General features: G+C 63.2%; 56 protein-coding genes and 1 pseudogene (2 of these 57 only partly in view). 34 read left to right on the top strand and 23 right to left on the bottom strand.

Features of this window, described 5'->3' with window-relative positions:
* Together torT and ACXZ1M_RS10970 are read left to right on the top strand one after the other, a co-directional pair.
* Positions 1 to 7: the final stretch of a TMAO reductase system periplasmic protein TorT gene (gene torT / locus ACXZ1M_RS10975; RefSeq protein ID WP_459053194.1), read on the top strand. 1142 nt of this gene lie to the left of the window's left edge; the window shows 7 of its 1149 coding nt (coding positions 1143-1149); its start codon lies beyond the left edge, outside the window; its stop codon occupies positions 5 to 7.
* A 45-nt stretch (positions 8 to 52) separates the two neighbouring features.
* A complete protein-coding gene (locus ACXZ1M_RS10970) occupies positions 53 to 313 on the top strand; it encodes a hypothetical protein (RefSeq protein WP_373989267.1) in 261 nt (86 codons plus the stop codon).
* Between the two features lie 93 nt (positions 314 to 406).
* Here ACXZ1M_RS10970 and ACXZ1M_RS10965 read toward each other — a convergent pair whose 3' ends face one another.
* On the bottom strand, positions 407 to 1774 hold the full coding sequence (locus tag ACXZ1M_RS10965) for an MFS transporter (protein WP_459053193.1): 1368 nt from the start codon (positions 1772 to 1774) through the stop codon (positions 407 to 409).
* Positions 1775 to 1879: 105 nt separating this feature from the next.
* Positions 1880 to 3220 (bottom strand): GH1 family beta-glucosidase, encoded by a 1341-nt coding sequence (locus tag ACXZ1M_RS10960; RefSeq protein WP_459053192.1) that lies wholly within the window; start codon positions 3218 to 3220, stop codon positions 1880 to 1882.
* 218 nt (positions 3221 to 3438) lie between these two features.
* On the opposite strand from ACXZ1M_RS10960, the gene trmB reads away from it, so the two are divergent.
* Positions 3439 to 4119, top strand: coding sequence for a tRNA (guanosine(46)-N7)-methyltransferase TrmB (gene trmB / locus ACXZ1M_RS10955; protein ID WP_459053998.1), 681 nt, complete (start codon positions 3439 to 3441; stop codon positions 4117 to 4119).
* Here the strand turns inward: trmB and ACXZ1M_RS10950 are convergent, their stop codons facing one another.
* The 3 genes from ACXZ1M_RS10950 to ACXZ1M_RS10940 are packed head-to-tail and all read right to left on the bottom strand — an operon-like array spanning position 4120 to position 6863.
* Positions 4120 to 4545: a hypothetical protein gene (locus ACXZ1M_RS10950; protein WP_459053191.1), complete on the bottom strand. Its 426-nt coding sequence runs from the start codon at positions 4543 to 4545 to the stop codon at positions 4120 to 4122.
* Positions 4542 to 5051 (bottom strand): hypothetical protein, encoded by a 510-nt coding sequence (locus ACXZ1M_RS10945; RefSeq protein WP_459053190.1) that lies wholly within the window; start codon positions 5049 to 5051, stop codon positions 4542 to 4544. Before ACXZ1M_RS10945 ends, ACXZ1M_RS10950 begins: the two co-directional genes overlap by 4 nt.
* A gap of 30 nt (positions 5052 to 5081) precedes the next feature.
* Positions 5082 to 6863: an amidohydrolase gene (locus ACXZ1M_RS10940; protein ID WP_459053189.1), complete on the bottom strand. Its 1782-nt coding sequence runs from the start codon at positions 6861 to 6863 to the stop codon at positions 5082 to 5084.
* A 113-nt stretch (positions 6864 to 6976) separates the two neighbouring features.
* Between ACXZ1M_RS10940 and ACXZ1M_RS10935 the strand changes: the two genes are divergently transcribed.
* A complete protein-coding gene (locus ACXZ1M_RS10935; protein ID WP_459053188.1) occupies positions 6977 to 7783 on the top strand; it encodes an FKBP-type peptidyl-prolyl cis-trans isomerase in 807 nt (268 codons plus the stop codon).
* Here ACXZ1M_RS10935 and ACXZ1M_RS10930 read toward each other — a convergent pair.
* Positions 7777 to 8679: a DMT family transporter gene (locus ACXZ1M_RS10930; protein WP_459053187.1), complete on the bottom strand. Its 903-nt coding sequence runs from the start codon at positions 8677 to 8679 to the stop codon at positions 7777 to 7779. The two genes, ACXZ1M_RS10935 and ACXZ1M_RS10930, sit on opposite strands and share 7 nt — an antisense overlap.
* A gap of 103 nt (positions 8680 to 8782) precedes the next feature.
* On the opposite strand from ACXZ1M_RS10930, the gene ACXZ1M_RS10925 reads away from it, so the two are divergent.
* The 3 genes from ACXZ1M_RS10925 to ACXZ1M_RS10915 all read left to right on the top strand — a co-directional run bounded on the left by ACXZ1M_RS10925 (position 8783) and on the right by ACXZ1M_RS10915 (position 10637).
* The gene (locus tag ACXZ1M_RS10925) at positions 8783 to 9709 is read left to right on the top strand and encodes an AraC family transcriptional regulator (RefSeq protein WP_459053186.1); all 927 of its coding nucleotides are present in this window, start codon (positions 8783 to 8785) and stop codon (positions 9707 to 9709) included.
* A gap of 83 nt (positions 9710 to 9792) precedes the next feature.
* Positions 9793 to 10182: a BPSL0067 family protein gene (locus ACXZ1M_RS10920; RefSeq protein ID WP_459053185.1), complete on the top strand. Its 390-nt coding sequence runs from the start codon at positions 9793 to 9795 to the stop codon at positions 10180 to 10182.
* A gap of 2 nt (positions 10183 to 10184) precedes the next feature.
* On the top strand, positions 10185 to 10637 hold the full coding sequence (locus ACXZ1M_RS10915) for an STY0301 family protein (RefSeq protein ID WP_459053184.1): 453 nt from the start codon (positions 10185 to 10187) through the stop codon (positions 10635 to 10637).
* 7 nt (positions 10638 to 10644) lie between these two features.
* Here the strand turns inward: ACXZ1M_RS10915 and recQ are convergent, their stop codons facing one another.
* From recQ to ACXZ1M_RS10890, 5 genes are all read right to left on the bottom strand, one after another.
* Positions 10645 to 12471 carry a DNA helicase RecQ gene (recQ, locus tag ACXZ1M_RS10910; protein WP_459053183.1) on the bottom strand — a complete coding sequence of 609 codons (1827 nt, stop codon included), beginning with the start codon at positions 12469 to 12471 and terminating at the stop codon, positions 10645 to 10647.
* A gap of 27 nt (positions 12472 to 12498) precedes the next feature.
* The gene (locus tag ACXZ1M_RS10905) at positions 12499 to 13338 is read right to left on the bottom strand and encodes an undecaprenyl-diphosphate phosphatase (RefSeq protein WP_459053182.1); all 840 of its coding nucleotides are present in this window, start codon (positions 13336 to 13338) and stop codon (positions 12499 to 12501) included.
* 287 nt (positions 13339 to 13625) lie between these two features.
* Positions 13626 to 16022 (bottom strand): TonB-dependent receptor, encoded by a 2397-nt coding sequence (locus tag ACXZ1M_RS10900; RefSeq protein ID WP_459053181.1) that lies wholly within the window; start codon positions 16020 to 16022, stop codon positions 13626 to 13628.
* Between the two features lie 107 nt (positions 16023 to 16129).
* Positions 16130 to 18322, bottom strand: a complete 2193-nt coding sequence (locus ACXZ1M_RS10895) for a glycoside hydrolase family 88 protein (RefSeq protein WP_459053180.1) — start codon at positions 18320 to 18322, stop codon at positions 16130 to 16132.
* A 28-nt stretch (positions 18323 to 18350) separates the two neighbouring features.
* Positions 18351 to 19163, bottom strand: coding sequence for an NAD-dependent epimerase/dehydratase family protein (locus ACXZ1M_RS10890; protein ID WP_459053179.1), 813 nt, complete (start codon positions 19161 to 19163; stop codon positions 18351 to 18353).
* An 86-nt stretch (positions 19164 to 19249) separates the two neighbouring features.
* Here ACXZ1M_RS10890 and ACXZ1M_RS10885 point away from each other — a divergent pair, with 86 nt between their 5' ends.
* From ACXZ1M_RS10885 to ACXZ1M_RS10865, 5 genes are all read left to right on the top strand, one after another.
* Positions 19250 to 20245, top strand: coding sequence for a LacI family DNA-binding transcriptional regulator (locus ACXZ1M_RS10885; protein ID WP_459053178.1), 996 nt, complete (start codon positions 19250 to 19252; stop codon positions 20243 to 20245).
* A 65-nt stretch (positions 20246 to 20310) separates the two neighbouring features.
* A complete protein-coding gene (locus ACXZ1M_RS10880) occupies positions 20311 to 22161 on the top strand; it encodes a hypothetical protein (protein WP_459053177.1) in 1851 nt (616 codons plus the stop codon).
* A gap of 9 nt (positions 22162 to 22170) precedes the next feature.
* On the top strand, positions 22171 to 22551 hold the full coding sequence (locus ACXZ1M_RS10875) for a 5-carboxymethyl-2-hydroxymuconate isomerase (RefSeq protein ID WP_459053176.1): 381 nt from the start codon (positions 22171 to 22173) through the stop codon (positions 22549 to 22551).
* Positions 22552 to 22573: 22 nt separating this feature from the next.
* Positions 22574 to 24475, top strand: a complete 1902-nt coding sequence (locus tag ACXZ1M_RS10870) for a glycoside hydrolase family 2 protein (protein WP_459053175.1) — start codon at positions 22574 to 22576, stop codon at positions 24473 to 24475.
* On the top strand, positions 24472 to 26694 hold the full coding sequence (locus tag ACXZ1M_RS10865; protein WP_459053174.1) for a glycoside hydrolase family 3 N-terminal domain-containing protein: 2223 nt from the start codon (positions 24472 to 24474) through the stop codon (positions 26692 to 26694). The genes ACXZ1M_RS10870 and ACXZ1M_RS10865 overlap by 4 nt, the downstream gene beginning before the upstream one ends.
* Positions 26695 to 26696: 2 nt before the next feature.
* Here ACXZ1M_RS10865 and ACXZ1M_RS10860 read toward each other — a convergent pair whose 3' ends face one another.
* Together ACXZ1M_RS10860 and ACXZ1M_RS10855 are read right to left on the bottom strand one after the other, a co-directional pair.
* Positions 26697 to 27401, bottom strand: a complete 705-nt coding sequence (locus tag ACXZ1M_RS10860) for a substrate-binding periplasmic protein (protein ID WP_459053173.1) — start codon at positions 27399 to 27401, stop codon at positions 26697 to 26699.
* Complete coding sequence (locus ACXZ1M_RS10855; RefSeq protein ID WP_459053172.1) at positions 27398 to 28294, bottom strand: LysR substrate-binding domain-containing protein; 897 nt, start codon at positions 28292 to 28294, stop codon at positions 27398 to 27400. Before ACXZ1M_RS10855 ends, ACXZ1M_RS10860 begins: the two co-directional genes overlap by 4 nt.
* Before the next feature lie 93 nt (positions 28295 to 28387).
* Between ACXZ1M_RS10855 and ACXZ1M_RS10850 the strand changes: the two genes are divergently transcribed.
* The gene (locus tag ACXZ1M_RS10850; RefSeq protein ID WP_459053171.1) at positions 28388 to 28531 is read left to right on the top strand and encodes a hypothetical protein; all 144 of its coding nucleotides are present in this window, start codon (positions 28388 to 28390) and stop codon (positions 28529 to 28531) included.
* A 1-nt stretch (position 28532) separates the two neighbouring features.
* Here ACXZ1M_RS10850 and ACXZ1M_RS10845 read toward each other — a convergent pair whose 3' ends face one another.
* The 4 genes from ACXZ1M_RS10845 to ACXZ1M_RS10830 are packed head-to-tail and all read right to left on the bottom strand — an operon-like array spanning position 28533 to position 31555.
* On the bottom strand, positions 28533 to 28817 hold the full coding sequence (locus tag ACXZ1M_RS10845) for a YkgJ family cysteine cluster protein (RefSeq protein WP_459053170.1): 285 nt from the start codon (positions 28815 to 28817) through the stop codon (positions 28533 to 28535).
* A 12-nt stretch (positions 28818 to 28829) separates the two neighbouring features.
* On the bottom strand, positions 28830 to 29594 hold the full coding sequence (locus tag ACXZ1M_RS10840) for an alpha/beta fold hydrolase (protein WP_459053169.1): 765 nt from the start codon (positions 29592 to 29594) through the stop codon (positions 28830 to 28832).
* Positions 29591 to 30607, bottom strand: coding sequence for a M14 family zinc carboxypeptidase (locus ACXZ1M_RS10835; RefSeq protein ID WP_459053168.1), 1017 nt, complete (start codon positions 30605 to 30607; stop codon positions 29591 to 29593). Before ACXZ1M_RS10835 ends, ACXZ1M_RS10840 begins: the two co-directional genes overlap by 4 nt.
* 45 nt (positions 30608 to 30652) lie before the next feature.
* Positions 30653 to 31555, bottom strand: a complete 903-nt coding sequence (locus ACXZ1M_RS10830; protein ID WP_459053167.1) for a LysR family transcriptional regulator — start codon at positions 31553 to 31555, stop codon at positions 30653 to 30655.
* Positions 31556 to 31656: 101 nt separating this feature from the next.
* Between ACXZ1M_RS10830 and ACXZ1M_RS10825 the strand changes: the two genes are divergently transcribed.
* Together ACXZ1M_RS10825 and ACXZ1M_RS10820 are read left to right on the top strand one after the other, a co-directional pair.
* Positions 31657 to 32667 carry an aldo/keto reductase gene (locus tag ACXZ1M_RS10825; RefSeq protein WP_459053166.1) on the top strand — a complete coding sequence of 337 codons (1011 nt, stop codon included), beginning with the start codon at positions 31657 to 31659 and terminating at the stop codon, positions 32665 to 32667.
* Positions 32668 to 32791: 124 nt separating this feature from the next.
* Positions 32792 to 34420, top strand: a complete 1629-nt coding sequence (locus ACXZ1M_RS10820) for an ABC-F family ATP-binding cassette domain-containing protein (RefSeq protein WP_459053165.1) — start codon at positions 32792 to 32794, stop codon at positions 34418 to 34420.
* On the opposite strand, the gene ACXZ1M_RS10815 is transcribed toward ACXZ1M_RS10820, so the two are convergent.
* Positions 34410 to 36392, bottom strand: coding sequence for a glycoside hydrolase family 97 protein (locus tag ACXZ1M_RS10815; protein WP_459053164.1), 1983 nt, complete (start codon positions 36390 to 36392; stop codon positions 34410 to 34412). The genes ACXZ1M_RS10820 and ACXZ1M_RS10815 overlap by 11 nt on opposite strands.
* A gap of 18 nt (positions 36393 to 36410) precedes the next feature.
* Complete coding sequence (locus tag ACXZ1M_RS10810; protein ID WP_459053163.1) at positions 36411 to 36896, bottom strand: hypothetical protein; 486 nt, start codon at positions 36894 to 36896, stop codon at positions 36411 to 36413.
* A 132-nt stretch (positions 36897 to 37028) separates the two neighbouring features.
* On the opposite strand from ACXZ1M_RS10810, the gene ACXZ1M_RS10805 reads away from it, so the two are divergent.
* The 7 genes and pseudogenes from ACXZ1M_RS10805 to arsH all read left to right on the top strand — a co-directional run bounded on the left by ACXZ1M_RS10805 (position 37029) and on the right by arsH (position 40985).
* Positions 37029 to 37292: a hypothetical protein gene (locus ACXZ1M_RS10805; RefSeq protein ID WP_459053162.1), complete on the top strand. Its 264-nt coding sequence runs from the start codon at positions 37029 to 37031 to the stop codon at positions 37290 to 37292.
* A 52-nt stretch (positions 37293 to 37344) separates the two neighbouring features.
* A complete protein-coding gene (locus tag ACXZ1M_RS10800; protein ID WP_459053161.1) occupies positions 37345 to 37476 on the top strand; it encodes a hypothetical protein in 132 nt (43 codons plus the stop codon).
* Positions 37477 to 37578: 102 nt separating this feature from the next.
* Positions 37579 to 38064, top strand: a pseudogene (locus ACXZ1M_RS10795) (arsinothricin resistance N-acetyltransferase ArsN1 family B); the annotation flags it as partial.
* Between the two features lie 75 nt (positions 38065 to 38139).
* Positions 38140 to 38457 (top strand): ArsR/SmtB family transcription factor, encoded by a 318-nt coding sequence (locus tag ACXZ1M_RS10790; RefSeq protein WP_459053160.1) that lies wholly within the window; start codon positions 38140 to 38142, stop codon positions 38455 to 38457.
* An 18-nt stretch (positions 38458 to 38475) separates the two neighbouring features.
* Positions 38476 to 38955 carry an arsenate reductase ArsC gene (locus tag ACXZ1M_RS10785; RefSeq protein ID WP_459053159.1) on the top strand — a complete coding sequence of 160 codons (480 nt, stop codon included), beginning with the start codon at positions 38476 to 38478 and terminating at the stop codon, positions 38953 to 38955.
* A gap of 14 nt (positions 38956 to 38969) precedes the next feature.
* Entirely contained in the window at positions 38970 to 40250 is a 1281-nt protein-coding gene (locus tag ACXZ1M_RS10780) for an arsenic transporter (RefSeq protein ID WP_459053158.1), read from the top strand.
* Between the two features lie 12 nt (positions 40251 to 40262).
* The gene (gene arsH / locus ACXZ1M_RS10775) at positions 40263 to 40985 is read left to right on the top strand and encodes an arsenical resistance protein ArsH (protein ID WP_459053157.1); all 723 of its coding nucleotides are present in this window, start codon (positions 40263 to 40265) and stop codon (positions 40983 to 40985) included.
* A gap of 34 nt (positions 40986 to 41019) precedes the next feature.
* Here arsH and ACXZ1M_RS10770 read toward each other — a convergent pair whose 3' ends face one another.
* Complete coding sequence (locus ACXZ1M_RS10770; protein ID WP_459053156.1) at positions 41020 to 41742, bottom strand: hypothetical protein; 723 nt, start codon at positions 41740 to 41742, stop codon at positions 41020 to 41022.
* Positions 41743 to 41912: 170 nt separating this feature from the next.
* On the opposite strand from ACXZ1M_RS10770, the gene ACXZ1M_RS10765 reads away from it, so the two are divergent.
* The 5 genes from ACXZ1M_RS10765 (at position 41913) to ACXZ1M_RS10745 (ending at position 46213) form a co-directional block, all read left to right on the top strand.
* The gene (locus tag ACXZ1M_RS10765) at positions 41913 to 42557 is read left to right on the top strand and encodes a TetR/AcrR family transcriptional regulator (protein WP_459053155.1); all 645 of its coding nucleotides are present in this window, start codon (positions 41913 to 41915) and stop codon (positions 42555 to 42557) included.
* 169 nt (positions 42558 to 42726) lie between these two features.
* Entirely contained in the window at positions 42727 to 43380 is a 654-nt protein-coding gene (locus ACXZ1M_RS10760; protein WP_459053154.1) for a protein-L-isoaspartate O-methyltransferase family protein, read from the top strand.
* 14 nt (positions 43381 to 43394) lie between these two features.
* Entirely contained in the window at positions 43395 to 43718 is a 324-nt protein-coding gene (locus ACXZ1M_RS10755) for a rhodanese-like domain-containing protein (RefSeq protein ID WP_161007007.1), read from the top strand.
* 86 nt (positions 43719 to 43804) lie between these two features.
* Positions 43805 to 45148, top strand: a complete 1344-nt coding sequence (locus ACXZ1M_RS10750; RefSeq protein WP_459053153.1) for a TolC family outer membrane protein — start codon at positions 43805 to 43807, stop codon at positions 45146 to 45148.
* 114 nt (positions 45149 to 45262) lie between these two features.
* On the top strand, positions 45263 to 46213 hold the full coding sequence (locus ACXZ1M_RS10745) for a hypothetical protein (RefSeq protein ID WP_459053152.1): 951 nt from the start codon (positions 45263 to 45265) through the stop codon (positions 46211 to 46213).
* Here ACXZ1M_RS10745 and gloA read toward each other — a convergent pair.
* The 3 genes from gloA to ACXZ1M_RS10730 all read right to left on the bottom strand — a co-directional run bounded on the left by gloA (position 46195) and on the right by ACXZ1M_RS10730 (position 48241).
* Positions 46195 to 46602, bottom strand: a complete 408-nt coding sequence (gene gloA, locus ACXZ1M_RS10740) for a lactoylglutathione lyase (protein ID WP_459053151.1) — start codon at positions 46600 to 46602, stop codon at positions 46195 to 46197. The genes ACXZ1M_RS10745 and gloA overlap by 19 nt on opposite strands.
* A 40-nt stretch (positions 46603 to 46642) precedes the next feature.
* Positions 46643 to 47929, bottom strand: a complete 1287-nt coding sequence (locus ACXZ1M_RS10735) for a PQQ-dependent sugar dehydrogenase (protein WP_459053997.1) — start codon at positions 47927 to 47929, stop codon at positions 46643 to 46645.
* A gap of 72 nt (positions 47930 to 48001) precedes the next feature.
* Complete coding sequence (locus tag ACXZ1M_RS10730) at positions 48002 to 48241, bottom strand: hypothetical protein (protein WP_459053150.1); 240 nt, start codon at positions 48239 to 48241, stop codon at positions 48002 to 48004.
* A 132-nt stretch (positions 48242 to 48373) separates the two neighbouring features.
* On the opposite strand from ACXZ1M_RS10730, the gene ACXZ1M_RS10725 reads away from it, so the two are divergent.
* The 7 genes from ACXZ1M_RS10725 to dnaK form a co-directional block, all read left to right on the top strand.
* Complete coding sequence (locus ACXZ1M_RS10725) at positions 48374 to 49435, top strand: DUF3667 domain-containing protein (RefSeq protein ID WP_459053149.1); 1062 nt, start codon at positions 48374 to 48376, stop codon at positions 49433 to 49435.
* A 132-nt stretch (positions 49436 to 49567) separates the two neighbouring features.
* On the top strand, positions 49568 to 50476 hold the full coding sequence (locus tag ACXZ1M_RS10720) for an NAD kinase (RefSeq protein WP_459053148.1): 909 nt from the start codon (positions 49568 to 49570) through the stop codon (positions 50474 to 50476).
* A 17-nt stretch (positions 50477 to 50493) separates the two neighbouring features.
* Positions 50494 to 52146 (top strand): DNA repair protein RecN, encoded by a 1653-nt coding sequence (recN, locus tag ACXZ1M_RS10715; RefSeq protein ID WP_459053147.1) that lies wholly within the window; start codon positions 50494 to 50496, stop codon positions 52144 to 52146.
* 67 nt (positions 52147 to 52213) lie between these two features.
* Positions 52214 to 52450 (top strand): hypothetical protein, encoded by a 237-nt coding sequence (locus ACXZ1M_RS10710; protein WP_459053146.1) that lies wholly within the window; start codon positions 52214 to 52216, stop codon positions 52448 to 52450.
* A gap of 33 nt (positions 52451 to 52483) precedes the next feature.
* A complete protein-coding gene (hemH, locus tag ACXZ1M_RS10705) occupies positions 52484 to 53593 on the top strand; it encodes a ferrochelatase (protein ID WP_459053145.1) in 1110 nt (369 codons plus the stop codon).
* Positions 53594 to 53804: 211 nt separating this feature from the next.
* Positions 53805 to 54356 carry a nucleotide exchange factor GrpE gene (gene grpE, locus ACXZ1M_RS10700; protein ID WP_459053144.1) on the top strand — a complete coding sequence of 184 codons (552 nt, stop codon included), beginning with the start codon at positions 53805 to 53807 and terminating at the stop codon, positions 54354 to 54356.
* Positions 54357 to 54432: 76 nt separating this feature from the next.
* Positions 54433 to 54949, top strand: partial view of a molecular chaperone DnaK gene (dnaK, locus tag ACXZ1M_RS10695; protein ID WP_459053143.1) — the start only. It continues 1424 nt past the right edge of the window; the window shows 517 of its 1941 coding nt (coding positions 1-517); its start codon is at positions 54433 to 54435; the stop codon falls past the right edge of the window.

Below are 54949 nucleotides of genomic sequence, written 5' to 3'. Positions count from 1 at the left end.
GGACTGAACGTACAGGACACGCATCAGGCCGCATATTGCGTTACGCTAGCGCTTGCAATGCGGAGATGAGGAGTACGTCATGACACCGGACCACGACAGGCGGCAGCGGCCGCAGACGTCGGACACTGCGGGCTGGCACTCGTACGATTTTATCGTGCGCCAGGCGCTGCAGGTACAGCGCGACATCGGCACGCCCGGCGCCGTGGAGTTGCTTCAAAACATGGGGCTCGACCAAAGGGTGATCGCCCGCGTGCTGGCGCCGGAGCGCCGCGTGCGCGAGGAAGACTTGCGCTCCCTCGCCGGAGAATCCTGAACTTCGGGGTCAGTTCTGACATTCGGACACGAGCCCAGCCGTAGCGGTCGCTACGGCTGGGTTCGTGTCCGAATGTCAGAACTGACCCCGAAGTTAGTCGCGGTTGTGGAACGGCGCGAACCAGGTGACCAGGAACGATGGAATGGTCGCGGCCATCACCAGGCAGAAGTAGTGCACATAGCCGAGCGCCTGTTGCAGGTGGCCGCTGACCACGCCCGTCACCATCATGCACAGGCCCATCAGGCCGGTGCCGAAGGCGTAGTGGGTGGTGGTGTATTTGCCCGGCGCCAGCTGCTGCATCAGGTAGATCATGAAGCCTACCGAACCGAAGCCGAAGAAGAATTTCTCGACCGCCACGCCGGCGCTGATGATGAGCAGGTTGTCCGGCTGGTAGATGCTCATCAGCAGGAAGGTGACATTCGGGATGTTGACCGCGCAGCACAGCGTGAACAAGGTCTTTTGCAGGCCACGGCGCGCGACGAAAATCCCGCCCAGCAGCGAACCCAGCAGCACGGCGATCAGGCCGTAGGTGCCGTAGATCAGGCCCAGCATTTCATTCGACAGGCCCAGGCCGCCCTTGGCCACCGGATCGACCATGAAGAACGGACCGATCTTTTCCAGCAAGCCGATACTCAGGCGGAACACGAAGGCGAAGCCGACCATCAGCCAGACGTCGCGCTTCTGGAAGAAGGTGATGAAGGAGTCTTTCAGGATGAACGAGGCTTCGGCCACCGACTTCGGCGCGTTCTCGGCCTTGGCGCCGTCCGGCATCACGCGCATGTGCCACAGCGCGGTGAGGATGGTGATGCCGGCCACGATGAAGAAGATGATGCGCCACGAGTCGATCCATTCCGGACCGAAGGTGCCGGCGTCGTGCTTGAAGTAGTGTGTGTGCAGCCAGCCGCTCAGGTACACCATGCCGCCCGAGGCGACGATGGGGCCGATGTTCCAGCTCAGGCTCTGGATGCCGCAGAACAGCGACTGGGTCTTGGTGTCGAGCGCGGTGACGTAGACGCCGTCCGAGGCGATGTCCTGCGTGGCGCCGACCAGCGACAGCACGCCGAACAGGAACACCATGATCACCATGTAGTCCGGCAGCGACATGGCCAGCGCCACGCCGGCGAAGCCGGCGCCGACGATCAGCTGCGCGGCCAGCACGAAGAATTTCTTGGTGCGGTACATTTCGACGAAGGGCGCGAACAGCGGCTTGATGGTGTAGGCCAGGATCAGGTAGCTGGCGTATTGCGCCGCCTGGCCGTTGTCCATGCCGAGGTTCTTGAACATGATGGAGGTCACGCTGGTGAGCATCATGTAGGTCAGCGCCATGGCGAAGTAGCCGCTCGGCACCCACAGCATCGGCGTGCCGCGCGCGAACATGGCGCGGAACAGGGAAGGCGGCGTGGCGCCCGGCGATGGCTGGTCCTGCGGTTCTTTCGGCACGGCCGATTGTGCGGTGGTCATGGTGTCGTCCTCGTTGTTCTCATTCGAATGTCGCACCAGCTCTGCGGCCGGCTTGAACGGATGCCGCCGGCGCGAAGGCCGGCGGCGGTACTACAGTTGCGTTGCTCAGGCGGCGTGCTCGTTCTGCTGAGGACGCTGTTGAACCAGGTAGTCACGGTACCACAGCGCGCTGTGCTTGAGCGTGCGCTTCTGGGTCGCGTAGTCGACGTGGACGATGCCGAAACGCTTGGCGTAGCCGGAGTTCCATTCGAAGTTGTCCAGCAAGCTCCACAGGAAGTAGCCCTGGATGTTGACGCCTTGCAGGCGGGCGTCGTTCAGCGCCTTCAGGTGGCGCTTGACGAAGTCGATGCGCGCCTCGTCCGGGATCTCGCCGTTGACGATGGTGTCCGGATTGGCCATGCCGTTTTCGGTGATGTAGATCGGCGGCAGGTCGTAGTCGGCGTGCAGCTTGAGCAGCAGTTCGGTCAGGCCGTCCGGATAGATTTCCCAGCCCATGTCGGTCTTGCCCAGTTTGCACTCGGGCTGGCGCGGCGGCGTTTCGGTCGAGCAGAAGGCGCGGAAGTAGTAGTTCACACCCAGGAAGTCGATCTTCTGGTGGGCGATGGCCAGGTCGCCGTCCTGCACGTCCGGCGCGTTGTCGCCGTGGACCTTGAGCGCCAGTTCCGGATATTTGCCTTTGAAGATAGGGTCCATGAACCATTCAACCGAGCGCGAGTATTCAAACGCGGCGGCGGCCTTGTCGGCGTCGCTGTCGGTGGCCGGATCGGCGGTCCACTGGTTCAGCACGATGCCTAGCTGGGCCGAGCTGCCGACCTTGCGCATCGCGCTCATGGCCAGGCCGTGCGACAGCACCAGGTGGTGCGATACCTGGACCGATTGCTTCAGATCGGCGACGCCCGGCGCGAACTGCGCGTTGCCGTAGCCGAGGTTGGCCGTGCACCATGGCTCGTTGTGCGTTGCAATCGTTTTCACCCGGTTGCCGAAGCGGCGCGCCACTTCCGCCGCGTATTCGGCGAAGTGGTAGGCGGTGTCGCGGTTCATCCAGCCGCCTTCGTCCTGCAGGCCTTGCGGCAGGTCCCAGTGGTACAGGGTGATGTGGGCGGCGATGCCTTTGCCTTCCAGTTCCTTCAGCAGGCGGTCGTAGAAGTCCCAGCCGGCCTCGTTCCATGCACCCTTGCCTTGCGGCTGCACGCGCGCCCAAGCCATCGAGAAGCGGTAGGCGTCCACGCCCAGGCTGGCCATGATGGCCACGTCTTCCGGGTAGCGGTTGTAGTGGTCGCAGGCGACGTCGCCATTGGTGCCGTCGATGACTTTGCCGGGAGTGTGGCTGAAAGTGTCCCAGATCGATGGGCCTTTGCCGTCGGCGGTGGCGCCGCCTTCAATCTGAAATGCGCTGGTGGCGACGCCCCAGGTAAAAGAAGTCGGGAATTGCGTGAAATCGGTCATATTTTTATCGTTTTGTCAGGAATTAACGGGTGCGGATGGAGGACATAGCTACGTTTGAAAACGATTTCACGCCTCAGTGACGATTAGACCTGAACTCAATCCGGGTGTCAATCGATTTGAAAAAGGGGGCGGGCAAGCCTGATATAATGCCGCCTCAAATCAATAACCCGATCTTCACCATGTCTTCCGATACGCCTAAAGACGGCCCAGCGCGGCCGATGCTGTACGACCCGACCGAACACCGCATCCGCAGCTTCGTCACCCGTGCCGGCCGCCTGTCGACCGCGCAGGCGCGTTCGCTGGAGGAACTGGGTCCGAAGTTCCTGATCGAGTACACCAAGGCGCCGCTCGATTACGAGCAGACCTTTGGCCGCAAGGCGCCGGTGGTGCTGGAGATCGGCTTCGGCATGGGCGGCACCACGGCGCACATCGCCGGCGTGATGCCGGAGAAGGATTTCATCGGCGTCGAAGTGCATACGCCGGGCGTGGGCAGCCTGCTCAAGCTGATCGGTGAGCAGGGGCTGACCAACCTGAAGGCGATCCAGCACGATGCGGTGGAAGTGCTGAACAATATGATCCCGGACGGTTCGCTGCACGGCGTGCATATCTACTTCCCGGACCCGTGGCACAAGGCGCGTCACAACAAGCGCCGCCTGATCCAGTCGCCGTTCGTCAAGCATCTGGTGCAGAAGCTGGAAGTGGGCGGCTACCTCCACCTGGCGACCGACTGGGAAGACTACGCGGTGCAGATGCTGGAAGTGTTGAGCGCGGAAGAGGGCTTGCAGAACACGGCCGACGGCTATGCGCCGCAGCCGGCCTATCGTCCGCTGACCAAGTTTGAAAACCGCGGCCTGAAGCTGGGCCACGGCGTGTGGGATCTGGTCTTCACCAAGAAGTAATTACTTGAGCAGCGCCTGGTCCAGGCGCTGCATCCACTCGTCGGGCACCGCCTTGGTGCACCACAGGCGTCGATCTTCGTAGATGGGCGCCGACAGCTTGCCGCCGCGCTCGCGGCCCGGCAGGGCATTCCAGCTCATCATGCACGCTGGTTCCTGATTCGCTTTCAAGATCACCAATTGCTGCTTGGCCGGCGTGCTGCGGAAGGTGTGCGCGATGCCGACAGCGGTGAGCGCGCGCTCCACCTTGTCGACAGCGTCGCCGGCCGGCGCACCGCGCTGCGTGTAGTGATGCGGCGGGCGCTCGTTGTAGTGTACGACCAGCGGCGCCGCTGCCGGTTCTGCCGCGCATGCCGCGCCGGCGGCCGCCAGTGCGAGGGCGACCCACGCGGTGCACGCTGCTACGCGGCGGCCGGCGCGTTCCATCATTTCTCCAACGGTTCCACGTCCAGCACCACGACGTACGACAGGCGCTTGCCTTCCCACAGCGCGCCACCGCGTACTTGCGCGTCGCAGGTGCTCGGCTGGCCGACGGCTTCCTGCTTGCGCAGCAGTTCGCGGAACTTGATGGCCGCCTTCTGCGACAAGTAGCCCACCATGCGGCCTTCGATGAACACCGCAACAGCCTCGTTCTCATAGGCGTTGTGATCATCGGGCAGCAGCGTCGCCACATACGACGCGGCCGCCGCCGCATCGCCATGCTCGCCGGCCAGCGCCTTCAATGCCGGCTGATAGCGCGACTCGTTCATCACCTCCACCATGAAGCGACCGCCATCGGTCCAGTGCAGCGCCGGCGCGCTATCCGGCAGCTTGGGCTCATACGCCACGCCACTCGGCAGCGGCAAAGGCTTGGGCTGGTTCGGATTGGTCTTGATGATGGCGTAGACCACCGCCGCCGTGGCGAGGATGATCAACAGGGAGATGGCGAAGGTCATGGCGTGTCTTTGTATGCGAAGGCCGCTATCTTACCGCATGCCCTTGGACTCATAGACCACTTTGCCGCCCACCACCGTCTGCAGCACCTTGATGTTGGCGATGTCCTCCGCCGGTATGATGAAGAAGTTGCGGTCGAGGACAATCAGGTCGGCCAGCTTGCCCACTTCCAGCGAACCGGTTTGCGTTTCCTGGCGCAGCGTGTAGGCGGCGTTGAGCGTGATCGCGCGCAGCGCTGCGGCGCGTGGCAGGCCCGGTTGCGCGGTCAGCGTGCCGGCGTAGTCCTTGCCGGCGTCCGGCGCGGCGGTGCGGGTCACGCCGACTTTCAGCGCGAACCATTCGTCGAGCGGATCGACCGGCCAGTCGCTGCCATAGGCGATGCGCGCGCCGGCGTTGAGCAGCAGCGCCTGCGGCTCGACGATGGCGTAGCGCTGCGGCCCCATGAAGTCCTTCAGCGCGCCCACCGTATCCGGCGCCGGCTTGGCCCACTGGAAGGACAGCACTGGCGTCACATCGAGCTTGGCGAAGCGCGCGTAGTCGGCCAGCGCAACGATTTCGTCGTGCGCCAGGGCGGCACGCACACGCTTGCCTTCCGCCGTGGCGCGCAGGTCTTCGATCGCGTCCAGCGTTTCGCGCACGGCGCGGTCGCCGTCGACGTGGATGTGCGGATCGATGCGGGCGTGCGCCAGTTCATTCAGCGTGGTGCGCAACGCCTCCGGCGAGAAGTAGCTTGCCGGGCCGTTGTGCGGGCCGGGCTGCCAGTCCGGTTTTTCCAGCGTGCCCTTGTTGGCCAGGTAGGGCTCCAGCATGGCGCCGGTGAAGGCGGGCGCCGAGATCACGCCGTCCATGAACAGCTTGGCGTGGCGCACCTGCATCGACGGCGCCACTTTGGTCGGTCCCTGGTCGAACTGCTTCTGCTGCTTGAGCAGTTCCGCCACCGCGCTGTGCGGCGTCGCGCCTTTATCCAGATCGATCAACACCGCGAAATGCGCGCGCGCCGTCAGCTTGCCCTGCTTTTGCAGATCAGTGAAGGCGGTCATGGTTTCCGGATCGGTGTAGGCATCGAGGAAGGTGGTGATGCCTTGCTGGCGCATGGCCGCCAGCGCCGCCTTCGATGCGGCCAGGTTCTCGGCCACTGTCAGCGGCGGCAGCAGGTTCATGGCCAGGTCCTGGGCGGCGTCTTCCAGCAAGCCGGTGGCGTTGCCCTTGTCGTCGCGGGTGATCTTGCCGCCGGCCGGGTCGGCGGTGTCGCGCTCGATCTTGGCTAGCTTGATGCCCTTGGAATTCAGCAGGGCCGAGTGGCCGAAGGACGAACGCACGATGATGGGGCGCGCGGTTTTCAGCGCATCGAGCATGGCGGCGGTGGTTTCCACGCCGTCGGGCTGCATCCCTTGCTGGAACCAGTTGACCACCACCAGCCAGCGATCGGTGCCGGAGCGCTTGTCGTTGTCGATGCAGGCCTGGATGCGCGACTGGAACTGCGCCACCGTCAGCGATTCGTAATTCAGGCTGCAGTTGAGCAGGCGGCTGCCGCCCGATTGCGGGTGCATATGGCCGTCGACCAGGCCGGGCATCAGCATGCGGCCCTGCAGGTCGATCACTTCCGTCTTGCGGCCGGTGTGGGCCTGCACGCCGGCGTCGTCGCCGACATAGACGATGCGCCCGCCGCGCACGGCCAGCGCCTGCTGCACGCTGTCCTTCGCATCCACGGTGTAGACGTAGCCGTTGCGGTATACCACGTCGGCCGGTTTTTCGGCGGCGTGGGCGGCCGACAGCATCAGGGTGACAGCGGCGAGACAGCCAATTCTGGTCATGCGATCCTCTCGGGAATGATACAAACGATTACAAATTCACGGGTCACTTGTAGTTGCCATAAGGTATTGTCTGGCTCTTTATCATTTTGCCACCGTATAAGGATAACTGTTCCATGAAATTGAAATCGTCTTTGATCGCCGCCTGTGTTGTCTTGGCCAGCCTTACCGCTTGCGGAGGCGGTTCCAGCTCCAACGGCAACACGACCGCGCCCGCCGATAACCCGTCCGGTTTTAGCCAGACCGATACCGTGCTGGGCACCGGCGCACTGGCAGGCGGCACCAATATCGTGGGCATCCGTTATACGGCCTGGCTGTACAGCACCGCCGCAGCCGATCATAAAGGCACCAAGATCGACAACAACCTGACCGGCGCGACGCCATATGTGTTCGTGCTGGGTTCGGACGCCGTCTTGAAAGGGCTGAGCCAGGGCGTGAGCGGCATGAAGATAGGCGGGCAGCGCACCCTGATCCTGCCGGCCAGCCTGGCGCTGGGTGCTGCCGGCTCGACCTCGGTGCCGCCCAACTCGGGCCTGGTGTTCGACGTCCAGTTGACCGATGTGCAGGCGTTGGCTGAAGCGCCGGCATTCGGCACTGTCGATACGGTTCTCGGCACCGGCGCCGTTGCTGCCACCGGCAAGACGGCGAACGTCAAGTACAGCGCCTACCTGTACAGCAGCACCGCCGCCGACCACAAGGGCATTCTGGTCGACACCAACGCTACCTCGACCACCAACTTCTCGTTCAAGCTGGGTGGCGGTCAAGTGGTTGCAGGCTTCGATCAAGGCGTGACCGGCATGAAGGCAGGCGGCAAGCGCATCGTCACCATGCCGTCCAAGCTGGCCTATGGCACCACCGGCTCGGGCTCGATCCCTGCCAATTCGGGCATGGTCTTCACCATCGAGTTGATCTCGGTTCAGTAAGACTTCAGCGGCGTAGGGCGGCGCAGCGGCGGCAGAAACGCCAGCAGGTTGCCCGCCAATACCAGCGCCAGGCCCGCCAGGGCCGGCGCTGTCCAGTGATAGCCTTCGTAGAAGGTCGAGATGGTCAGCGCCACGATGGGAAACAATACCGTGGAATAGGCCGCGCGGTCCGGGCCGATGCGGCCGACCAGCATCAAATACGCGGTGAAGCCGATCACCGATCCGGGAATCGCCAGGTACAGCAGCGCGCCGAGATAGCGCGGCGAGGGATCGAGCGCGAACGGCATGCCCAGCGCCAGCGCCGCCACGCCCAACGTGGTGGAGCCAATCAGCATGGCCCAGGCGTTAGTCAGCCACGGGGTCAGGCCCAGGTTCATCGACTGCATGCGGCTCGACAGCAGGTTCCCGCAGGAGAAGCACAGCGTGCCGCCCAGCGTCAGCGCGAGGCCGAGCAGGGTGTGGCTGTCCTGCCAGTGGCCCGCCATCTGCGGCGCGAACAGCAGCACGATGCCGCCCAGGCCGAGCAGCGCACCCGCCATCACCTGCGGCTTGATCGGCCGGCCCATGAAGATGCGGCCGTTGATGGCGTTCCACAGCGGCGCGGTGGAGAACACCACCGCTTCCAGGCCGCTGGTGACCCACTGGCTGGCGTAATAAAAGCACAGGAAGTTAAGACAGAACAGGGCGATCCCCTGCGCGAACAGCCAGGGCCAGGCCTGGCGCGGCGGCCACCATGGCTTGCGCGAGACCAGCAGGATGACCATCAAGATCGCGCTGGCGATCCAGAAGCGGTAGGCGATGGACACCGGCGCTGGCGTCACGCCGAGCTGAAAAGTGATGGCGATCCAGGTGGTGCCCCAGATCAGGACGGTGAGAAGGTAGAGGAAGATATTCATGCCGCCAGCATGCCGGGCGGGCGACGCCGCGACTTGTCTGAAATTGCGCATATCGCCGGCGGCGCCGGCAGCGCGCGGCGGCCCGTGCTAGACTTTCCTCACCATGTCCCCACGTCCCGCCATCGCCAACGCACTTGACGCGCAGCCCTTGCCGCAGGGGGCGTTGTCGCGTTCCGTCTTCAAGACCATGTCGGAGACCGAGGCGGAACTGGAGCGCTTTGCATGGCTGGGGGACGAACTGGCGGTGGCCATCTGGCGGCGCGATACGCCGGTAGCGGAAACCAGCTACGACCATCCGGGCCATCACACCTTGTCGTATTACCTCGATGGCGGGCACGGCACCGAGCGTTCCGAGCTGCCCGGCATCTATGGCGCGCCGAAGCGGCTATGCACTTTGCCGGACTGGCACGAATCGTCGTGGACGGTGCGCGGGCAGATGCACTTCATGCACATCTACTTCCTGCCAGAGCATTTCACGCGGCGCGCGGTGGTGGAATTGGACCGCGAACCGCGCGAGTTGACGCTGGCCGACCGCACCTACTTCGAACATGAACGCATCGGCCAGTTATGCGCGTCGCTGGCGCAGATGCCGTGGGACGGCCCGGACGCGCAACTGCGCGCCAACGAGGTTACCCACGAAGCGCTCAGTCATCTGCTGCTGGCGCAATCGGCGCCGCTGCAGCAGGCGCGCGTGCGCGGCGGGCTGGCGCCGGTGGTGCGGCGGCGGCTGGCCGACTACATCGAAGCGCATCTGGCGCAGAACATCACGCTGGGCGTGCTGGCGCAGCTGGCGTGCATGTCGGAGTTTCATCTGGTGCGGATGTTCAAGACCTCGTTCGGCATGACGCCATCGGCCTGGATCGCCGCGCGCCGCATCGAACACGCGCGCGTGCTGCTCAAGAATGGCGCGCTGCCCTTGCAGCAAATCGCCGACGCCTGCGGCTACGCGGACCTGAGCCACTTCAGCCACCGCTTCCGCGCCGCCCTCGGCGCCTCACCGAGCCGCTACCGCAGCATCGTGCTCGCCTAGTTCCCCCGCGTCTGAGACTGATCAAATTCTCCTTGTTTCCTATGGGCGATAGTGTGCTTTCGCGCTATCAAAAGGAGATTGTCATGCCATACATTTATTCCAAAGTTGTTGATCTTGAGGGCGGGCCCAAGGTGGGAACGCATCAATGTGTCGTTCTTATTCAGCACTACACCAGTGCGGGGCCTGCGAGTGGGTGGCGCCAAGGTGAGGCAGTGTTTGGAAATCAGATGATTCGAAAGGGAACGGCAATCGCAACGTTCAAACATGGCCGCTACCCGAACCAGAAGCACGGAAATCACGCGGCTTTCTTTTTGCGCCAAGCTATCAATGGCATCTATGTTATGGACCAGTGGAACGATAAAAAAAAGCCGAAAATCTCTGAGCGGTTTCTGGAGTCGCTGGGTACCAATAAAGATGGTAGTTTTAAAAATCCGAGCAATAACGCCGATGCCTTCTTTGTGATTGAGCACTGATCATGAAAATTAAACTCAGTGAAGCTCGGCTAATGGCGATGGCAGGTGTGCTCATGGCACCTGCATATGTATTCGCTTCTGATGTAGTTCCTTTGACCTGTCCCGACGTGATTCCTGCTGCGACAGTAAAGGTGGAACTCGTATTAGATAAGTGGGCACCAAGCGTGCTAAGTGATTTTCGACTAAGTTCGGCAGGTTTCAATAATGGCCCGCCTGAAAAACATGCGGATCTTAAGCCATACTCGGTTACCGAGAAAAGACATCGATCCGTTGCCATTTGGCGGTTTGATGGCGACGAGTTTGCCGATGGCTTGTGGCTGGCTTGCTCGTACGGTGGCGTCGCTGGCGAGATCACTTTGGCGCGCAAGCTGCCAAGCGGATATCGCAGCTGTTCGGTTAGCTATAGCCCCAGCCGCAAGGCAGGCGCGCAAGTGATTGAGATCACTTGCCGTTGAATGAGGCTTAGTCGTCCATCTCGTTGATCAAGCTGACGATTTCCTCGCCATAGGAGGCCAGCTTTTTCTCGCCCACTCCCGAGATGCCGCGCAGGTCGTCCAGCGCGGTCGGGCGGGCTTTGGCGATTTCGCGCAGGGTGGCGTCGTTGAAGATGATGTAGGCGGCGACGTTGTGCTCGCGCGCCGTGCCCATGCGCCAGGAGCGCAGGCGGTCGAAGATCTTCTGCTCCTGGCCCGACAGGTCGCTTTCCACATAGCCCTTGGCGGCGCGGCTCGGCTTGGACGCCTTGACCGGCTTCTGGTACTGGCGCAGCTGCACCTTCTGTCCGCCCTTGAGCACCGGACGCGCGGCGTCGGTCAGTTTCAATGAGCTGAATTGTTCATGGTCGACGCTCAAGAGACCGAGCGCGATCACCTGGCGCATGATGGCGCGCCATTCCTGTTCGCTGCGGTCGGCGCCGATGCCGAACACCGACAGCGAATCGTGATGCCAAGTTTTGATGCGCTCCGTCTCCTGCCCGCGCAGCACGTCGATCACGTGGCCGGCGGCGAAGCGCTGGTCGACCCGGTACACGGTCGACAGCAGCTTTTGCACCGGCACCGTGCCGTCGAAGGACACCGGCGGAATCAAACAGGTGTCGCAGTTGCCGCAAGGGCCGGCCTGTTCGCCGAAGTATTCCAGCAGGCGCACGCGCCGGCAGCTCAGGGTTTCGCACAGGCCGAGCATTGCATCGAGCTTGTTGCCCAATACGCGCTTGAAGGTTTCGTCGGCTTCCGATTCGTCGATCATCCGGCGTTGCAACACCACGTCCTGCAGGCCGTAGGCCATCCAGGCGCTGGACGGCTCGCCGTCGCGGCCGGCGCGGCCGGTCTCCTGGTAGTAGCCCTCGATACTTTTCGGCAGATCCAGGTGGCAGACGAAGCGCACATTGGGTTTGTCGATGCCCATGCCGAAGGCGATGGTGGCGCACATGACGATGTTTTCTTCGCGCAGGAACTTGGCCTGGTTGGCCGCGCGCTTGGCGTGGTCCATGCCGGCGTGGTAGGCCAGCGCGCGCACGCCGTTCTCGTTCAGGAATTCGGCCGTCTCCTCGACCTTCTTGCGTGACAGGCAGTAGACGATGCCGCAGTCGCCGCCATGCTCGGTGGTGATGAAGTCCAGCAGCTGCTTGCGGCCGTTGGCTTTCTCGACGATCTGGTAGCGGATGTTGGGGCGGTCGAAGGACGACACGAATTGCGCCGCGTCCTCCAGCTGCAGGCGGTGGACGATTTCGGCGCGGGTCTGCGGATCGGCGGTGGCGGTCAGCGCGATGCGCGGCACGTCCGGGAACTGCTCGTGCAGCACCGACAGCTTGATGTATTCCGGCCGGAAGTCGTGGCCCCATTGCGATACGCAGTGCGCTTCGTCGATGGCGAACAGCGAGATCTTCGAACTCTGGAACAGGTTCAGGCAGCGTTCCGTCATCAACCGCTCGGGCGCGACGTAGACCAGGTCGATCTCGCCGGTGCGCACCAGGCGCTCGATGCGGCTGGCTTCCTCGTAGGTCTGGGTGGAGTTGAGGAAGGCCGCGCGCACGCCGACTTCCTCCAGCGCGTCGACCTGGTCCTGCATCAGGGCGATCAGCGGCGAGACGACCACGCCGACGCCGTCGCGCAGCAGGGCAGGAATCTGGTAGCACAGCGACTTGCCGCCGCCGGTCGGCATCAGGACCAGCGCATCGCCGCCCCCGGCCACATGGCCGACAATTTCCCCCTGGTGACCGCGGAAGGCCGGATAGCCGAAGACGGTTTGCAGCAGGTGGAGCGCGCGTTCGTTGTTGTCCTGATGATTCATGTTACTGCTACTGCTTTTCAAAAGATGTTATTCGGCCCAGACGATAACGCCAGTGTAACCGGTGATCAGCACCAGCAGGCCAAAAGCGATGCGATACCAGGCGAAAACGGTGAAAGTATGCGAAGCGATATAGCGCAACAGCCAGCGCACGCACAGGAAGGCCGAGATGAAGGCCGATACGGTGCCGATGGTAAACATCGGCAGGTCGGCCACCGACAGCAGGGCGCGCGCCTTGTACAAGGAGTAGGCGGAGGCGATCAGCAGGGTCGGAATGCCGAGCAGGAAGGAAAACTCGGTGGCCACCTTGCGCGACAGGCCGAACATCATGCCGCCGATGATGGTGGCGCCCGAGCGGCTGGTGCCCGGAATCAGCGCGAAGGCCTGGGCGATGCCCATTTTCAAGGCATCGAGCGGCGTCATGTCGTCGACCGAATGCACGCGCACGGCGACCGGGTTGGCGGCGGCGCGGCGTTCGACCACCAGGATGATCAGGCCGCCGATGATGAAGGCCAGCGCCACCGGCACCGGCTTGAACAGGTATTCTTTCAGCACATTGCCCAGCACCAGTCCCAGCACGGCCAGCGGCAGGAAGGCGATGCCGATGTTCAGGGCGAAGCGTTGCTGCTTGCGGTCGTGGGTCACGCCGCCCAGCACGGCGGCGATGCGGGCGCGGTATTCCCAGCAGACGGCAAAGATGGCGCCGGCCTGGATGACGATCTCAAACACATTGATTTTGTCTTCCATGCCCTGGAAGCCCAACAGGTGTTCGGTCAGGATCAGGTGACCGGTGGAAGAAATTGGCAGGAACTCCGTGAAACCTTCAACCAGGCCCATGATGATGGCTTTAAGCGCGAGTACGATATCCATGAATTCAGTATTTACACGAGGAAGTTGGGGGGAAAGAGGTAGCGAGGAGGGCGCCGGGGTCGAAGCTTACCATGTTCGGTGCCCAAATCTGTCAATCTGACTCAAGCGTAACGTGCTCTTCATTAAGGCAGAATGAAAAAAAGCCCCCGTAGCGGACTACGGGGGCGGAAGTGCGACCTTGCAGCGGGGTCGCGAGGGAGATGCTCTTTAATCCGGGGTCAGTTCTGCCATTGGTACATGAGCTCGTGTGCGATTGGCAGAACTGACCCCGGAGTGACCCCGGAGTGTTAGAACGTCATGTCGAGGCGGGCGCCGAAGTAGCGTTGGAAGTCGCGCGGCGGCATCCATTCCGTCGTGTTGACCGCGATCGGCGTGTTCGGCGCCTTAGGGCTCCAGGTGCCGTTGGCGATGGCGTTGTTCAATCCGGTCGCGTAGCGCTTGTCGAACAGGTTGTTGACCAGGAAGGTGACCTTGTAGCGGTCCTGCTTGTCCTTCACGCCGAAACTCAGATTGGTGATGGCGTAGGCGCCCTGGATGGTGTTCGGGTCCTGGCTCAGCGAGAACTGGGTGCGGCTCTGGTAGCGCGTGGAGCCGGCCAGGAAGCCGTTGAAGCTGGCCGACGGCAACATCAGGTCGTATTGGCCGCCGAGGTTCACTTTCACTTTCGGCGCGTTCGGCAGGGTTTTGCCCGCCAGGTTTTGCACGAAGGTGTTGTTGTACTTCGGATTTTGCGCGCATCCCGGTCCCGGCGTGCCGGCCGTTCCCGCCGCGTTGATGACGTTGTAGCACGGGCCGTTTTCAAATTCCTGGATGGTGGCTTCGGTGTAGGCGAAGCTGCCGTTCAGTTGCAGCTCGCGCGTGACCCGCACATTGCCTTCCACTTCCAGACCCTGCGTGCGCAAGCCGCCGATGCTGTTCAGGCCGGTGCGGAAGGTGCCATCGTCGTCGAAGAAGCTGGACGATTGCTGGAAGTGCCTGAAATTGGTTCTGAAAAGAGCAACGCTGAACATGGCGCGGTTGTCCCACAGGCTTTGCTTCCAGCCCAGCTCGTAGCTGCGGGCGGTTTCCGGCGCCACTGCCGGCAACTTGGCGGTGGCCGAGGTGAAGCCGGAGGTCAGGTCGTAGGCCTTGCCCTTGTGGCCGGTAGACGCCATGGCGTAGAACATCGCATCCTTGTTCAGGCGATGCTCCAGTCCCAGCTTGTAGGTGCTGCTCTTGTCGTTGTCGGACTTGGTGTAGAACTCGGTCAGGGCCTTGACTTGCGGCGGCACGGTGTAGCGGCGGAAGTTGTAGCCGGTATCTTCGTCGTTGTAGCGGGCGCCGGCGATCAGGCTGGTGTTGGGGCGGAAGTCCCACGAGCCCTGGCCGTAGATGGCTTTGCTGATGTTCCAGGCATCGGCGCCGTAGGCGGTGCCATAGGCCTGGATCAACGGCGCTTTGGTCAGCTCTCGGGTCAGCGCATTCTTGCCGTACCACAGGCCGGCCACGTAGCGGATGGCGCCCTGGTCCGGCGAGGTCAGGCGGAATTCCTGCGTGGTCGATTTGACGTCGAAGAAGCCGTACTGGTACAGGCCGCCCTGCATGCCGGTCGGCTGGCCGTTGGGCAGGAACAGGAAGGGCAGGATGTTGACGTCGGTGTTGTCGTTGTCCTGGTAGTCGTCCATGTGGTACTTGCTGTAGGACGAGATCGAGCTCAGGGTGTGGCCGGCCAGCGCGCCAGCTTCGTCGAAGGCCCAGTCCAGCTTGACGCCGGTGCCGGCGTCGTGGAACTTGCCGCCGGTCGGGTAGTCGTTGCGCACGTCGCGGTTGTCCGGATTGATGTTGATGCCGGCCAGCACCACCGACGGCGGCAGTTGCGGCGCATTGCGGTACAGCGCGCCGGGCGACATCGAGGTGAAGGCGGTCGAGCAGCAGAACTTCTCGGTGCGGTTGTAGTGCGGCGTCAGCGTCAGGGTCAGCTGATCGAGCGGCTGCCATTCGAGCTTGCCGCTGATGTTGTCTCCCTTGCTGCCATTGAGCTTCTTGCCGGTGGTGAGGTTGTTGAGCGTACCGTCGAAGTTGGTCTTGCTGGCCGCCACGCGCAGGCGCAGCGTGTCGGAAACCGAACCACCGGTGCTCACGCCGACTCGCCATTCATCGTCGTTGGTGATGTAGGTGGTGGCGTTGGTCTTCCACGGACCGCCGATGGGCTTGGTGGTGATGTTGATGGCGCCGGCAATCGAGCTCTTGCCGAACAGCGTGCTTTGCGGGCCTTTCAGCACTTCGATGCGGCCGACGTCGGCCAGATCCTTGAAGGCACCGGCCTGCATGCCGAGCGGCACGTCGTCGACGATCACGGCCACATCCGCTTCCACGCCGATGCCCAGCGAGAAGGTGCCGATGCCGCGCATATTGATACTGAAGTTGCCCGGCTGGGTGCCGTAGGACAACGTCAGCGCCGGCGACAGGGCCGGCACGTCTTCCAGGTCGCGCACGTTGGCGCGCTGCAGGACGGCGTCGCTCAGCACGGTGATCGAGGCCGGCACGTCCTGCAGGTTCTGCGCCCGCTTGTTGGCGGTGACGATGACCGATTCGAGCTTGCCATTGTCAGTGGACTGCGCGGCGGCGGCGCCGCCCAGCAGGGTGAGGGCGACTGCGGCCGTGATGTGCCGCAGCTTTGGTTGGTGAGGTTTGTTCGCTTGCATGTGGTGTCTCCAGTCTTATTGTGTGGTGCTTCAACTAGTTTGTGGTAGCGCTTCCATACCAGGGTTAAAAAAACCGCCGGTCGCCACGAGGACGGCCGGCGGCACGTTTATTTGATGCTGACTTTGAGCGGCTCCTTGAGCTTTTGCGTGTAGCCGCGCACGTAGGCGTCCCAGGCGGCGGCGTCGGCGAAGTCGCCGCTCTTGCTCCAGCCGGCGCCGAAGTAGTAGACGTAGGGCTGGCCCGGTTGCGCCGTGCCGATCGCCAGTTGCTGCTTGTCGATCACCTCGAAGGATTTGACGCCGGCCGGCAGGATCACGCCGCAGCCGGTGCTGCCATCGTCGCCGTGCGCCGGTTCCCAGTAGGCCGCCCAGCCGCCGGCTGCGTCGGTGGCGTACTTGCCCTCGCCGTCGCGCTGGACGATGCCGACACCGACCGCCAACGGCGCCTTGCGATTGCTGGCGTAGCGGGTTTCAACGCGGGTCATGTTGGAGCCGGCATCGATCGAGAAGCGCTTCACTTCCGACACGGTGCGGCCGTTGCCGACCGCGAAACCGCCGTAGGTCAACTCGAATACGGAACGCAGCGGGCCGTCGGCGATGACCTTGTAGTTGGTGAAGTTGGACGAGTTGTGCAGCTTGCCGCCATCGACGATGGTGGTGCCGCCGCAGCCACGGCTCTGGCCCACGCTGTAGTAGTCCAGGCCTTCGCCCAGGTCGTGGTGATACTCGCCGCGCTTGTACCACTTATCGATTACCGGCGTGCGCACCTTCTTCACCCAAACATCCACGCCGCTGCTGATCAACTGCTCCTTTGGATCCTTGATGATGGCGGTGCCGTACACGCGATGCGCGGTGCGGTCGCTCTCCCAGGCGAAATCGTCCAGGCGCTCCGGCACGAAGCGGGCGTGGGTTTTTACGTCGGCCGGCGGCACGGCAGCCAGGCGGTCGCCCGGCAGCACCAGGTAGCGGCGCGTTTCGCCGGCGGCCAGATTCACCGGGAACAGGATTTTTTTACCAATCACCTGCGAGTTGACGATGGCAGAGGTGGCGGCATCCATCACCACCGGCTTGCGCAGGCCGGCGGCCAGCGATGCTTCCGCCAGTTCGTCGCCGCGCACGCCGCTGGTAGGATTGGCCACGCTCACCGTCTGCAGCTTGGTCTTGTCCAGCACCGCCATGCGATACACCTCGCTGCCGGCCAGCAGGAAACCGCCCACGCCATACACTTCGGTGAGGTTGTCGTCGAAGACCTTCGGCGCCAGGCCGATAGGCTGCACGTGGGTCAGTTTGCCGTCCGCCTGGACGTTGGCGATCAGCGCGCTCCACGCCTTCTGCACGGCGGGCTTGAAGGCCTTGGCGTCGAGCAGGCCCTGGTTCACGCCCCATGCGAAGGCGTAGGTGTACAGCGCCGAGCCGCTCGATTCCTTCATCGGGTAGGTGGCGGGATCGAGCAGGCTGGCACGCCACAAGCCGTCCGGCTGCTGCAGCGTGAGCAGCTTGGCCGACATCTCCTTGTACTGCTGGACGAAGCGCGGACGTTCCGGGTGATTCTCCGGCAGGTATTGCAGCACGCGCACCAGGCCGCCCATCACCCAGCCGTTGCCTCGGCTCCAGTAGACCTTCTTGCCGTTGGCTTCGCGCTTGTCGAAGTAGTTGGAGTCGCGGAAGTAGAGGTGCTCTTCCTTGTCGTACAGGTAGTCCGAGGTCACCCACCATTCGCTGATGGCGAAGTCGAGGTAGCGCTGGTCGCCGGTGATGGCCCACAGGCGCAGCCAGGCCGGCGGCGCCATATACAGCGCGTCGCACCACGACCAGCGGTCCTGGTTGCCCTTGACGGTGAACTCCAGCGTGCCGGTGCGGCGGTTGGCCAGGATGTCGTCGAACGCTGCGCGCAGCGGCGCGATCATCTTCGGATCGCGCGTTTGCAGATATAGCTCGGCGTAGGTCTGGCCGACGATGTGATCGTCCGCGTGGTAGTGGTTGGGACCGAGGTTCCAGTTGTTCTTCTCGCCCATGGCGATCATCGCATCGCGGTACTTGCTGCTGCCGGAGATGTTCGCCAGCGCCATGATGCCGTTGTAGCCGACCGCCTGGGTCCAGTCGTCCGGACGGTGCTTGCTCGGGTTGGCGAGCTGCCAGTCCGCCACGCTCTCCATGGCCGACAGCACGGCCTTGGGATTGATGGCGGCCGACGGCGCCGCAGCTTGCGCGGCAGGCGCTTCGGCGGCAACAGCGGGTACGGCTTGATACATGGCGGCCAGTGCGGCCAATACAGCAATACGCAGATGCGACGACATCATGTGCTTTGTCTCCGTTGTGGATGATTTTTTATTTGTACATCGGGCCGGCCGTCACGAACGGGCCGCCTTGATATATGGTCGGCGCGTCGCCGTCGGCCGGGTAGTCGGCGCTGTCGGGGAAGTTGCCGGCGAATTCGGCGGAGCTGTGCTTGGGCACATAGCCGAGGTGCGAGGCGTGCTTGTTGTCCCACCACTTGGTGGCGTTTTCCGAGGTGCCGAAGGTGATGGTGTGGCCGACGCGCGGCGTGAACAGCGAGCAGCGGATCAATTCGATCAAGTCGTCATAGGCCAGGTAGGTGACCATCATGCGCGGGTTCTTCGGTTCCGGGAACGAGGAGCCGATGCGCAGGCAGACCGTCTCGGTGCCGAAGCGGTCGTAGTAGTAGCGCGACAGCGCTTCGCCGAAGGCTTTCGATACGCCGTAGAAGCCGTCCGGGCGCAGCGGCATGCTGGCGTCCACCAGGTCGGTGGTCTTGTAGTAGCCGACCACGTGGCTGGAGCTGGCGTAGACCACGCGCTTGACGCCGCACTTGTGGATCGCCTCATACAAATGGTGCAGGCCGAGGATGTTGGCGTTCATGATCGGCTCGAACTTGTCTTCCACCGAAATGCCGCCGAAGTGCAGCACGGCGTCCACACCCTCCATCATCTTCATGACGTTGTCGCGGTCGCCCAGATCGCCGATGACGATCTCCTCGCCCTCGCGCGCGGGACCCAGGTCCTTGACGTCGTTCAGGCGGACGACGCCCGCCCACGCCTTGGCGCGTTCGCGCAGGACAGTACCCAGGCCGCCGCCGGCGCCGGTCAATAGAATGCGTTTGAATGGTTTAGTAGTGCTCATGGCTTGCTTTTGTGGGATGGTGAAGGTATTGTAGTTAAACGTTTAATCGCCAGTATAACTAAATTCTTCCCGAGGTCAATCGATTCATGAAAAAGCCTGTGCCGACCATCCGCGACGTGGCCGCCGGCGCCGGCGTGTCCACCGCCACGGTGTCCAAGTTCGTCAACGGCGCGCAGCGCTTTTCGCCGGCCGTGGAAGAGGCGGTGACGCGGGTGATCGCGGAGCTGGGCTACCGTTCCAACCCGCTGGCGCAGTCCATGATTACCGGCCGCACGCAGAGCATCGGCCTGTCCGTGTTGGATGTGGCGAATCCGCACTTCAGCAGCGTGGTGAAGGGCGCCAACCGGGTGGCGCAGGAACATGGCTACAACCTGCTGCTGGTCGACACCGAGGAAAATCCTGATCGCGAGCGCCCGCTGCTGGAAGCGCTGAACCGGCGTGTGGACGGCATGATCGTGATCTCGCGCATCCCCGAGGCGGAGATGGATTGGATGCTCGAAATGGGCAAGCCGCTGGTCTTCCTTGGCCGCCTGGCGCAGCGCGAGATTCCCTGTGTGGCGGGCGACGATCACCGGGGCGCAGCCATGCTGACGCGGCATCTGGTCACGCTCGGCCACAAGCGCATCGCCTACCTTGGCTTTTCCAAATCGAGACGTGACGAGGAGCGCCTGTCCGGCATCCGCGACTGCATGGCGGCCGCTGGATTGCAGCTGACCGTGTACGACGGCGGCGCGCCGTCCGCGCTGGAAGGGGAGCGCATGAGTTCCTCCATCATGCTGGGCGCGACCCATCCCGACGCCCTGATCTGCTACAACGATCTGATGGCCATGGGCTTCATGAAAGCGGCGCAGACGTTGGGCTTCCGCGTGCCGGAGGATATCTCGGTGGCGGGCTTCGACAACATCGATTTCGCCAGCTACACCCAGCCGCCGTTAACCACGGTCGACCTGCAAAGCGAGAGGATGGGCGCGGCGGCCATGGAGCAGTTGCTGGCTCAGATCGACGGCAAGCCGGCCACGCCATCCACCATCATCGAGCCGCGCCTGGTGCTGCGTCATTCGACCCTGAACCGCAATCCATAAGTGTTTACCTTATCGGCAAAATCACCTACTATTTGTAAAACGTTTTCCACAATAATCGAGACACCATGAAATTCCTTCCCCTGACCTCCGCAGCGCTGGTCGTGATGACGGCGTGCGCGCCGGCGTATTCGGCATCCAACGCGGCATCCAACGCCCCCATGAACCGCATCGTTCAAGACAACGCCTACAAGCAGCTGGACTTCTTCTTCAAGAAGCTGGTGGCGGAAAGAGAGGGCATGGTGCTGGACGGCGCCTCGCCGTTCAAGAGCGGCGACAAATTCCTGCCGGGGAAAGTGGCGGCGGGCCTGGGCCATGTGCTGCTCAACACCGCCAAGGACGATCCGGCGCTGGAGCAGAAGCTGAAGGATTACCGCGACATCGCCGATATGACGGTCGGCATGGAGAACCATACCTGGGGCATCTATTACTACATCGGCGCGCTGGTCAAGTTGAAGGAGGCGGGCCTGCTGGAACGCGCCGTCAGTCCGGCCACGCTGGAAAAGCTGCGCAAGCAGCTGGACTGGCGCACCTTCGTCACGCCGCAGTGGGATCTGATCAACTTGCCGACTAATTACTATGGCGTGGCCTTCAGCATCGCGCGCCTGCGTATGATGATGGGTTGGGAAGACGACAGCGCGGGCAAGGTCCTGCTCGAAAAGATGCTCACCCATTACAACAAATACTCCGGCAAGTTCGGCTTCTCCGACGAGACCGACGGCGAAGGGCGCTTCGACCGTTATAGTATTTTGCTGATCGCGGAGATTTGCGAGCGCTTCCTGGAAACCGGCTTGCAGCCGACCGAGGAATTGAAAGTCCTGCTGCGCAAGGCGGCCGACGTGGCGCTGAATGTCGCCAACACCGAAGGCCAGGGTTTCAGCTTCGGCCGCAGCCTGGGGCCTTACGGCGAAACGGCGATGGTGGAGATCCTGTCCGTGTCGGCCTACCTGAATGTGCTGACGGCGGAAGAGAAGCAGTATGCCTATACCTATTCGTCGCGGGTGGCAGCGCGTTACATGGATTTCTGGTACGACCCGTCCATGCAGTCGCTGGACATGTGGGGCAAGGGCCGCCGCACCGACACCTATCGTGGCAAGCACCGCATCCTGGGCGAGAACTTTTCGCTTCTGCATCAGCTGATCTACACCAATGACACCTGGAACAAGGCCGGCTTCAAGGACGTGCAGCCGAAGGCCGACCTGCAGGCGTGGCTGGACAAGAGCCGTCCGCCATTCAGCGTCACCACGTTTGCGCAGGGCGAGTATGACCGCGCGCTGGCGATCTTCCGCGACGGCCCGCATGTGGTCAGCCTGAACATGATCAACGGCGGCAGCAGCCAGCATGACAACAGCCCTTACTATCCGCTGCCGTTCGCGCCGGGCATCGTCTCCGGCGTAGCCGATAGCGGAGGTGCGCACGCGCAGCTGCTGCCGAAGTTCACCATGGCCGACGGCGCGCAGCTGATCGGTGCGGCGTGGATCAAGGATATCAAGACCGGCAAGGACGGCAAGCGCTATACCGTCACCTACCGTCAGGATGAACTGGACAAGTTGGGCAAGAAAGGTCCGCAGAAGGACGCGCGCATCAAGTTGCGCACCAATTACACGCTGGAGCACGGCGTGATGACCCGCACCGATGTTTATACGCCGGTGGGCGCGCAGGAAGTAGAGAAGATCACGCTGGAATTCGCATCGTTCTCGGATCAGGCTACCATGAAGGGTAATGTGGCGACCTTCGCGCAGGGCACGGTGAAGGAGTACAGTGTCAGCGGTCTGCAGCAATGCCAGTCGGCGCCAACCAACGGCGACCGGGAATTCATGGCGCCTTACGGCCCGATGAAAACCCTGGTCACCTGCACTACCGGCAAGCTGACCATGAAAGAGCCGCTGACGATCAAGTGGACGATCAAATATCAATAAAGGAAGTGCATGCCGCATCTGAAAATCGAGTACACCGCCAACCTGGATGCGCATGCCGACATCGGCGCCTTGTGCAAGGTGCTGTCGCATACGCTGGTCACCCTGCAGGATGATGCCGGCGCGCTGGTGTTTCCCCTGTACGGCACGCGTGTGCTGGCCTATCCGGCCGCGCAGTACGCAGTGGCGGACGGCGAGCAGGGGCGGGCTTTCGTCTATCTGAACATGCGCATCACGCCGGGCCGCAGTCCGGCGCTGGTGCGGACGATAGGCGATACGCTGCTGGCATCGGCCAAGGCGTACCTGGCGCCGGTGATGGACCAGCTACCGCTGCGCCTCACGCTGCACATCGACGCCGCACCACCGGATTACGAAGGCAAGTTCACGAATTAACTAATAACTTCAGGAGACAGGAATGCGACAAATGTGGAAGCTGCTGCTGTTGGCAAGCTGCCTGACCGCGAGTTTCGCGGCAGGTGCACAGGATGACCAGGCGCCGGGACAGGCGCAGGCAAACAAGGGCGCCGGTGCGCGCGCCGAACTGGCCAAGCAGCCGCCTACGCTGCAAAACATCTACGGCCGCCAGCACCTGTCGCTGAACGGCCGCTGGCACTACATCATCGATCCTTACGAGACGGGCTTTTACAATTATCGCCGTCAGCCGTTTGATCAGTCGCCCACCGGCGCCGGCGGCTTCTATGACGACCGCAAGCCGAAAGACAAGGACGACGCCGTCGAATACAACTTCGACAGCTCGCCGACGCTGGCAATTCCGGGCGACTGGAACTCGCAGGACGCCAAGCTGGCCTTCTACGAAGGCACGCTGTGGATGCGCCAGAAGTTCAACGCCACACCCAAGGACGGCAAGCGCTACTTCCTCTACTTCGGCGCGGTCAACTACGAGTCCCACGTCTACCTGAACGGCAAGAAGCTGGGTAGCCACAAGGGCGGTTTCACGCCGTTCCAGTTCGAGGTGACAGGCCGCCTGCTAAAAGGCGAGAACACCGTGGTGGTCAAGGCCGACAACACGCGCCACCAGGACGATATCCCGACCGTGAACACCGACTGGTGGAATTACGGCGGCATCACGCGCGACGTGCTGCTGGCTGAAACGCCGGGCACCTACATCGAGGATTACCAGATCCAGCTGGCCAAGGGTGACCGCAGCCGCATCGAAGGCTTCGTGCAGCTTGCCGGCGCCAAAGGTGCGCAGGATGTCACCGTCTCCATCGCGGAACTGGGCGTGAAAACCGTGGTCCGCACCGACGCCAACGGCCGCGCTACCGTCAGCATCGCTCTGCCGAAGAACAAGGTGCGTTACTGGTCGCCGGAAGATCCGAAGCTGTACACCGTGAACATCGCCGGCGCCACCGACACGCTGAACGACCGCATCGGCTTGCGCACCATCGAAACGCGCGGCCACGATATTCTGTTGAACGGCAAATCCATCTTCATGCGCGGTATTTCGATCCACGATGAGAATCCACTGATCCCGGGCCGCCTGCGCGGCGAAGGCGACATGCGCATGATGCTGCAGTGGGCCAAGGACATGAACTGCAACTACGTCCGCCTGGCGCACTACCCGCACAGCGAAGAGATGATCAAGCTGGCCGATGAAATGGGCCTGCTGGTGTGGGCCGAGGTGCCGGTGTACTGGACCATCTCGTGGGAGAAGTCGGAAGTCTACGCCAACGCCAAGCAGCAGCTGACCGACCTGGTGGTGCGCGACAAGAACCGCGCCAGCGTGGTGATCTGGTCCATCGGTAACGAGACGCCGGTGAGCCCGATTCGCACTGAGTTCATGGGCAAGCTGGCCGACACCGTGCGTTCGCTGGACCGCACCCGCCTGGTGGGCGCGGCGCTGGAAGTGCACCGCAACGGCGACGTTGTAACCGTCGAAGATCCGCTGGCCGACAAGATCGACCTGGCCAGCTTCAATCAATACGCCGGCTGGTACTGGTCCAATAACAAGGAGATGCTGAAGTTCTCCTTCAAGGTCGACTACAACAAGCCGGTGCTGGTGACAGAGTTCGGCGCCGACGCGCTGGGCGGCTACCACGCCGACACCGACACCAAGTGGAGCGAGGAATATCAGGACCAGCTGTACAAGAACACCTTCAAGCTGCTCGATGCGATTCCCGGCCTGCGCGGCATCACGCCGTGGATCCTGACCGATTTCCGCTCGCCGCGCCGTCCGCATCCCGAGTACCAGGATTACTGGAACCGCAAAGGCGTGATTTCCGAAACCGGCAAGAAGAAGCTGGCCTTCTACACGCTGAAGTCCTACTACGACCAGAAACAACAACAGTACAAATGAAGAAACTACATATCACCGCTGCGGTCAGCGCAGCCTTGTTCGCAATCGCCACCCACGCCCAGGATGCACAGATCGACCGCAAGGTCGCCGACTTGATGAAGCAGATGACGGTGGCCGAGAAGGTCGGCCAGCTGCACCAGCTCTCCGGCCGCCAGTTCACGGGGCCGACCAGCATCGAGTACGCCGACAAGCTGGCCGACATCCGTGCCGGCAAGGTCGGCTCCATGCTGAACGTGGTCGGCGTGGCCGACACCCGCGAGATCCAGGCGCTGGCCTTGCAGGCGCGCTTGAAGATACCGCTGCTGTTCAGCCTTGATGTCATCCACGGCCACAAGACCGTGTTCCCCGTGCCGCTGGGTGAAGCTGCTTCCTGGGACATGGACGCGATCGAGCTGTCGGCACACATCGCCGCCAAGGAAGCCGCCGCCGCCGGCATCCACTGGACCTTCGCGCCGATGGTGGACGTGGCGCGCGATCCGCGCTGGGGCCGCGTGATGGAAGGCGCTGGCGAGGACACTTACCTCGGCTCGAAGATCGCCGCCGCGCGCGTGCACGGCTTCCAGGGCAAGAAGCTGGGCGCCACCGATTCCGTGATGGCTACCGCCAAGCATTTCGCGGCCTATGGCGCGGCGATCGCGGGACGTGATTACAACGCCGTCGACATGAGCGAGCAGCAGTTGTACGAGGTGTACCTGCCGCCGTTCAAGGCCGCCGCCGACGCCGGCGCGGCCACCTTCATGAACTCCTTCAACACGCTGAACGGCGTGCCGGCCACCGGCAGTGCCTTCCTGCAGCGTGACATCCTGAAGGGCGCCTGGAAGTACAAGGGCTTCATCGTCAGCGACTGGGGCTCGGTGCGCGAGATGGTGCCGCACGGGTATGCTGCCGATTTGTCCGATGCCGCCATCAAGGCCATCAACGCCGGCAGCGACATGGACATGGAAGGCTATGCCTACAGCCAGCACCTGGAAGCGGCCGTCAAGGCCGGCAAGGTGAAGATGGCGACGCTGGACGACGCCGTGCGCCGCATCCTCTACAAGAAATTCGAGCTGGGCCTGTTCGACGATCCGTACCGTTATTCCGACGCTGCGCGCGAGAAGGCGGTGTTGTCCGATCCGTCGCACCGCGCCGCCGCGCTGGATGTGGCGCAGAAGTCCATCGTGTTACTGAAGAACGAAGGCAAGCTGCTGCCGCTGTCGCGCGAGTCCAAACGCATTGCGGTGATCGGCCCGCTGGCCGACTCGCAACGTGATCTGGAAGGCGGCTGGGTGGTGCAGGGCGAGCGCGCGAAAGTGGTCAGCATCGTCGAAGGCATCCGCAGCCACGCCGGCAAGACGGAGATCAGCTATGCGCAGGCCTGCAAACCCGGTTGCGCCGGCAGCGAAGGCTTTGCCGACGCCGTCGCCACGGCCTCGCGCGCGGACGTGATCGTGCTGGCCGTGGGCGAGACCTGGGACATGAGCGGCGAAGCCAAGTCGCGCACCGACATTTCGCTGCCTGGCCAGCAGGAAGCGCTGTTCACTGCCCTGAAAGCGACCGGTAAGCCGGTGGTGGTGGTGATGCTGGCCGGTCGTCCACTGGTGTTCAACACCATCGCCGACAAGGCAGACGCCATCGTCTACGCATGGTTCCCCGGCAGCGAAGGCGGCAACGCGGTCGCCAATGTGCTGTTCGGCGACTACAACCCATCGGGCAAGCTGCCGATCACTTTCCCGCGCAACGTCGGCCAGATTCCGCTGTCCTACGCCAGCTACAACACCGGCCGTCCGGTGACGAATGAAAGGGACGTGGTCTACAAGTCGGCCTACATCGATTCCGTCAATACGCCGCGCTACGCCTTCGGCCATGGCTTGAGCTACACGGACTTCAAGTACTCAGGCCTGGCGTTGAGCAGCGCAGCCCTCGCCGGCGCGCAGAAGGTGACGCTGTCGTTCGATCTGACCAACAGCGGCAAGGTGGCGGGCACGGAGATCGTGCAGCTTTACCTGCGCGATATGGTGTCTTCAGTGGTGCGTCCGCTGAAGGAGTTGAAGGGCTTCCAGAAAGTGAACCTGAAGCCGGGTGAAACGCGGCGCGTCAGTTTCACCATCGACCGCGATACGCTGTCGTTCTTCAATAGCCAGTTGAAGTGGGGCGCGGAGGCGGGCGACTTCAAACTGATGGTGGGTAGCGCTTCGGACGACATCCGCCTTGAAAGCTCGCTCAAGCTGACGCAGTAACTTTAGCGCTGCTTTAGTAGTTGCGCCAGTTCGCCGGATTTCTCCAGCGCCTCGATGGCGCTGTTGAATTCGGCGACGCTGATCGCGCCCTTGCGCGACACAGCACACTTGGTCTTCACTTCGTAGATGGTCATGATGTGCGTGCCGCGCGGCAGCGTGCCCAATGCGATCTCGCGCTCGATCATGGTTCGCGGCGTGATCAGATAGTCGAAGCGTCCCGCCTTCCATTTGCGGATCGACAGCGCGGTCGACGGCGCGTCGTCGCGGATGTAATCCTGCCCCAGCACGCGCTCCACTTCCGGATAGCGAAATCCCAGCACCGTGCCGAAGCGCTGCCCGCGCAGTTCGGCCAGCGTGGCGGGCGCCTTCACGCGCGGCGACGACGCCACCACTTCGCTCACGGGAATGAAGGCGCGGGTCCAGTCCACGTCGCCGGGCATCCATTCGGGCAGCGTGCTGCATAGGACATCTCCATCGCCGTTTTCGAGTGCGCCCATCACGCGGGTGCGCGGCAGCTGGACATACTGGACCTGGCGGCCCAACTTACGCGCCAGCGCCGTCCCCAACTCGTTCTGAAACCGCATCGGTATTTGCGGCACGGCGCTCAGCATGCCGTCTACTTTCTGGACGTAGCGCAGCGGCGCTTTTTCTGCGGCGTGCGCGGCGACGGCCAGCAACAGCCCGGCTATGCATGCGGCGCGCTTCATGGCAGGCCTTTCTGCATCTCGGCTACTTCGGTTCGCAGCCAGTCGCAGAAGTGGGTGATCTTCTGCATGCCTTGCTTGCCGCGACTGATGATGATGCGGTAGCCGCGCCGGTATGGCGCGCTTTCGCAGCAGACCATTTTCAGCACGCCGCTTTGCAGGTCCGCGCTGGCGATGGCGTGCGATACCAGCGCGATGCCTTGCCCTGCGATCGCCGACTGCACCATCACCGCAAAGTTGGTGTAGGCGCGCGAGAAGTTGTACTTGCCCTTCAACGCGTTGTTCTGGCGTAGCAGCGCGATCCAGGTGTCGGTGGTGAATTCGTGCAGCAGCGGATAGCGGTGAAGGTCCGCCAACGTGATCTCCGTTTCGCCGGGTGCCAGCAGGGACGGGCTATACACGGCTACCAGCCGGTCCACGAACAGCAGATTCGGATCGCCGGGATCAACGTCATAGGTGCGCAGCGCGATGTCGGTGCCGCCATCGTCCATGTTCACCAGCTGGTCGCTGGAGTCGATGCGGATATCGAGTTCGGGATACAGCTTGGTGAAGCGGGCGATGCGCGGCACCAGCCACTTGATCGCCAGCGAGTGCGTGGTGGAGATGCGCAGGATTTTTTCCTCATCACCGGTTTGCAGCGCCGCGACCTTTGTATGGAGTTCGGTCAGCGTGCTGCGCACGGTGGCGGCCAGTTCCTGGCCTTTTTCGGTCAGCGAGATGTGACGCGGATGGCGCACGAACAGTTCGAATCCCAGTGCCTCCTCCAACTGCTTGACCTGCAGGCTGATGGCCGCCGGCGTCTTGTGCAGCTCCTGCGCGGCCAGCTTGAAACTGCCCCAGCGCGCTGCGCAATCGAAGTCCAGCAAGCCTGACAGGGAACGCAGCGGTTTGGTCATGACCAAGTTTTTCTTATTCACATAGCGAAAATAACTCGTTTGATAACACTCCGAGGCTGGCGGAAAATATACCTCATACGCAGCAAAAACTCCATGAACAAGTTTTCTTTACAGGAGGTCGCCATGCTTCACCAAGCAATGTTGCACCGGACGGTGATACCAACGCGTCCCGCATTCGCCGTTCGCATCAAGGAAGAATTGATCAAGATCCTGTCACAGATGGCATCGCGCCGTTGACTCAGGCGGCTGCCGGCGCGGTGGCGCGTTCGAGCGCATCCAGCCACTGGATGGCGTGGTCGCGGCTGTCGCCGCACATCTCGGCCGCCGGCTGCAAGCCGCCGCACACCGCAGGGCGCTCCGGGCGGCCGAAGATCAGGCACAGATTGTTTTCCGCCAGCTGCACGCAGCGCACGCCTGCCGGTTTGCCGTTGGGCATACCGGGGATGGGGCTGGTGATGGAGGGGGCCGTGCAACAGGCGCCGCAGTTCGGCCGGCACTCCAGCGTGGAGGCGGTTGTTTGCATAGGGACGGTATTTTACCGCTCTTCGGTCGTCGCCAGCCATTTTGCCACTTGCGCCGCCACCCACGGTCCGTCGTCCAGCGGCAGGTCGTGGCCGGCGCTCGGGTGCAACGCATGCGGCGCCTGCCATGTGCGCGCCAGGTTGGCCGAGCAGCGCGGATCGACCAATTGGTCGCCGGCGCTGCTCAGCACCAGCGTCGGCACCGCAGGCCGTTGTGCCGGCGCGCGGAAGCGGGCCGCCGACCATAGCTGCCGCAGCGCGTTGGCGCGCGTGACCGGACATTCACGCTGGTAGCGCAGCCAGCGCGCCAGCACGCTTTCCCGTTCTCCATCGTCGCCGGCGCGGCTGGTCAGTCGCAGTATCAGGCGCTCCTGGTTTTCCACGCCGCCGTTCAGCACCTGCCGCAGGATGGCCGCATAGTTCTGCCAGCGCAGCCGCTGGTGGAAGCGGCTGTAAGGCCGCATGCTGGTGTTGATGAGCACACAGCGCTCGATCTCCTGCGGATAGCGGCTGGCCCATTCCACCGCCACCATGCCGCCCAGCGACAGCGCCAGCACGGAGTAGGGCGCCGGCACGCCGCGCGCGCGCAGCTCCTGGCGGCAGAACTCCACCATCTGCGCCACCGTCGTCGCGCTGCGCAGGGTGTGATGCTGGCCGTTGCCCGGCAGGTCGGGCGTGATGATGACGGCGTCCATCAGCGCGTCGGCCAGGTCGCCGGGAAAGCGTCCCCAGTGGCGCTGTTCGCGCATCAGGCCGCGCAGCAGAATCCAATGGCTCATGAGTGATACCACTGGTCCAGCGCGCGCCGGTGCTGCACCTTGCGCGCCATCCCTTCCGGCATCCAGCGTCCGTGGCTGCTGGCCGCGCGCATCAGGAAGTCGAACAGGATCAGGTGCCGGCGCAGTACGCGCTGCAGGCGGTGGCGCGCGGTCGGGTTGAACATGGCGATGCGGTCGAAGATCTGGCGCGGGTTCTTCTTCACCCACAGCCACGATCCCATCTCCAGCGTCAGCGGCAGGAACACGCGGTCGTTGTAGCTGGTGCCGTTCAGGTACAGGTAGTCCCACAGGTCGCCGTGGGTGCGGTACTGGCGGCTCTGCGGTTCGAACACGTAGTTGTGGTTCGGGTAGCTCTGGCTGAACAGTTCTTCGAGCGCGCCGATGTCGGCCAGGTGCGGGATCGGCGTGGCGGTGTGCGCGTGCGGGAACCAGACGCGGTCGCGCAGGCCGAAACCGGAGTGGCAATCGAGCGCCATGCTGAACTGGCGCGTCAGCAGTTCGCGCTCGACCACGTCGCACACGGCCTGGCTTTCCGGCTCCATGGGCGCACCCTCGGCACCGCGATACCACGGCAGGTGATGGCTGTAGCGCTGGCCGCCCAGCATGAACGGTACTTTCTCGACTGCGCTCAAGGGCGCGTTGCGCATCAGGTCCACGCCTTGCGGATTGCAGCGCGTGGCCTGCCACATGCCGCCCGGGTTCACCAGCGGCATGAACACCAGCCGCATCGATTCCAACTGCTGGTGCAGCGTGCTGTCCCAGCGCAGCCGCGCCAGCAGGCTTTCCATGAACGACAGCACCACCTGCGTGCCGATGCGTTCCAGGCCGTGGATGCCGCCGAAGAAGCCGAGCGCCGGCACGTCCGGACTTGGATTGCCGAGCGCGATGGTGTAGACCGGGAACTGGCGGCCGTCCATGGCCACCGTGCAGGAGGTGCCGACTTCGAGATGCCGCCCGCCTTGATCGATCAGGCGTTTCAGGGTGATGAGTTCGGGCAGGTTCTTCTCGGGCATGGCGGGCGACGCAAAAAGATGTGAACGACAGTGTAGCCGATATTGCTAGCGTTCCGTCGCCGCCAATGCCAGCAAGGTCTCGCGGAAGGTGGCCACCAGTGGCCGCAGGTTGATGCGATGCCAGGCCGCCCACAGCGGCACGCGGTAGCTGAACCACGGCAGCTCGCGCAGCACCACGCCCGGCGGTACTTGATGCTGCAGCCCTTGCTGAACCAGGGCGATGCCTAGTCCCGCCGCCACCAGGCCGAGCGCGGTGATCGGCTCGCTCGCTTCCATCTTGACCTGCGGCGTGAAGCCGGCGCGCACGCAGGCGGCAATGAAGTTCTGGTGATGTTCGCCGGTGGCTTCGTGGCGCACCACGATCCATTCCTGGTTATTCAGGTCTGCCGGCTTGAGCGTCTTCACCGCGCATAGCGGATGTGCTTCGGGCAGGGCCAGGATCATGGGGTCGTGCAGCACCTGCTGGCTGGCCAGGTCCGGATCGTCGGCGGCCGGCGGGTCGCACACCAGCGCGATATCGAGGCTGCGCTGGCGCAGGCCTTCCAACTGTTCCGGCGAGTGGCGGCTGTACAGCGCGACGTGAACTTGCGGGCGGCTGACGCGCAGCGCACGCAGGCCGGCCGGTAGCACGCCGGCGTGCATGGCGTTTTCGACGTAGCCGATGCACAGGCCGCCCTCGTCGCCGCGTCCCAGCCGCCGCGCCAGCGCTTCCAGCCGCTTGGCGTGGGTCAGGAAAGCCTGGGCTTCGGCCAGGAAGGTGCGGCCGTCGCCGGTCAGGCGGATGCGCTGCTGGCTGCGTTCGAACAGCGTCAGCCCCAGGTATTCTTCGAGCTGGGCGATCTGCCGGCTCAGGGGCGATTGCGAGATGTGCAGCCGTTCGGCGGCGCGTCCCACGTGTTCTTCCTCGGCCACGGCGACGAAGTATTGCAATTGGCGGATCTCCAGCATTTCAGACCTCACGGGACTTAAGTTGTGCAAATTATGTCTTGGACAGTCTTATCCGGTCAACTTAAACTTGCTTCACTTTCTTCATTTACCAAGGAATCAAGATGAGTCTCCGTCAAAAACTGCAAGGCAAAAAACTGGGCTTCGGCACCGCTCCGCTGGGCAATATGTTCCGCAACATTCCCGAGGCCGAAGCATTGGCCACGGTCGATGCGGCGTGGGACCACGGCATACGCCACTTCGACACCGCGCCGCTGTACGGCGCCGGCCTGGCCGAGCTGCGCCTGGGCGAGGCGCTGTCCAAGCGCAATCGCGACGAGTATGTATTGAGCACCAAGGTCGGCCGCCTGATCCTCGATGAAATCGAAGATCCGGCCAAGCGTGACATGGGTGAGAAGGGCGGCGTGTTCGAGCACGGCCTGCCGAACAAGATCCTCAATGACTACGGCGCCGACGCCACGCTGCGCTCGATCGAAGACAGCCTGAAACGCCTGAAGACCGATTACCTGGACGTGGTCTACGTTCACGATGTGGCGCAGGATTTCTACGGCGATGAATGGCTGGCCCAGTTCGAAATCGCCCGCACCGGCGCCTTCCGCGTGCTGGACCGCTTGCGCAATGAAGGCGTGATCAAGGCCTGGGGCCTGGGCGTGAACCGCGTCGAGGCGCTGGAACTGCTGCTGGACCTGAACGAGCCGCAGCCGAACGCCTTCCTGCTGGCTGGCCGTTACACGCTGCTCGATCACGAACGCGCCTTGCAGCGCCTGCTGCCGGCCGCCGTCAAGCGCGGCATCGATATGGTGGTTGGTGGTCCTTACAGCTCGGGCATCCTGGCTGGCGGCACGCACTTCGAATATCAAAAGGCCGCGCCGGAGATCGTCGCCAAGGTGGAACGCATCAAGGCCATCGCGCAGAAGCATGGCATCAGCGTCAAGGCGGCGGCATTGCAGTTTGCGATGGCCCATCCGGCGACGGCGGCGGTGATCCCGGGCGCCAGCCGTCCGGAGCGCATCGCCGAAGATCAGGCGGCGCAGAACGAGGTCATTCCGGCCGCCTTCTGGCACGAGATGCGCGAGCAGAAACTGGTGTCGCCCGACGCGCCGCTGCCGGTCTGACGTGCTATAGTTTCGCCCTGAGTTATCACGTATGAGGTATTCGTCCGATGCGCAATTGATGTCGTTGTCCGCTTAACAGCATGTCCCTTACCGGGACGGTTTCGACACATCATTTGGGATCATCATGACGAATACCTGTCTGACGCTGGAAGGCGTCTCCTATACGCTGGCCGACGGCCGCGTCCTATTCCACCATCTGCACGAAGTATTCGACCAGCGCCGCACTGGCCTGGTCGGGCGCAATGGCGCTGGCAAGAGCGTGCTGGCGCGCTTGATGGCCGGCCAATTGATGCCTTCGGCCGGACGCATCACGCGTGCCGGCACCGTGTACTACCTCGCGCAGCAGGCGGCGCCGGAGGCTACGGATGTTGCCGCGCTGGCCGGCGTGCAGGCCGCCATGACGGCGCTTGAACGCATCGAAAAAGGCAGCGCCGATCCGGCCGACTTCGACGCGGTCGGCGAGCGTTGGGACCTGCGCGAGCGGCTGCAGTTGGAGCTTGAGCGTAGCGGCCTTGGCCACCTGCGCCCGGACACGCCGGTCGCCACCCTCAGCGGCGGCGAAGCGATGCGCGTGGCGCTGATCGCCGCCTGGCTTGCCGACGCAGCGTTTCTAATCCTCGATGAACCCAGCAACCACCTGGATCGCGACAAGCGAGCGGCCTTGCTGGCGCAGTTGCAGCGTTGGCCGCACGGCCTGCTGGTGATCAGCCATGACCGCGAACTGCTGGAGCAGATGGACCGCATTGTCGAACTGTCGCCGCTTGGCCTGCGCAGCTATGGCGGCGGTTATTCCTTCTACGCCGAATGCAAGCATGCGGAGCGTGAGAGCGCCCAGCGCCAGCTTGACCAGCGCAAGCTGGAACGTAAGCGCGAGACGCAAGCCATGCGGGAGCAACAGGAACGGCAGGAACGTAGACTGGCAAAGGGCGCCAGCGATGGTCGCGATGCTAACCAGGCCAAGATCCTGCTTGGCGGCCAGAAGAATCGCGCACAAGGCACGACTGGGAAACTGCGGCAGCAGCACGCCGCGCAGCAGGAGCAGTTGACACAGCGTGTGCATGAAGCGGCGCAGCAGCTGGCGCCGGAGGTGGCCGTCGCCATGCACGCGCTGGCGCCACCGCAGGCGGCACGACAGCGCGTCGCGGTGCTGGAGGATGTGGTGCTGCCGTATCCGTTGCCGACCGCAGCATCGGCCAAGGCGCATGGCATCAACATGGTGATCAGCGGCCGGCAGCGCATCGGCGTCTCCGGCTCGAACGGCTGCGGCAAGTCCACTTTGCTACGGCTGCTGGCGGGCCGCATCGCGCCGCTCGCCGGCCGCTGCGAGGTCCACGCACGAACCGCATACCTCGACCAGCAATTGAGCGACCTCACGCCGCAACGTTCCGCTATCGACCATCTGCTGGAGGCCAATCGGGAAGCCGGCCAGGCCGCGCTGCGCACGCAACTGGCGCAAATGGGATTGGATGCGCAGCTGGCCGCAGCGCCGGTGTCCGCGCTGAGCGGCGGCGAGCGCTTGAAGGTGGCCCTGGCCTGCGCGCTGTATGCGCATCCGCCGGCGCAATTGCTGCTGCTCGATGAACCCAGCAATCACCTGGACCTGGCCTCACTGAAAGCATTGGAGGCCATGCTGACCCGGTATCAGGGAGCGCTGGTGGTGGTGTCGCATGACGAGGTGTTCATGCAGGCGCTGCATCTGACGCATCGCCTGCATGCGATTGACGCCGAGTGGCGTTGCGCCTCTACGGCTTGATCACCACTACCGCGCCACCCGATGGCGCCAGCTTGAGCGTGATGCTTTGCGTCGCGCTCACCTTGCTGCTGCTGGCTTTCAGGTGGTTGGCGTCGGCGCCATCCTGCAGCACTTGTGCGTTGAATGCGCCCTTGCCGAGGAAGGACAGCGGCACCTTCACGGTGCGGCCAGCTTCATTGCCCATCGCGCCGATGTACCAGGTGTCGCCCTTGCGGCGGGCCGAGACGATGTACTGGCCGATATCGCCGGCGAGGATGCGCGTTTCATCCCAGGAAGTAGGGACAGTTTGGACGAACTCCGCACCATCGGCCCAGGAGCCGTCGGCATTCTTGTAGGCGGCCGGGCTGTCGGACACCATCTGGAACGGGCTGTCGTACACCACGTACATGGCGATGGCGTGGCCGCGCGTGGTCATCACCATCGGCTCGTGGTTGCGGTGCGCGAAGGCGGCCGGCGTGGCGTTGTGGAAGCCACCCGGCGTGTAGTCCATCGGGCCGAGGATCATGCGGGTGAACGGCAGGGTCACGTTGTGGGCGGCCGTGATGCGCGCGCTCCACTTGTTGTTCTCCGCTCCGAGCACGCCTTCCTGGGTGATGTAGTTGGGCCAGGTGCGGTTCAAGCCGGTCGGTGGATAGGCGCCGTGCAGGTCGACCATCAGCTTGTTGTCGGCGGCTTTCTGCAATACCTTGTGATACCAGTCGACCATCTCCTGGTCGTTGCGGTTCATGAAGTCGACCTTCACGCCTTTGATGCCCCAGGCCGCGTACTGCTTGAAGGCGGCGTCCATCTGGTTATCGAGCTGCTGCCACTGCACCCACAGCCACACGCCCACGCCTTTCGATTGCGCGTAGCGCAGCAGCTCCGGCATGTCCATCTCCGGCTTGGCGCGGGTGACGTCGGCCTGCGGATTCGGTTCGATATCGCTGCCCACCGACCAACCTTCGTCGATCAGGATATCGTCCAGCTTCATCTCTTTGGAGAAGTCGACGAAGGCCTTGTAGGTGGCGGTGTTCACGCCCGCATTCGGCACGTTGACGGCCCAGTCGTTCCACCAGTCCCACGCGGTTTTCGATGGCTTGATCCAGCTGGTGTCCTTGATCTGCGAAGGCGCGGCAAGGGTCGGGATCAGCGACGATGCGGTCAGGTCGCCCGGTGTATCGCCGAGCATCACCACGCGCCACGGCGTCTGGAAGCCTTGTCCCTTCAGCTGCACATTGGCGGAGACGGTTTTGCGGAAACGGTAATCGCGGTTATTGTCGAAGCGCGGCGGCAGCGTGACCATCACGCCCAGGCCAGCATCGCCTCGGCCGGAGAGGAAGAAGCCCGGATAGTCCTTCACATCCGATTCGGCGATGGCGAAGGTGCCGGCGCCCGCGCCGCTCTTGCACACCAGCGGCGCCATGAAGTTGTGGAAGTTGCGGATGCCGGAGGCTTTGATCTTGTCGTATTCGGCCTCGAAACTGGTGTCGAAGCGGCCCATGTTGGCGCCCCAGCATTCGTAGTCCTTGGCGAAGTTGAACTGCGTGGCCTCGTTCATCACCTTGAAGGAGGACAGGCCGGCCTGCTCCGGCACCACGTAGCGCAGCGCCACGCCGTTGTCGTAGGCGCGCACCAGCAGCTGGAATTGCGGCGCCTTGCCGTTGGCCGCAAACGCCAGCCGCGATTCATTGAAATGATCGGGCGCGCTGCGCGCCTTGCCGACCACGATGTCATACGTGTCCTTGACGCTGCGCTCCGCATGGCCGCTCAACTTCGCACCGGGGCCGATGGCGCCGATGTCGAGGTTGAGGCCGAGCGGGGAGGTGGCGATAAGGTTCTTGCCGTCGCGGCTGACGGTGTAAGTCAGCTTGTCGCTATCAACTGCGACGGCGTTGCGGCCGTCGGGCGACTTGACGGTAACGGTGGTGGCGCCGGCGGATGCGGCCAGCGTGGCGAGGACGAGCAGGCTTGCGGCGCGGAGGGATTCGGCCATGTGGTTACTTCTCCTGAGTTATTCGAACTGGATGCGGGTGATGTAATAGGGACTGTAGGCCGTGGCCTGTCCTTGCCAGGCGATGCCGTCGATGGCTTTGCCGTCGGCGACGAGCTCCTTGAGCGGGACTTCAACCTGGGTCCAGGTTTTGGCCTTGGGCTGGATGACGTAGTTGGAGTCCGCCGGCTTGCCGTCGACCATGGCCTTGATCATCAAGGACTGGCCGCCTTGCGCGCCGCCATTGATGCTGAAGGTGAGCTTGGTGTAGCCGGTGGGGACGAAGGCGTCGCGGTGCAGCGCCAGCGCGCTCCATGGTTCGCCCTGGACCTTGATCGGCTTGGCGCCGCCGGCCGGCACGCTCAGGTCGACCTTGGCCCAGCTCCAGTTTTGCCAGCCATTTCTCAGTTCATCGTCATAGATGATGAGGGCTGGTGTTTCGGCGAGTGATGGCTTGGCCAGCGCCAAGCCAGCCACGGCCGCGATAAACCCGCGACGAGTCGGCATGATGTCTCCTATGGATTTTTAGTTATTGGTGACGAAAAATGTACAGTGATGCTGGCAGTCTGACAACTAAACTGTGCATTCCTGACGTTGTTTAGTCGAACCCGCGCAACGCCGCCGGGGTAGAATAGGGCGATGCGCATCTTTCGATTCCTGTTGCTGGCACTGTTCATCCTGAGCTCCTCCGCACAAGCGGTGGCCTCGGTGCATGGCTGCTGCCCTGCGGCGGATTGCGGCATGGCCCAGTGCATGGACATGGGCTGCGCGCCGGCGCTGCCGGCCGTGGCCTTCAATCGCCCGGCGGCCGCGCTGGCGATGTCGGTGGCGCCGGTGTACGTGGCGCATGTCGCGACGCGGCCATCCGATCCTTTTGAGGAAATCTGGACGCCGCCTGATTGAGTAGTCGATTGTGAAACGACGATCGACATTACTCACTTCTCAAGGAATGACCATGAAATCAAAAACCGTTAAATTCGCCGTGGCCGTTGGTTTGCTGTTGAGTTCGGCCGCAGCCCTTGCGGCTAGCGCCGGCTGCTGTGGCGACGTGATCTGCTGCATCAAGATGCTGGTCTGCTGCCCTTAAGCGCTGACGTAGCAATCCGGAGAATGGCCCGCCGTTAACACGGCGGGCCATTTTTGTTAGGATGCAGGCATCTCAGGAGAAACCATGTAAGTACGCGCCGCACACGCAGACGATGCCCAGGCCATCGCCGCCATCTACAATCCTTTCATCGCCAACACCACCATCAGCTTCGAGGAGCAGGCCGTCACCGATGCCGAGATGGCGCGGCGTATCGCCGACGTGCAGGCGGCGGGCTTGCCTTGGCTGGTGATGGAACAGGATGGCAAGGTGGCCGGCTATGCCTACGCCACCAAGTGGCGGGTGCGGCACGCTTACCGGTTCTCGGTCGAGAGTTCGGTGTACCTGACGCCCGAATTCACCGGTCGCGGCGTCGGTAGCGCCCTGTATTCGGCACTGCTGGAGCGGCTGGATGTGCTGGGCTGTCATCTGGTCATCGGCGGCATCGCCTTGCCGAACGACGCCAGCATCGCCCTGCACGAGAAACTGGGATTCGAAAAAGTGGCGCAGTTCCGCGAGGTCGGCTTCAAATTCGGCCGCTGGCTCGATGTCGGCTACTGGCAGAAAACGCTGGGCGCGACTCCAAATTGATACTTCGATAGTATTTGAAATGTCGCCATTTTCGCGGTACTATATTTCGATAATCGTTGAAATGTGAAAGTAACCATGGAAACCAAGGAAGTCCTGGCGGCGCTGGCCGCCATCGCCCAGGAGAGCCGGCTGGCGGTGTTCCGGCTGCTGGTGCAGGTTGGGCCGGATGGCATGGCGGCCACCAAGATCGCCGAGCAGCTCGATATCGCGCCCTCGTCGCTGTCCTTCCATCTGAAGGAGCTCACGCACGCCAAGCTGATCACCTCGCGCAGCGAAGGGCGCTTTGTGATCTATGCGGCCGATGTCACGGTCATGAACGGCCTGATCGGCTACCTCACCGAAAACTGCTGCGGCGGCGTGCCTTGCGGCCCGTCCGGCTGCGGTCCTTGCTGATAACTACACACATACCCTATGAATATCCTCTTTCTCTGCACCGGCAACTCGTGCCGCTCCGTTCTGTCCGAAGCCACCTTCAACCACCTGGCGCCAGCCGGACTCAAGGCCATCAGCGCCGGCAGCCAGCCGGCCGGCAAGCTGCATCCGCGCGCCGTTGAGCTGCTGCACGCCAAGGGCATCTCGACCGACGGCTACTACAGCAAATCGTGGAACGACCTGCCGGTGACGCCCGACATCGTGGTCACCGTGTGCGGCAGCGCGGCGGGCGAGACTTGCCCGGCCTACCTCGGCCCGGTGCTGCGCACCCACTGGGGCGTGGACGATCCCGGCCACGTGGTCGGCACGGAGGCGGAAATCACCGCCGCCTTCGAACAGACTTACGCCATCATCCGCGCCCGCATCACGGCCTTCCTGGCGCTGCCGCTGGCGGAACTGAGCCAGGACCGGACGCGGTTCAAATCCGAGCTCGATAAAATCGGCACCTTGCTGGCCTGAGCCGGGGGAACTGGGTGCTGATCGCATTTCTGATTTTCCTCGCGACGCTGGTCCTGGTCATCTGGCAGCCGCGCGGCCTCGGCATTGGCTGGAGCGCGGCGGCCGGCGCCGTGGTGGCGCTGCTGGCAGGCGTGATCCACGTTGGTGACATTCCTGTGGTGTGGCACATCGTCTGGAACGCCACCGGCACTTTCGTGGCGATCATCGTCATCAGCCTGCTGCTTGACAAGGCCGGTTTCTTCGAGTGGGCCGCGCTGCACGTCGCGCGCTGGGGCGGCGGCAATGGCCAGCGCCTGCTCGTGCTGCTGGTGCTGTTGGGCGCCGCCGTGTCCGCGCTGTTCGCCAACGATGGCGCGGCGCTGATCCTGACGCCGATCGTCATCGCCATGCTGCGCGCGCTGCGTTTCCCGGCCAAGGCCACGCTGGCCTTCGTCATGGCCGCCGGCTTCATCGCCGACACGGCCAGCCTGCCGCTGGTGGTGTCGAATCTGGTGAACATTGTATCGGCCGATTATTTCAATATCGGCTTTGCCCGCTATGCCGCCGTCATGACGCCGGTGGATCTGGTGTCCGTGGCCGCCACGCTGGGCGCGCTGATGTGGTTCTTCCGCAAGGATATTCCGCCCCGCTACGACCTGGCCCAGCTGAAGGCGCCGGCCGAGGCGATCCACGACCGCGCCACCTTTCTCACCGGCTGGTGGGTGTTGGGACTGCTGCTGGTAGGCTGCTTCTGGTTGGAGCCGCTGGGCGTGCCGATCAGCGCCATCGCGGCGGTGGGCGCCGTGCTGTTGTTGGCGGTCGCCGCGCGCGGCCACAAGATCTCCACGCGCGCGGTGCTCGCCAACGCGCCGTGGCAGGTGGTGGTGTTCTCGCTCGGCATGTATCTGGTGGTGTACGGCTTGCGCAATGCCGGCCTGACCGGCTACCTCACCACCGCGCTGAACGCTTGCGCGGCCTATGGCGTATGGGGTGCGGCGCTGGGAACCGGCGTCATCACGGCGCTGCTGTCGTCGGTGATGAACAATATGCCGACGGTGCTGATCGGCGCCCTGTCGATTGACGCCACCACCGCGCACGGCGTGGTGCGCGAGGCCATGATCTACGCCAACGTGATCGGCAGCGACCTGGGGCCGAAGATCACGCCGATCGGCAGCCTGGCGACGCTGCTGTGGTTGCACGTCCTGGAGAGCAAGGAGATCCGCATCTCCTGGGGCTACTATTTCCGCGTCGGCGTGGTCCTGACCGCGCCGGTGCTGTTGATCACCTTGGCCGCGCTGGCCGTGCGCCTGGCTTAATGGAGACTGTTCATGACCATCGATAAGATTGCGAACCTGCCCAACATCAATCCCGCGCAACTGGACTTGCCGGACATGGACAAGCTGGCCCAGGTCGGCGAACTGAACCACCCGCCGCGCATCCTGATGCTGTACGGCTCGCTGCGCGAGCGTTCCTTCAGCCGCTTCTTGACCGAAGAGGCCGCGCGCATCCTGGAAAACTTCGGCGCCGAGGTGAGAATCTTCAACCCGATGGAGCTGCCGATGGCCGGCAGCGTGCCGGAGGACCATCCGAAGGTGGTCGAGCTGCGCGAGCTGTGCCTGTGGTCCGAAGGGCAGGTCTGGTGCAGCCCGGAGCGGCACGGCGCCATCACCGCCGTCATGAAGAACCAGATCGACTGGATACCGCTGGAGATGGGCGCGATCCGGCCGAGCCAGGGGCGCACGCTGGCGGTGATGCAGGTGTGCGGCGGCTCGCAGTCCTTCAACGTGGTCAACACCCTGCGTTTGCTGGGACGCTGGATGCGCATGTTCACCATTCCCAACCAATCGTCGGTGCCGATGGCGTACAAGGAGTTCGATGACGAAGGGCGTATGCGCCGGTCGGGCTACTACGACCGCGTGGTGGACGTGATGGAGGAACTGTACAAGATGACGCTGCTGCTGCGCGGCCGCACCGACTACCTGACCGATCGCTACAGCGAACGCAACGAGCGCGCGGTCAAGGCCATCAATGCCGCGATCCGAAAGATTTAGCGCGCGCTGGCGAGGCAAGTCCTACCCGATTGGATCACTTGGATAGGAATATTTCCAAAAACCTTTTTTCACTGGCTTTGAACCACAAGTACGTGCCTGACCACAGCGATCCAAAGAACAGTGAAATTAACGCGAAGGCAAACCATTGGATGAGGGTCTTGTTAGCGTCCTGGTCGTTAAACATCATCATGAGGTCACTAAACGGTTTCTTAAGCCCCACCACCATAAAGAACATGATGCCAGCCGAGACAGTTAGCCCGCTGAAGTGCATGGTTAGCGACCCTCCGGGCTGTTTCTTGGTGATGCTGGTTGCGGTCTTTGCCGTGCATTTGTACTCGGCATAGAGCGTGCGTTTTGGCTCGCTTCTTCGGAAGAACCAGGGGCGCGCCTCTCGCTTTGCCCTCTCCCAATCATGCTTCAGTAGCAATGCCATGCGTTCAGTCAGTTCGTTGAGCGCGGCATCCAGGTCCGTTGAATCGACAAGTCCTTTAGCTACCGCAACGATGCTCATGTCCTCGGTGTCGAATGGATTTAGGTTCAACATGAGCTGGATACAATGGAGTTCAACTTCATTGGCATTCGCATCGCGAGCAGCTTTGGTGAGTGCATCAGCAAGCTTCCGCATTTCGCCGCGCCATATGGCACGTTCATGCGTGATATTTTCCATGTGGATTTTTCGCTCGCTGCTGTGGAGGGATACGGCTGCAGCCACCAAGCCAGCCATGACGGTTGATGAAAGTACGGTAGAAATGTCCAAGATAGTTATGCTCAGGTTAAACTAATATTTCCAATAAAAAACATGACAAGGATAACATTAGTTTCCTGGAATGGATGGTTGGATCGCTTATCAATACATATGCTTGCTTGACGCTGCCCGCACTTGCGTTTATATTAATGACTCACAAGTAAGTTACTTTCAACATACCCATGCAAGCCCCTCAAGATACCAAGCCACGCTGGGAGCGGCGCAAGGATGCGCGGCCGCAGGAGTTGCTGGCGGCGGCGCTGGACCAGTTCGTTGAGCGCGGCTATGCCGCCACCCGCCTGGAAGACGTGGCCAAACACGCCGGCGTCTCCAAGGGCACGCTGTATCTGTATTTCGCCAACAAGGAAGAATTGTTCAAGGCCGTGGTGCGCGCCAATATCGTCGCCACCATCGGTGAGGCCGAGCAGGATGCGGCCGCTTTCGACGGCCCCAGCGGCGAGCTGCTGGGCACGCTGTTGATGAAGTGGTGGGCCGAAATCTGCGCCACGCCGCTGGGCGGGATCACCAAGCTCATCCTCTCGGAAGGCAATAATTTCCCCGAGCTGGCGCAGTTTTACAACGAAGAGGTGGTGGCGCGCGGCAGCAATCTGTTCATCCAGGTGCTGATCCGGGGCATCGAGCGCGGCGAGTTCCGCCCGGTCGACCCAGTGGTCATGACCCAGGTGCTGATCGCGCCGGTGCTGATGCTGATGATGTGGACCCACTCCTTCATGCCCAGCTGCGACATGCCGCCGGTGGCTCCGCAAGCCTTCATGGAAACCTTCATCAGCACCACCGTGCGCGGTTTGCGCCCTGATGCGCCGTGATCCGCCGTGCCGGTTTTTCCATCCAGCTTGCCTTTTTCGCAGGTTCACCCCCCTTAAACTGCAGACTGTCGCAATTTCCCGCGATCCCGCCGTCTAATCGTTAATATGTGCCTCCATGCCAGTTCAACGATAAAATGACGGATTATTTAATCCCGACATGAGTCATAAGATGAATATCGAACAAGCCCGCTTCAACATGATCGAACAGCAAATCCGCCCTTGGGACGTCCTGGACGCCGAAGTTCTGGAGTTGCTGCACGTTGTCAAACGTGAAAACTTCGTCCCGGCCGCGCACAAGGCGCTGGCCTTCGCCGACATCGAAATCCCGCTGCCCGGCGGCGAATCGATGCTGGCGCCGAAGATCGAGGCCCGCTTGCTGCAGGACCTGGGCCTGAAGAAGCACGAAGCCGTGCTGCAGATCGGCGCCGGTTCGGGCTACCTGGCGGCGCTGCTGTCGCACAAGGCGCGTCAGGTGACGGCGGTGGAACTGTCGCCGGAGCTGAAGGCGATGGCGGAAAAGAATTTGGCCGACAACGGCATCACCAACGTGACCGTGGAACTGGGCGACGGCGCGCAGGGCTGGAGCAGTGGTGCACCGTACGACGTGATCGTGGTGTCGGGTTCGCTGCCGGTGCTGCCGGAAGCGATGTTGCAGCAATTGAAAGTGGGCGGCCGTCTGGCGGTCATCATCGGCCAGGCGCCGGCGATGAAGGCGCAGTTGATCACCCGCACCGGCGAAGCCGGCTACGACACCCGCACCCTGTTCGAGACCAACGTCAAGGCGCTGGCATCGGCGGTGGCGCCGTCGCAGTTCAAGTTTTAAACGGAAGGTTAGCCATGCAGCAGATTACCGCGCTGGAGCTGGCCGACTGGCTGGCGGATGATGCGCGTCCGAGCCCGATGTTGCTCGACGTGCGAGAAAACTGGGAGTTCGAGACCTGCCGCATCGACGGTTCGGTCCAGATCCCGATGAATACCATACCGGCGCGCATCGACGACCTGGATGAGGATGCGGCGATCGTCTGCATCTGCCATCACGGCGCGCGCAGTATGCAGGTGGCCGCCTTCCTGGAGCGTAACGGCTTCGGCAAGATGGTCAACCTGACCGGCGGCATCCACGCCTGGGCGCTGCAAGTCGATAGCACGATGGCCAAATATTGACGGTGGCCGCGCGCTGTCGCTGGCGCGGCGCCTAGGCAGTGTTTTTGATTTGTTCAACTTTTTAGATGACTCCAATGGAGATTGCAATGCAGAGACCCCTTATCGCCGTGCTGATCGCCAGCGCCTTCCTGACGCTCAACGCACAGGCGGCCGACCTGCTTCAGGTGTACCAGCAAGCCCTGGCCAATGACGCCACCTATGCCAGCGCCCGCTCTTCGCTTGCGGCCGGCCAGGAACGCATCACCCAGGGCCGCGCGGGTCTGCTGCCGAGCATCAGCGCCAGCGGTCAGAATCTGCGCAACAACGGCGAGTTCATTCCCTTCAACGAAGGCGCGCTGGACGTGTCGGGTGGCCAGCTGGGTTTGGTTTCGCGCCGCAACGCCGACAACCATACCAACAGCTACACCGTTTCCCTGAGCCAGCCGCTGTTCAACTGGGGCCTGTGGCAGACCTACCAGCAGAGCAAGTTGTCGCAGGCCGTGGCCGAGTCGACCTTCGCCCAAGCCCGCCAGGACTTGATCACCCGCGTGGCGCAAGCGTATTTCGACGTGCTGACGGCGCAGGACAACCTGACCTCGACCCAGGCGCAGAAAGTGGCCACCACCGAGCAGCTGGCCTCGGCCAAGCGCAACTTTGAAGTGGGCACCCAGACCATCACCGATACCCACGAGGCGCAAGCGGCCTACGACCTGGTGGTGGCGCAGGAGTTCGCGGCCATCAACGATCTGGACAACAAGCGCACCGCGCTGCAGGTCATCATCGGCAAGGCGCCGGGCGAACTGTCCCCGCTGCGCACCGGCGTGACCATCGAACCGCCGTCGCCGGCGGCGGTCGATCCATGGGTCAGCTCGGCCGAAGGCCAGAACTTCTCGGTGATCGCGGCCCAGCTGTCGCTGGAAATCGCCAAGCGCGAAATTTCCCGCAACCGCGCCAACCACATGCCGACCCTGAACCTGACGGCGGCGGCCCAGCACACCAACCAGACCGCCAGCGGCGCCAACAACAACAAGGCCATCGGCGTGAGCTGGAACGTGCCGATCTTCAGCGGCTTCGCCGTCACCAGCCAGGTGCGTGAATCGATCGCGCTGGAAGACAAGGCCCGCAACGACCTGGAAGCGACCAAGCGCGCCGCCACCCAGACCGCGCGCGCCGCCTTCCTCGGCATGACCAGCGGCCTGGCCCAGGTCAAGGCGCTGGAAGCGGCCGAAGTGTCGAGCAAGTCTTCGCTCGATTCGAACAAGCTCGGTTACCAGGTCGGCGTGCGCATCAACATCGACGTGCTGAATGCGCAGAAGCTGCTGTACTCGACCCAGAAAGACCTGTCGAAAGCACGCTACGACACCATCATGAACGGCCTGCGCCTGAAGTCGGCTTCCGGCACCCTGAAGGAAGAGGACCTGGTGCCAATCAACTCGCTGCTGGCGCGTTAAGCCGCACCGCTTACTCCCATCGCCGGCCTTCGCGCCGGCGTTTTTTTTGGGGAGCGTGGACGAAGACGGCGGGAGCGGGTACTATCCGGCCTCGTTATCAAAAAAGTACATCGCATGACTGTCTCCGAAAAATTCTTCCGTTCCCAATGGTTGGCGCTGATCGGCGGTTTCGCCTTGCTGGCGCTGCTGGTCATGATCTGGCGCTGGGGCGGTACGGTCGAGGATTCGCTGGCCTACTTCAACACCGCGCGCTACCTGCGCGGCGAAATCCCCGCCAGCGAACTGCGCGCGCCTTTCCCATACCGCCTGCTGGCGCCGGCCCTGGCCGCCGCCATCCCGGGCGACACGCGCCAGAGCTTCGCGCTGCTGAACTGGCTGTGCGTAAGCGCCACCGCCGTGGTGATGGCGCTGGCCATGCTGCGCGTGAACGCCGGCCGCAAGGCCGCCATGATCGCCGGGTTGATGATGATCCTGTCGGTGCCGACCTTCTGGTATGCGCCGTATCTGCTGACCGATCCGGCCTCGATCTGCGCCCGCGCCGTCTTCGTGCTGGCCGTGTTGAGCGGCCAGCCTTGGCTGGCGGCGCTGGCCGGCATCGCCGGCTCCGCCGTGCGTGAAGAGAATATCCTGCTGCTGGTGTGGCTGGTGGGCATGCGCCGCATCGCCATCATGCCGGGGCTGGCCGCGCTGGCGGCGGCCGGGGCCTGGATGGTGGCCGTGCGCTGGTGGCTGATTCCGGGCCTGCCGAGCTATGTGTGGGCGCCGAGTATCGGCACGGTGATCGCGGCGCTGCAGGATGTGCGCTCGCTGGCCTCGCTGGCGACGGCGGTCGGCGTGGTGCTGCCGCTGGCGCTGCTGGGCATGTTTGGCGCCGGATCGGCTGCGGCAGCGCAGCTGCGTCCATTGAAATCGCTGTTGTGCCTGATGGCGCTGCCGCCGCTGTACGCCGCGCTGTGCGTGCGCGTGGACGGCCGCGCGATCTGGGGCTTGTACCCGATGCTGGTGCCGTTCGCCGCCATCTGGCTGGCGGCGCGGCTGGGACGTTCTTACAAGCCGGCGCCCTGAGCGTTGAAGCTGCGCTCGATCAGTTCGATCTTGTAGCCGTCCGGGTCGGTGACGAAGGCGATCACGGTGCTGCCGCCCTTGACCGGGCCGGGCTCGCGCGTGACGGTGCCGCCGTTGGCCTTCACGGCGGCGGCCGCGCTGTAGATGTCGTCCGCCGAAATGGCGATGTGGCCGTAGGCCGTGCCCATGTCGTAGCTGGTGGTGCCGTAGTTGTAGGTCAGTTCCAGCTCGGCGTGGTCCGGGTTGGCGCCGTAGCCGAGGAAGGCCAGCGTGTATTTGTACTCGGGATTGTCGCTGGTGCGCAGCAGCTTCATGCCCAGCACCTTGGTGTAGAAATCGATGGAACGCTGCAGGTCGCCGACCCGCAGCATGGTGTGCAAAATGCGCATGGTAAATCCTTGTCTGTGATGAAGCGAAACAAGGATTTTATCAGCGGCCGGCCGTTTGCGCCGACGGCGCCACGCGCCAGATCACGTTGGCGACGTCGTCGGCCACCAGCAGCGCGCCTTGCTTGTCCACCGCCACGCCCACCGGCCGGCCCAGCGCCTTGCCGTCGCTGCTGAGGAATCCGGCCAGGAAGTCCTGCGGCGGTCCGGACGGCTTGCCGCCGCTGAACGGCACGAACACCACTTTATACCCGCTGTGCGGCTTGCGGTTCCACGAACCATGCTGGCCGACGAAGGCGCCGCCCTGGTAGCGCTGCGGGAACAGCGCCGCCTCATAGAAGGTCAATCCCAGCGAGGCGGTGTGGCTGCCCAGCGCGTAGTCGGGCGCGATGGCGGTGGCCACCAGCTCGGGTTTGGGTGGCGACACGCGCTTGTCCACGTGCTGGCCGTAGTAGCTGTAGGGCCAGCCGTAGAAGCCGCCTTCCTTCACCGACGTCATATAGTCCGGCACCAGGTCGTTGCCCAGTTCGTCGCGTTCGTTCACCGTGGTCCACAGCGCCTTCGATTGCGGCTCCCAGGCCAGGCCGTTGGGGTTGCGCAGGCCGGTGGCGAACAGGCGTGATTTGTTGGTGGCCAGGTCCAGCTGCCAGATGGCGGCGCGGCCCACCTCCGCATCCATGCCGTTCTCGGCGACGTTGCTGTTGGAGCCGACTGTCGCGTACAGGTATTTGCCGTCCGGGCTGGCGATGATGTTCTTGGTCCAGTGGTGGTTGATGGTGCCGGCCGGCAGGTCCATCACCTTGACGCCGGGCGCGCTGATGCTGGTGGCGCCGTCCTGGTAGGGGAAGCGCAGCACGGCGTCGGAGTTGGCCACGTACAGGTTGTTGCCGACCAAGACCATGCCGAACGGTGAGTTCAGTCCGCTGAGGAAAACGTGGCGGCTCTGCGCCGCGCCGCTGCCGTCCACCCCGCGCAGCAGCGTGATGCGGTTGGCCGACGGCGTGGCGGCGCCGGCTTTCTTTTGCATGTGCTTCATCACCGCGCCTTTGATGCCCTTGGCGTCGTCCGGCTTGGGCGGGGCGTTGGTTTCGGCCACCAGCACGTCGCCGTTGGGCAGCGTGGCCAGCCAGCGCGGATGATCGAAGTCGCGCGCGTAGGCCGTTACGCTGAAGCCGGGCGGCGCCATCGGCTTGCCTTGCGCCGAGAACGGCGCCGCCGGGGCGACGTTGACCGTCGGGATCAGCTTGCGGTCGGGCTCGGGCAATTGCGGCGAGGGGCCAAAGCCGGTCGGATAGGATTGCGCCTGCGCCAAGTGCGGCGCGGCCAGCATGGAAAACAGGGCGAGGACAATTGCGAGTGGTTGGTGCAGGTGCTGGTGACGGCGCATGGACGGGCTCCTGGTTCAGTCGCGTTTAACGTTGGGCTGAGGCTGGGCCTCGGCGTCGGCGCGCGGCTTTTGTACGCCGCGCTGGTTGTGCAGGTCGGTGTCGACCATGCCGCTGTCGATGTCGGCGGCGGCCTGGTGCATGATGCTGCGCGGCTTGGCGCCGTTGGCGTCGGGCGACTCGTCGCGCTCGTGCGGCATGCGCTTGGCGCCATCGTCCTTCACCTTGGCGTCTGTGTTGACGTGCTGGTCTTTCATGGCGGTCTCCCTCGTATGTGCTTGAAGTCATCATAGCGAGTTGGTTTTGCATCAGTCGCCACATTGAATTTTGACAATAGTGGCGGGAAGTCGTTTATCATTTAGACCACTTTCCACCTCAGGATTTTCTGCATGAGCAACGCCCATACGCTGGACAACCGCAGCAACTGTGCCAATTGCGACGCGCCGCTGAGCGGCCACTACTGTTCACAATGCGGGCAGGAGGCGGTGCTGCATACGGCCAGCGTGCGCGAGTTCCTGCACGAATTTATCGGCCACTACGTGGCGCTGGAGGGCAAGCTGTGGGGATCGCTGAAGCGCCTGATCTTCCAGCCGGGCGAGCTGACCAATGAATACATGCGCGGCCGCCGCGTGCGCTATGTGCAGCCGCTGCGCATGTACCTGACCTTCAGCGTGCTGTTCTTCGCGCTGTTCAAACTCACGGCCGATGGCGGCACCGAGGTCGACCTCAAGGTCGACGGCCAGACCACGGCCGCCAAGGTGGTGGCGCCGGCGCGCGTGCTGGCCGACACGGTGGTCAAGGAACAGGCGAGGATCGCCGCGCCGCCGGATGCGGAAACCGCGCAGAGCAAGTCGGCTGCCAAGGAGGCGGTGGCCGATATGGTCAGCGAGATGGCGGCCGAAGACGCCAAGTCGGAAATGCGCGCCGCCAAGGCCCAGGAAGCCAAGCCGGAGACCGAAGAAAACGTCGACATGAACATCAACGAGGAATACATCGACGGTAAGCTGACCGACTGGCCGCTGCTGCGCCGCCAGTGGCACGCGCTGAACCAGCTGCCGCCGGACGAGCAGGTGAAGGTGTTCAAGAACGGCATGAGCCATTACGCGCCGTATGCGATTTTCTGCCTGATGCCGGTGTTCGCGCTGTTCCTCAAGGTGCTGTACCTGGGCTCGGGCAGGAGCTTCGGCGAGCACATGCTGTTCGCGCTGCACACCAATGCCTTTGCCTTCCTGATGTTCAGCGTGGTGCTGCTGGCGCATTTCGGGCTGCTGCAGTTCGCGCTGTGGTGCTGGCTGATCGGCTACCTGCCGTGGGCCATGCGCCGCGTGTACCACAGCAGCCGCTTCGGCACCTTCTGGCGCTGGTCGCTGCTGATGCTGTTCTACCTGCTGGCGCTGGCGTTGGCGCTGGCGGTGTCGGCCGCGATGGGCGTGTTGTCGGTCGGGCATTAATCAGCTAGATGCTGGGCTTGCACAAAGCACTGTTTAAATGTACAGTGATGGCGCTAGCGGGTGATAGCAGAAGCCGGCGATATGGGTTACCCTGCTGCGTGTTCCCGCCCCTAGCCTGAAGCCGAGACTTTTATGACGATCACGCAAGCTGTTTTCCACACTATCGCACTGGTCGTGCGCCCGAACACCGACGGCATCGCCGAGTCGGTGGGCAGCGTGGTCGAGTTTCTGGAACGCGGCGGCTACGAGGTGGTGCTGGAAGAACAGACCGCCGCCCACCTCGGCCTGCAGCTCGACGACAAGCGCGTGATGAGCGCGGCCGGCATCGGCGCCGAGTGCGACGCCGCCGTGGTGATGGGCGGTGACGGCACCATGCTGGGTATCGCGCGCCAGCTGGCGCCGTTCAACGTGCCGCTGATCGGCATCAACCAGGGCCGGCTCGGCTTCATGACCGACATTCCCCTCGAAGGCATGCATGACGCGCTGGCGCGCATGCTGGGCGGCAGCTATCAGGCCGAACGCCGCACCCTGCTGGAAGGCCGCGTGATGCGCGGCGACGACGTGATCCACGTCGGCATGGCCGTCAACGACGTGGTGGTCTCGCGCGGCGCCGGCGCCGGCATGGCCGAGCTGCGGGTCGACGTCGACGGCCAGTTCATGTACAACCAGCGTTCCGACGGCTTGATCATTTCCACGCCCACCGGCTCCACCGCCTATGCCTTGTCGGCCGGCGGGCCGCTGCTGCATCCGGCGCTGGGCGGCATCGTGCTGGTGCCGATTGCGCCGCACGCGCTGTCGAACCGTCCCATCGTGCTGCCGGAATCGAGCGAGATCGTGATTGAAATCGTGCGCGGGCGCGACATCAGCGTCAACTTCGACATGCAAACCTTCGCCAGCTTGCAAATGCAGGACCGCATCGTGATCCAGCGCTCGCCGCATGCGATCACCTTCCTACACCCGGAAGGCTGGAGCTACTACAACACCCTGCGTGAAAAGCTGCACTGGAACGAGTATCCGTCCGGTGAGGGCAAACTCAATTAACCACTTTACAGGTCTCCATGCTGCGTACCCTGTCCATCCGTGATTTCGTTATTGTCGATACGATAGAACTGGAATTTTCCGCCGGCTTCACGGTGTTCACCGGCGAGACCGGGGCCGGCAAGTCGATCCTGATCGATGCGCTGACGCTGGCGCTGGGTGGACGCGGCGATGCCAGCGTGGTACGCGAGGGAGCGGCCAAGGCCGACATCACGGCCGATTTCGCGGTCAACCAGCAGGCCGGCGATTGGCTGGCGGCGCATGAATTCGCGGTCGAGGAGGGCGGCGCGCTGCTGCGCCGCGTGATCGACAACGCCGGCCGCAGCAAGGCGTATATCAACGGTGTGGCGGCGACGGCGGCGCAGTTGCGCGAGCTGGGCGACCTGCTGGTCGACATCCACGGCCAGCACGCGCACCAGTCGCTGATGAAGACCGAGGCGCAGCGCGTGCTGCTCGACGGCCAGGCCGGCGCCGACGGCGATGCGCGCGCGGTGGCGGCGGCCTACAAGGCCTGGCGCGCGCTGGCCAAACAGCTGGAGGAGTTCGAGGCCAACGCCGCCAACATGCTGTATGAGCGCGAGCGGCTGGAGTGGCAGGTCAATGAACTGGAAAAGCTGGCGGTCAAGCCGGGCGAGTGGGCGGAGGTCAGCAATGAGCAAAGCCGCCTGTCGCACGCGGCCAGCCTGCTGGAGGGCGCGCAGGAGGCGCTGGCGGTGATTTCCGAGGCCGAGGATCATCCGATCCTGTCGCAGCTGTCGTCGCTGAACCAGAAGCTGGGCAAGCTGGCCGATATCGATACCGGCTTGCAGGCCATCGTCGATCTGATCGAGCCGGCGCGCATCCAGTTGCAGGAGGCGGTGTATGCGCTCAACGATTATCTCGATCGCGTGGACCTCGATCCCGAGCGGCTGCGCAAAGTGGAAGCGCGCATGGACGCCATCCACTCGGCGGCGCGCAAGTTCCGCGTGCCGGAAGAACAGCTGCCGGAAGAGCACAGCAAGCTGGCCGAGTGCCTGGCGCAGATTGCCGACGCCAGCGACATCGAAGGCTTGCGCAAGCAGGAAGAAAAACTCAAGGCGGCCTATATGACGGAAGCGCAGCGCCTGTCGGCCACGCGCGCGCAGGCGGCGACGCAGTTGGGCGGCGCGGTCACCAGGGCGATGCAGGAATTGAACATGACGGGCGGCCGTTTCGAGGTGGCGCTGAATGCCTGCGAGCCGGCGGCGTATGGACTGGAGCAGGTGGAGTTCCTGGTGGCCGGCCATGCCGGCGTGGCGGCGCGGCCGCTGGCCAAGGTGGCGTCCGGCGGTGAATTGGCGCGCATCTCGCTGGCGATTTCGGTGATCACTTCGAATGCCACCACGGTGCCGACGCTGATCTTCGATGAAGTGGATAGCGGCATCGGTGGCGGCGTGGCCGAGGTGGTGGGGCGTTTGCTGCGGCGGCTGGGGCAGGAGCGCCAGGTGCTGTGCGTGACGCACTTGCCGCAGGTGGCCAGCCAGGCCGGCCAGCACTTCCAGGTGGCGAAAGGAACGCTGGACAACGGCAAGACCGCCTCGCGCATCGAGGTGCTGGATTCGAAATCGCGCGTGGAAGAAATCGCGCGCATGCTGGGCGGCCTGGAAATCACCGCCACCACCCGCAAGCACGCCCGCGAGCTGCTGGCGTCTTGATATAGCTCAGTCCCGCGCGCGCAAAAAGGACTAAGATTGATCATTGCCCTTTACAAGGGAGGCGATCGTGGACATCGAAGAGAGGGTTACCAGACTGGAACACTTTGCCGAAGAGGTGAAGCACCGGCTGGCGCGCATCGAAGCGCGTTTGGACGTCATTGAGGCGCAACTGACGCACATGGCGACCAAAGCCGATCTGGCGGCGCTGGAAACGAGACTGATCAAGTGGTTTATCGGCACCGCTTTTGCCATTACCACCGTCATGGCGGGAGTCGCCGTCGCGGTTGCCAAGCTTATACATTAAGATAGTGGCTTACGGTGCAACCTTAAGCCTTTCATGACCTTCCAAAAAGAACCGCAGCACAAGCACGGCGTTGTTGGCCGCAGCGCCATCGTCCTGGTCAACCTGGGCACGCCGGACGAGCCGACCCGCTCCGCCGTTCGCCGCTACCTCAAGGAATTCCTGTCCGACCCGCGCGTGGTCGAGATTCCTCGCGCGATCTGGTGGTTCATCCTCAACCTGATCATCCTGCCGTTCCGCTCGGGCCAATCGGCCAAGAAGTACGCCTCGATCTGGACCCGCGAAGGTTCGCCGCTGCGCGTGCACACCGCCGCCCAGGCGCTGGGCCTGCGCGCCGCCCTGGGCGAACGCGGCCACGAAGACCTGACCGTTGCCATGGCCATGCGCTACGGCTCGCCCTCGCTGCCCGAAGTGCTGGCCAAGCTGAAAGCCGACGGCGCCGGCCGCATCCTGCTGCTGCCCGCCTATCCGCAATACTCCGGCACCACCACCGGCTCGATCTATGACGCCGTGTTCCAGCACTACGGCAGCGTGCGCAACATTCCCGAGTTGCGCTTCGTGCGCAACTACCACGACCACGAAGGCTATATCCGCGCCCTCAAGCAATCGGTGCTCAACCACTGGGACCAGCACGGCCGCCCGGAAAAACTGGTGATGAGCTTCCACGGCGTGCCCAAGCGCACGCTGATGCTGGGCGATCCTTATCACTGCGAATGCCTGAAGACCGCGCGCCTGCTGGCCACCGCCCTCAAGCTGACGCCGGAACAGTACGTGGTCACTTTCCAGTCGCGCTTCGGCAAGGCCGAATGGCTGCAGCCCTACACCGCACCCACCGTGGCCCAGCTGGCGCGCGACGGCGTGCGCCGGGTGGACGTGATCTGCCCCGGCTTCATCAGCGACTGCCTGGAAACGCTGGAAGAAATCAGCATGGAAGTGCGCCATGACTTCGAAACCAATGGCGGCAAAGAATTCCATTACATCCCCTGTCTGAACGAATCCCCGGCCTGGATCGCCGCGCTGGCGGAAATCGCCGAGCAGCACATCATCGGCTGGCCGACCCAGCTCGGCCAGTCCGAGCGCGAAGCGCTGAAAAAAGACGCCGAAGTCGGCCGCGCCGCCGCCCTGCAACTCGGCGCAGCAGACTGAAAAGCAACATTCCCGCCCCCACCACACCGTCACCCGACAATCAGCACTTGCGGGTGACGAGTGCCAGCCTGTTAAAATAGCCGCCTGATAAGCTGTCCTGTGGTCGAAATGGCACGCTAAATAACCCTTGAAATCGTAGGTTATCGCCCCATTTGCGGACACAGTGGTAACACAAGTAATGTCAAACAAATACGATTGTAGGAGTCTCTAGATGCAAGATCAGGAAAACCAAGCCGTACCACCTAATCCAGAGGCGGCTGAAGCCGCTGCGTCGGCCCCGCCATCGACCCCGGAAACGGGCTTGCCATCGCTGGAGCAGCAACTGGCCGAAACCGAAGCCAAGCTGGCCGAGATGCACGACGCCTTCATGCGCGCCAAGGCCGACGGTGAAAACATCCGCCGCCGCGCCCAGGAAGATGTTTCCAAAGCGCACAAGTTCGCGGTAGAAAGCTTCGCCGAAGCGCTGGTGCCGGTGAAAGACAGCCTGGAAATGGCCCTGAAAGTCGAAGCGCCAACGCTGGAATCGCTGAAGGAAGGCGTCGAAATGACCCTGAAACAGCTGTCCGCCGCCTTCGAACGCAACCGCCTGATCGCCATCGAACCGGCGCAGGGCGAAAAGCTGGACCCGAACAAGCACCAGGCCGTTGCCGTGGTGCCTGCCGACCAGGAAGCCAACACGGTTGTTTCCGTGCTGCAAAAAGGCTACATGATTGCCGACCGCCTGCTGCGTCCTGCCATCGTCACCGCAGCGCAAGCAAAGTAAATATTAAGCTCTTGAAAACACAGAGCTTTTCCACATATAAGCACCATCTGAACTCTAGCAAATAAGGAAGAAAATCATGGGTAGAATTATCGGTATCGATCTGGGAACGACCAATTCCTGCGTTTCCGTTATGGAAAACGGTCAGCCAAAGGTAATCGAAAACGCCGAAGGCGCACGTACGACGCCATCGATCATTGCTTACCAAGAAGATGGTGAAATCCTGGTTGGCGCGCCGGCGAAACGCCAGGCTGTGACCAATCCAAAAAACACGCTGTTCGCTGTGAAACGCCTGATCGGTCGCAAGTTCGACGAGAAGGAAGTGCAGAAGGACATCGGCCTGATGCCTTACACCATCACCAAAGCCGACAACGGCGATGCATGGATTGGCGTACGCGACAAGAAACTGGCGCCGCCGCAAATCTCGGCTGAAGTCCTGCGCAAGATGAAGAAGACCGCTGAAGACTACCTGGGTGAAGAAGTCACCGAGGCCGTCATCACCGTGCCTGCTTACTTCAACGACTCGCAGCGTCAGGCGACCAAAGACGCCGGCCGCATCGCTGGCCTGGACGTCAAGCGCATCATCAACGAACCAA

The organism is Duganella paludis, assembly GCF_054461335.1.
The sequence above is the reverse complement of the archived record's forward strand: the minus strand, read 5'-3'. Positions and strand labels throughout refer to the sequence as shown.

Excerpts from the sequence above, each read along its gene's own strand:
- gloA (WP_459053151.1), bottom strand. The coding sequence starts at position 46,602 with ATGCGCATTTTGCACACCATGCTGCGGGTCGGCGACCTGCAGCGTTCC.
- ACXZ1M_RS10870 (WP_459053175.1), top strand. The coding sequence starts at position 22,574 with ATGCGACAAATGTGGAAGCTGCTGCTGTTGGCAAGCTGCCTGACCGCG.
- ACXZ1M_RS10760 (WP_459053154.1), top strand. The coding sequence starts at position 42,727 with ATGAATATCGAACAAGCCCGCTTCAACATGATCGAACAGCAAATCCGC.
- ACXZ1M_RS10825 (WP_459053166.1), top strand. The coding sequence starts at position 31,657 with ATGAGTCTCCGTCAAAAACTGCAAGGCAAAAAACTGGGCTTCGGCACC.
- ACXZ1M_RS10925 (WP_459053186.1), top strand. The coding sequence starts at position 8,783 with ATGTCCCCACGTCCCGCCATCGCCAACGCACTTGACGCGCAGCCCTTG.
- ACXZ1M_RS10735 (WP_459053997.1), bottom strand. The coding sequence starts at position 47,929 with ATGCTGGCCGCGCCGCACTTGGCGCAGGCGCAATCCTATCCGACCGGC.
- ACXZ1M_RS10945 (WP_459053190.1), bottom strand. The coding sequence starts at position 5,051 with ATGACCTTCGCCATCTCCCTGTTGATCATCCTCGCCACGGCGGCGGTG.
- ACXZ1M_RS10890 (WP_459053179.1), bottom strand. The coding sequence starts at position 19,163 with ATGAGCACTACTAAACCATTCAAACGCATTCTATTGACCGGCGCCGGC.
- ACXZ1M_RS10850 (WP_459053171.1), top strand. The coding sequence starts at position 28,388 with ATGAACAAGTTTTCTTTACAGGAGGTCGCCATGCTTCACCAAGCAATG.
- recN (WP_459053147.1), top strand. The coding sequence starts at position 50,494 with ATGCTGCGTACCCTGTCCATCCGTGATTTCGTTATTGTCGATACGATA.
- ACXZ1M_RS10835 (WP_459053168.1), bottom strand. The coding sequence starts at position 30,607 with ATGCCCGAGAAGAACCTGCCCGAACTCATCACCCTGAAACGCCTGATC.
- ACXZ1M_RS10855 (WP_459053172.1), bottom strand. The coding sequence starts at position 28,294 with ATGACCAAACCGCTGCGTTCCCTGTCAGGCTTGCTGGACTTCGATTGC.
- ACXZ1M_RS10810 (WP_459053163.1), bottom strand. The coding sequence starts at position 36,896 with ATGCCGACTCGTCGCGGGTTTATCGCGGCCGTGGCTGGCTTGGCGCTG.
- ACXZ1M_RS10785 (WP_459053159.1), top strand. The coding sequence starts at position 38,476 with ATGAATATCCTCTTTCTCTGCACCGGCAACTCGTGCCGCTCCGTTCTG.
- ACXZ1M_RS10820 (WP_459053165.1), top strand. The coding sequence starts at position 32,792 with ATGACGAATACCTGTCTGACGCTGGAAGGCGTCTCCTATACGCTGGCC.
- ACXZ1M_RS10920 (WP_459053185.1), top strand. The coding sequence starts at position 9,793 with ATGCCATACATTTATTCCAAAGTTGTTGATCTTGAGGGCGGGCCCAAG.
- ACXZ1M_RS10865 (WP_459053174.1), top strand. The coding sequence starts at position 24,472 with ATGAAGAAACTACATATCACCGCTGCGGTCAGCGCAGCCTTGTTCGCA.
- ACXZ1M_RS10965 (WP_459053193.1), bottom strand. The coding sequence starts at position 1,774 with ATGACCACCGCACAATCGGCCGTGCCGAAAGAACCGCAGGACCAGCCA.
- ACXZ1M_RS10960 (WP_459053192.1), bottom strand. The coding sequence starts at position 3,220 with ATGACCGATTTCACGCAATTCCCGACTTCTTTTACCTGGGGCGTCGCC.
- trmB (WP_459053998.1), top strand. The coding sequence starts at position 3,439 with ATGCTGTACGACCCGACCGAACACCGCATCCGCAGCTTCGTCACCCGT.
- grpE (WP_459053144.1), top strand. The coding sequence starts at position 53,805 with ATGCAAGATCAGGAAAACCAAGCCGTACCACCTAATCCAGAGGCGGCT.
- ACXZ1M_RS10950 (WP_459053191.1), bottom strand. The coding sequence starts at position 4,545 with ATGATGGAACGCGCCGGCCGCCGCGTAGCAGCGTGCACCGCGTGGGTC.
- ACXZ1M_RS10755 (WP_161007007.1), top strand. The coding sequence starts at position 43,395 with ATGCAGCAGATTACCGCGCTGGAGCTGGCCGACTGGCTGGCGGATGAT.
- ACXZ1M_RS10790 (WP_459053160.1), top strand. The coding sequence starts at position 38,140 with ATGGAAACCAAGGAAGTCCTGGCGGCGCTGGCCGCCATCGCCCAGGAG.
- ACXZ1M_RS10935 (WP_459053188.1), top strand. The coding sequence starts at position 6,977 with ATGAAATTGAAATCGTCTTTGATCGCCGCCTGTGTTGTCTTGGCCAGC.
- ACXZ1M_RS10745 (WP_459053152.1), top strand. The coding sequence starts at position 45,263 with ATGACTGTCTCCGAAAAATTCTTCCGTTCCCAATGGTTGGCGCTGATC.
- ACXZ1M_RS10730 (WP_459053150.1), bottom strand. The coding sequence starts at position 48,241 with ATGAAAGACCAGCACGTCAACACAGACGCCAAGGTGAAGGACGATGGC.
- recQ (WP_459053183.1), bottom strand. The coding sequence starts at position 12,471 with ATGAATCATCAGGACAACAACGAACGCGCGCTCCACCTGCTGCAAACC.
- ACXZ1M_RS10940 (WP_459053189.1), bottom strand. The coding sequence starts at position 6,863 with ATGACCAGAATTGGCTGTCTCGCCGCTGTCACCCTGATGCTGTCGGCC.
- ACXZ1M_RS10915 (WP_459053184.1), top strand. The coding sequence starts at position 10,185 with ATGAAAATTAAACTCAGTGAAGCTCGGCTAATGGCGATGGCAGGTGTG.
- ACXZ1M_RS10840 (WP_459053169.1), bottom strand. The coding sequence starts at position 29,594 with ATGAGCCATTGGATTCTGCTGCGCGGCCTGATGCGCGAACAGCGCCAC.
- ACXZ1M_RS10805 (WP_459053162.1), top strand. The coding sequence starts at position 37,029 with ATGCGCATCTTTCGATTCCTGTTGCTGGCACTGTTCATCCTGAGCTCC.
- arsH (WP_459053157.1), top strand. The coding sequence starts at position 40,263 with ATGACCATCGATAAGATTGCGAACCTGCCCAACATCAATCCCGCGCAA.
- ACXZ1M_RS10905 (WP_459053182.1), bottom strand. The coding sequence starts at position 13,338 with ATGGATATCGTACTCGCGCTTAAAGCCATCATCATGGGCCTGGTTGAA.
- ACXZ1M_RS10815 (WP_459053164.1), bottom strand. The coding sequence starts at position 36,392 with ATGGCCGAATCCCTCCGCGCCGCAAGCCTGCTCGTCCTCGCCACGCTG.
- ACXZ1M_RS10895 (WP_459053180.1), bottom strand. The coding sequence starts at position 18,322 with ATGATGTCGTCGCATCTGCGTATTGCTGTATTGGCCGCACTGGCCGCC.
- ACXZ1M_RS10885 (WP_459053178.1), top strand. The coding sequence starts at position 19,250 with ATGAAAAAGCCTGTGCCGACCATCCGCGACGTGGCCGCCGGCGCCGGC.
- ACXZ1M_RS10875 (WP_459053176.1), top strand. The coding sequence starts at position 22,171 with ATGCCGCATCTGAAAATCGAGTACACCGCCAACCTGGATGCGCATGCC.
- ACXZ1M_RS10845 (WP_459053170.1), bottom strand. The coding sequence starts at position 28,817 with ATGCAAACAACCGCCTCCACGCTGGAGTGCCGGCCGAACTGCGGCGCC.
- ACXZ1M_RS10720 (WP_459053148.1), top strand. The coding sequence starts at position 49,568 with ATGACGATCACGCAAGCTGTTTTCCACACTATCGCACTGGTCGTGCGC.
- ACXZ1M_RS10900 (WP_459053181.1), bottom strand. The coding sequence starts at position 16,022 with ATGCAAGCGAACAAACCTCACCAACCAAAGCTGCGGCACATCACGGCC.
- ACXZ1M_RS10725 (WP_459053149.1), top strand. The coding sequence starts at position 48,374 with ATGAGCAACGCCCATACGCTGGACAACCGCAGCAACTGTGCCAATTGC.
- ACXZ1M_RS10880 (WP_459053177.1), top strand. The coding sequence starts at position 20,311 with ATGAAATTCCTTCCCCTGACCTCCGCAGCGCTGGTCGTGATGACGGCG.
- ACXZ1M_RS10765 (WP_459053155.1), top strand. The coding sequence starts at position 41,913 with ATGCAAGCCCCTCAAGATACCAAGCCACGCTGGGAGCGGCGCAAGGAT.
- ACXZ1M_RS10860 (WP_459053173.1), bottom strand. The coding sequence starts at position 27,401 with ATGAAGCGCGCCGCATGCATAGCCGGGCTGTTGCTGGCCGTCGCCGCG.
- ACXZ1M_RS10750 (WP_459053153.1), top strand. The coding sequence starts at position 43,805 with ATGCAGAGACCCCTTATCGCCGTGCTGATCGCCAGCGCCTTCCTGACG.
- ACXZ1M_RS10830 (WP_459053167.1), bottom strand. The coding sequence starts at position 31,555 with ATGCTGGAGATCCGCCAATTGCAATACTTCGTCGCCGTGGCCGAGGAA.
- ACXZ1M_RS10930 (WP_459053187.1), bottom strand. The coding sequence starts at position 8,679 with ATGAATATCTTCCTCTACCTTCTCACCGTCCTGATCTGGGGCACCACC.
- ACXZ1M_RS10800 (WP_459053161.1), top strand. The coding sequence starts at position 37,345 with ATGAAATCAAAAACCGTTAAATTCGCCGTGGCCGTTGGTTTGCTGTTG.
- hemH (WP_459053145.1), top strand. The coding sequence starts at position 52,484 with ATGACCTTCCAAAAAGAACCGCAGCACAAGCACGGCGTTGTTGGCCGC.